Below are 49,037 nucleotides of genomic sequence, written 5' to 3'. Positions count from 1 at the left end.
GGGGGGGTTCAGTGGCGGATGCCGTCGATCTGGTCGCGTGCGCCCTGGCGGAGCCAGTGTTCGTCCTCACGGAAACGGCGCGGAGCGAGTACCTGGCCGAGCAGTTCGAGGGGGCAGGCTGTTCGGTGGCCTTCCCGCGGCCTCCGCACGGTACCCGGGAACGGGGCGTGATGATCGCGTCCCGCCTCGCCACGAGCCCGCTCTGGCTGCTGTTGGAACCCTCCCGCACCGGGTGACCGCCGTGACCGTGGAGACCGGCACAGGGCCCCTGGAGGCCGTTGGGGTGTAGGTGCCGTCCCCGCCCCGACGAAGGCGATGTTCCTGGAGGGCCTGGCCACCGCGCTCCCCACCGGGGAGGCGGCCACCGCCTGGTCCTCGGGGACTTCGACATCCTGGAGCCGGAGCACAGCCCGAAGTACCGCACGTTCCGGGACTGGCGGTCCGATGTTCCGCTCGAACAGCCAGGCCGCCTACATTCGTACCGTCTCACGGCGCTGACGTCCCGCAGGAGTCAGCCGGCCCCCATCCGGATGCGTCATACACCACTGGATGCAAACAACACCCCGAACTCATAAGGCACTTCAAGAACAATCACCCTAACGAGCCGAAGTCAGTAACTCCTCGTCGCCCAGCGACGGTGCATCGTTGCAGGCGGTGTGTTCGTCTGATCAGGGGGCGACGGGCGTCTTCGCAGTCGCGCGGCGAGGACTGCGTCGGCGCGGCATCGACTGCCCCGTACGTGGGTCGCCGGCCGAGCGGGCGGCATGGATCGCGGCGCGCTGCTCGCGGTTGGTGATGATCCGGCCGCCGCGGCCGGTCCGGCCGCAGAGCGTGGAACGGTTGCGGAGGAAGCGGCGCAGCCACGAGACGGAGCACTTCAAGACATAGGCGGTCTCCTGGACCGTCATGTACTCCTGTGCGGGGTCCTCGGGGGCGGTGGGCACGCCGTAGAGCTCGTAGGCTTTGGTGGCCATCGTCATGTCCTTTCAGATTGGTGTGCTTCGTCCGGATGCGGCGCGAGGCGGTCGTCGGCGGTGCCGAGGGCTGACGGTGATGTGTGGTCGGGCTGATGCATCCACGGGTGCCGTTTTCGAGGTGACGGAGGCGGCTATCACCGTCTGGGTGCCGGCTGTGTACGCGTTCCGTGCAGCTCGTATCCCGGTTAAGCCTGCAGGTCAACGGCTGGTGCACCCCAGCGATCTAACCTTAGTCGGCCTCAGTTGTATAGATCTAGATAGACTTCTGACTGTCTATCGGATGGGTTGTGTGGTGTAGTCGAATAGAGCTACGTGACCTTGTCTGAGGTCTTTCAATCGGTAGTTGGCCTGTCTCGCAGATGGGCCTAGCTGGTGAAGGCTGGCTCTGTGAGGAGGTCAGTGTGGGAACTCGCGATCTCGCCCGACTGGCGTCACGTGTCAAGGCGTACCGGCTGGAGCTCTACCCCTCGCGCCTTGCGGCTGCCGAGACGGCAAGGCAGCTCCAAGGGTGTAAGGCGACGGGTCGAGGAGGGGGGTAGGTGTTCGGGCGGTGGCCTATGTGGAGGTCGACCGGGCGTGCGGGTGGCTGCGGGGGCTGAAGGCTTCGCTTCAACCCCCGTACAATTTTTGCGCCTTGCCGCGGCTCAAGTAACAGGAGAGACGGTGTGCGTCCTGCCGTCCGGGATTGCCGAAGGTCGTGTGGTTCGAAGGTGCGTGAGGCAGTTCATGGAAGCCCAGGGTCGTGATTGCCTGTCCTGCCGAGAGTCCCCGGTCGGGTGTTCGGGGTAGGTCGGGTGGCGGACGGGGCCACCAGCAGATGGAGTGTCCGCCGGCGCTCGCGCACCGATCGTCGAAGTGGGAGAGATTACAGGTGCCGTACACGGAAGTCCGCGGGAACAGCATCCGCGTGAAGTGGTGGACCGGGCAGTACAAGCTGGACGATGGCGGCAGGCCGACGACCACGAAGCTGTACGGGTCCGCGTCCAAGAATCTGGATGGTGTGCCGTTCGCGGATGAGGATGAGGCGTTCACCTTTGGCCTCGACCGTGAGTCCGACGTGCGGAACCATCGGGGTCGAAGGGTGGTCACCCCGATCAGCATGGCGGACTACTGCGACCTCTGGTTCGAAGGGGTCAGTCTGCGCAGCAACTCCATGTTGTCGTACAAGTCCCGGCTGTCGGCTGTGATTCGCCCCTATTGGGCGCAGAGTACGGTGGACGAGATCACGCCCATCCAGTACGACACGTTCAGGAAGTTCGTGCAGGCCAAGTACTCGCACAACTACGCGAAGGCGGTACTGGGTACATTCAAGATGATCATGGACGATGCGGTAGTGAAGTACAAATACCGCGAGGAGTCGCCCATCGTGGAGCAGAAGCGGCGAGGCCTGTACAAGAAGAAGCAGGTGCGCCGAGTCAAGCGGCAGCTGTCCACTCGATCCGTGCACCAGGCGGCCCAGAACGCCTACTACGTATGGGGATTCGCTGGGTGGACCTACATCTGGACCATCGCCTTCACCGGACTGCGGCCGCCGGGCGAGATGTTCGGAGTGCAGCGAGGCTACGCCTCGCCGTACTGGCCCGCCTCCGAGCCGGACGCCGAGCTGCGCGAGGAGGCCCTCCAGCGGTACGAGTCCCTCCACGCGCTCCGGGTGCAGTACCAGACCTATCGGGCCGACAAGAGGGCAGTGCTGGCTGCGCCGAAGTACGACAGCTGGAGGACGATCGTCATCCCACCGTTCCTGCACGAGATGCACCAGGCCCTCCTGGCGTCGCACGACCAGCCGTGGATGTTCCTGTCGATCCACGGCAAGCCGCTGTTGCGCACGAACTTCGATAACACCTACTGGTTCCCGATCCGGGACGGCGCCGAGGAGCGCGCGTCCGGGCCTCGGTACGAGCGGTGGGCTCGGCCAGCGCTGCCGGCCGTCGAGGAGATGGCTGGAGAGGACATCTATCGGCTGCGACACTGGCACAAGGCGAAGCTGGACGAGCCGGGCAACATTCCGCGTGTGGCGGTCGAGGAGCGGATGGGCCACGAGCTGCCGGGAGTGGAGGGAACCTACAGTGAAGTAACACTCGCGATGGAGGAGCGGATAGCTGGGTACCTCCAGAGAGTGTGGGAGAAGGAAGTGGTGGGGGCCGCGCTGTGGACGCCGACTTTCCCCATACCTCTCCCAGACAGTCCCGCGAATCCGGCTCCGCCGCTGTTCAGCGGCCTTCCCATCCTGGAGTACTCGTGATTGTCTGGATCAACGGCACATTCGGCGCCGGGAAGACCAGCACGGCCCGCGAACTGACCGGAATCCTGCCGGACAGCACCCTGTTCGACCCGGAGCTCATCGGCGACGCGCTGCGGCTCCTGCTGCCGCGCAAGCGCCTTGCGGAGGTCTCCGACTACCAGGACCTGCCGAGCTGGCGGCGTCTGGTGGTGGACACGGCGGCGGCGGTGCTCGCGGAGGTGGGCGGGGTCCTCGTCGTACCGATGACGCTGCTCAGGCAGGAGTACCGGGACGAGATCTTCGGTGCGCTGGCGGCTCGGCGGATCCCGGTGCGCCATGTGCTGCTGGCCCCAGCGGAAACGATCCTGCGGGCGCGGATCGCGACACGGGAGGAAGCGGGCGCCCCGCAGGACGTGGACCTCCGCGTCCGCCAGTGGGCCTACGACCACATACCCGCCTACCAGCACGCCCTCGGCTGGCTCACCGCCGACGCGCACGTCATCGACAACGGCCCCCTGAGCGTGCGGGAGACCGCCGAGCGGATCGCCGAAGCCGTCCGCACCGAGGCGGCCCCCGTCTGCGACATCGTGCAGACCCCGGAGCCCACCCGGGAGACGGTGGCGTCCGGGGTCCTGCTCTTCGACGACCAGGACCGGGTGCTGCTGGTGGATCCGACGTACAAGGCGGGCTGGGAGTTCCCCGGCGGCGTCGTCGAAGCCGGCGAGGCGCCGGCCTGCGCGGGCGTACGGGAGGTCGCCGAGGAACTGGGCCTCGTACTGGACCGGGCCCCCGGGCTGCTGGTCGTCGACTGGGAGCGCCCCCTGCCGCCCGGCTACGGGGGCCTGCGGCTGCTCTTCGACGGCGGCCGCCTCCCGGAGGGCGCGGCGGCCCGGCTCCGGCTGCCCGGCCCCGAACTGCGGGCCTGGCGGTTCGTCACCGAGTCCGAGGCAGCCGGCATGCTCCCGCAGCACCGCTACGAGCGCCTGCGCTGGGCCCTGCGCGCCCGGGAACGCGGCCGTCCGCTGTACCTGGAGGCCGGGGTCCCGGTCGGCTGACGCGGCCGCTCAGGACGCGGTGTCGGCCGCCGCCTTCGCGAGGGCGGCCGCCGTGTCCGAGGTCAGCGGGTCGCCATGGCCGAAACAGGCGACGGCCGGGGACAGCGCGGCCAGTTTCCGGAAGGAATCCACCGCCCGGGCCCGGTCCACGTTGAAGACGCCGAGCATCAGCGGGCCGACGGCGGCCACGCAGTCCCCGGTGAACAGCACCCCGTGGCGCGGGAGGTGGACGCCGATGCTGCCGTCGGTGTGGCCCGGGGCGTGCACCGCGTGCGCCCCGTCCCCGAAGCCCAGCGCGTCCCCGTCCTCCACCTCCTGGTCGACCGGGGTGGGCGGGGCCTCGGGGACGGTCAGGCCGTGCGCGTACAGGGGCACCTCCCAGTCCAGCAGCACCGGTTCGGGCACGGGCCGTTCGCCCCGGATCACCGGCGCGTCCAGCCGGTGCGCCAGCACGCGGGCGCCCCAGCGGGCGGCGAGTTCGCCGGCCGCGCCGATGTGGTCGCGGTGGCAGTGGGTCAGCACGATCCGCTCCAGCCGCTCCGGCAGCAGCCCGAGGGACCGTATCGCCCCCTCGATCTCGGCGGCGGACTCGATGTTGCCCGCGTCGATCAGGGTCAGGGACCGCCCGCCCCCGCCCTGCTCGCCGTCCTGCCACAGGTAGGCCTGGCCGATGGGGAAGCGGAGCATGTGGAGCCGGTTCGGAAGCACTTCGACAAGATCCATACCGAGACGGTACGGACCCGGACCCGCGCCGCGCCCCCGGCTTCACCCGCAGCGGAGTCCGCTCACAGCGGAGCGGACCCGCCCGCGTGCGCGGCGGCCGGCCTCAGCCGCGCTTGGACTCCGCGTAGTTGACGAGGAACAGGGCCTCCGCCACCGACAGCCGCTCCAGCTCCTGCGGCGAGACGCTCTCGTTGACCGCGTGGATCTGCGCCTCCGGCTCGCTCAGCCCGATCAGGAGCATCTCCGCGTCCGGGTACAGCCGCGTCAGCGTGTTGCACAGCGGGATCGAGCCGCCCATGCCGGAGACCTGCATCTCCTGACCCGGGTAGGCCACCTTCATGGCCGCCGCCATCGACGCGTACGCCGGGCTGTCGGTGTCCGCCTGGAACGGCTGGCCCTGGCCCACGACCTCGAGCTCCAGCTTCGCCCGCCACGGGGTGTGCGCCGTCAGGTGCGCCTCCAGCAGCTTGATGGCCTCCGCCGTGTCCACGCCCGGCGGCACCCGCAGGCTGATCAGCGCGCCCGCGCTCGCGTGCACCGACGGCGTCGCGCCGACCACCGACGGGCAGTCGATGCCCAGCACGGTCACGGCCGGACGGGCCCACAGCCGGTCCGCGATCGTGCCCTCGCCGATCAGCTCGACCCCGTCCAGCACCTTCGCGTCGGCACGGAAGTCCGCCTCCGGGTACTGCAGGCCCTCCCACACCGCGTCCGACGCCAGCCCGTCCACCGTCGTCGAACCGTCCGCCGCGCGCAGCGAGTCCAGCAGCCGGATCAGCGCCGCCAGCGCGTCGGGGGCGACACCGCCGAACATGCCGGAGTGCAGGTTGCCGCCCAGGGTGTCGATCTTGACCTTGATCAGGGTCATCCCGCGCAGCGTCGCCGTCACCGTCGGCAGGCCGAGCCGGAAGTTGCCCGCGTCGCCGATGACGACGGTGTCCGCGGCCAGCAGCTCGGGGTGGGCCTCCGCGTACTGCTGGAGACCGCCGGTGCCCTGCTCCTCCGAACCCTCGACGATCACCTTGACGCCCACCGGCACACCGCCGTTGGCCTTCAGGGCGCGCAGCGCCAGCAGGTGCATGATGAACCCGCCCTTGCAGTCGGCGGAGCCGCGCCCGTACCAGCGGCCGTCGCGCTCGGTCAGCTCGAACGCGGGCGAGATCCAGGCGGCGTCGTCCAGCGGCGGCTGCACGTCGTAGTGCGCGTAGAGCAGAACGGTCGGCGCACCCTCGGGACCGGGCAGGAACCCGTACACGGACTGGGTGCCGTCGGGGGTGTCGAGCAGCGCCACGTCCTGGAAGCCCTCGGCGCGCAGCGCGTCCGCCACCCAGTTCGCGGCCGCCTCGCTCTCGCTGCGGGGGAACTGCGCCCAGTCCGCCACCGACTGGAAGGCCACCAGCTCGGTCAGCTCCCGCTTGGCGCGGGGCATCAGCGAGGCGACGGTCTCGGCGATCGGATTCTGGGACATGGGCACGCTCCTTTTGGGTGCGACGTTGTGCTCTGTGTACGCCGCCCGCATCCGCGTGGTGCGCGTATGCCGGGTGCGGCGGAAGACAGCATCGATCCTCGCACAGCAGGGCGAGGCGGCGTCTCGCCGTAGGATTTCCCCGGCATCGGAGCAACGGGTGATCAGGAGCAGCAGCACATCGTGAGCAGCGACAGCGACAGCGACGACGTACGCGACGCAAACACGGGCAACGCCGCACGGGGGGCGGACGGCGAGGTGGCCGGGGGCAGCGGGGAGACCGGCGAGGTGTGGGACGTGGTCGTGGTCGGGGCCGGGCCTGCCGGCTCCTCGGCGGCGCACGCGGCGGCGACGGCGGGGCGGCGCGTACTGCTCCTCGAGAAGGCCGAACTGCCCCGGTACAAGACATGCGGCGGCGGCATCATCGGGCCTTCGCGCGACGCCCTGCCGCCGGGCTTCGTGCTGCCCCTCAAGGACCGCATCCACGCGGTCACCTTCTCGCTCGACGGGAAGCTGACCCGGACCCGGCGCTCGAAGCAGATGCTGTTCGGGCTCATCAACCGGCCGGAGTTCGACGCCGGTCTGGTCGCCGAGGCCGAGAAGGCCGGCGCGACGGTGCGTACGGGCACCGCGGTGGCCCGCGTCGAACAGCACGGCGCGGCCGTGCCCGACCGGCGCACCGTCGCCGTGGTGCTCTCCGACGGGGAGACCGTTCTGGCCCGCGCGGTGGTCGGGGCGGACGGCAGCGCGAGCCGGATCGGCGCGCACGTCGGGGTGGAGATGGAGCAGGTCGACCTGGGCCTGGAGGCGGAGATCCCCGTCCCGGACACGGTCGCGGAGGACTGGAAGGGGCGGGTCCTGATCGACTGGGGCCCGCTGCCCGGCAGTTACGGCTGGGTCTTCCCCAAGGGCGACACCCTCACCGTCGGCGTGATCTCGGCCAAGGGCGAGGGCGCGGCGACCAAGCGCTACCTGGACGACTTCATCGCCCGGCTCGGCCTCGCCGGCTTCGAACCGGCCGTCTCTTCCGGGCACCTGACCCGCTGCCGCACGCCCGATTCGCCGCTGTCGCGCGGCCGGGTGCTGGTGGCGGGCGACGCCGCCGGACTGCTGGAGCCGTGGACCCGGGAGGGCATCTCCTTCGCGCTGCGCTCCGGGCGGCTGGCGGGGGAGTGGGCGGTGAAGATCTCCGAGGCGCAGGACGGGGTGGACGCGCGCCGGCAGGCGCTCAACTACACCTTCGCCGTGAAGGCGGGGCTGGGCGTGGAGATGGGCGTCGGTCGGCGGATGCTGACCGTGTTCGAGGCCCGGCCGGGGCTGCTGCACGCGGCGATCACCGGCTTCCGGCCGGCGTGGCGGGCCTTCGCGCGCATCACGCGGGGGTCGACGACGCTGGCCGACCTGGTGCGTACGTATCCGCTGGCGCGCAGGGCGCTGCACGCGCTGGACGCCCGGCAGGCGGCCCGCGGCGGCGACCGCGGGCAGGCTTAGCGCCGGAGCGGGGCGGCGGGGGGTGCGGTAGGCGGGCGGAGCGGGCGGAGCGGGCGGGGAGGGTGAGGCGGGCGGGTCGGCTGGACTCCGAGGCCCCGTTTCCGTCGCCTCGTCGACTCGTAGGCCCGTCGCCTCATAGGCCCGTCGCCCCGTAGGCCGGCCGCCTCCGCACGCGGGACCGGGAGCGTGGCCGGGGCGGGCGGTCAGTTGGCGACCGTGATGCGGAAGACGGGGTGGTCGCCCGCGGCGGCCTGGAGCTCCGCGTCGGAGGACTTGGCCGTGACCCCCTGGAAGAAGCGGTTGACCTCCCAGCCCCACTTCTCCAGGTAGGCGCGCAGGATGGCGGCCTGCTCGACGGGGTCCGTGATCTCGGTGGCGGTGAAGGTGCGGACCTTGCGGCCCACCCGCAGTTCGCCGCCGCCGGCGACGCGCATGTTGCGGACCCACTGGGAGTGGCCGCGGGCCGAGACCAGGTACTGCGCGCCCTCGTACGTGTGCGGGTTGACCGGGATCCGCTGCATCGTGCCGGACGTGCGGCCGCGGACCGACAGCTCGGCGGTACCGGCGAGGCTGATGCCGAACCGGGCCAGCTTGCCGAACATCGAGTTGAAGCGGACGGCGAGCGGGCCGGCCTGGACGTAGTACGGGTTGGACGCGTTCATGATGACCTCCGGTGCGGTGATCCAAATAGAGAGCACTGCTCTCGCTTGAGATCAGTGTGCACGGATCGGTGCGCCAAAGCAAGAGCAGTGCTCTCGAAATAGATCGGTGCTCCGAATTTTGGGCAGTGCTCCACCTGCATGGCACACTGACGTTCATGAACACCGTGCGAGGGGCCAGGGAACGGGCCCGCATCGAGGTCACCGCCGCCATCAAGGACGAGGCGCGCCGCATGCTGGCCGCCGAAGGCGCCGCCAAGCTCTCCCTGCGCGCCGTCGCCCGCGAGCTGGGCATGGTCTCCTCCGCCCTCTACCGCTACTTCCCCAGCCGCGACGAGCTGCTCACCGCCCTCATCGTCGACGCGTACGACAGCGTCGGCGCGGCGGCCGAGGAGGCCGACGCCCGCGGCCTCGCCGCCGGGGACCCGCCCCGGGCCCGCTGGGTCGCGGTCTGCGAGGCCGTCCGCGCCTGGGCTCTGGAGCGCCCGCACGAGTACGCCCTCATCTACGGCTCCCCGGTCCCCGGCTACAGCGCTCCCGCCGACACCATCGGACCCGCCTCCCGGGTCGGGAACACCCTCATCGCCATCGTCCGCACCGCCTACGAGGGCCGCGGCCTGGCCCTGCCGCCGCTCCCGCCGGCCCTGCGCCCCGAAGCCGTCCGGATGACCGCCGACTTCGCCGAGGGCCTGCCCCCGGAGGTCACCGCCGCGCTGGTCGCCGCCTGGGCCCAGCTGGTCGGCCTGGTCTCCTTCGAGCTGTTCGGCCAGTTCAACCGGGTGGTCGAGGACCGGGCCGTCTTCTTCGCGCACGCCGCCGACCAGCTGGCCCACGGGGTGGGGCTGCCCGCCGTATGAGGTGAACCCTGCGGATTCCGGGGCGGATTCACGCGATACAGCGACAAGTCGCTCTTCTGTTTGTCCGATGAATGCGGGCGGTTCAGCCTTGAAGCAACGGCCGCCCGTCTAGTGTTCCTCGGGTCGAAGGGTCGAACACCCCCCTGCCGCCGCCGGAGGAACGTTCATGCGTCGCGCCGTGAAGGCCCTGTACGCCGTACTGGTCACCGCGTTACTCGCCGCTCCGTCGCCCGCCGTCACGAATCCGGCGAAGGCGCGCGGCGGGGACCCCGCGCGCGCGGACCGTACCCCCTCGATCCCGCCCGCCCCGGGCCCCACCGCCCCACCCGTACCGAGGCTGCCGGGCGTGCGGGGCCTGGAGATCGCCGTCCCCGCGTACGTCTGGGCGAACGACCGGATGCTGGCCGACCTCACGGCCACCGGCCCGGCCGCCTCCGTGGTGGTCCTCAACCCCGGCAACGGCGACGCCCCGTTCGACGCCGCCTGGCGGGCCCGCGCCGACGCACTGCGCGGCGGTACCACGGCCACCGGCGAGAAGACCAAGGTGCTCGGCTACGTCCACACCGACCACGGCAACCGCGACGCCGCCGCCGTCAAGGCCTCCGTCGACAACTACCTCAAGTCCCCCGACGGCCGCCTCCACGTCGACGGGATCTTCTTCGACGTCGTCAGCCGCGACTGCGGACCGGGCAACGCCACCCGCGACCACTACGCGGAGCTCCGCCGCTACGTCGAGGACACCATGAACGCCGTCGACCCCGCGGCCCCCGGCCTCGTCGTCAACAACCCCGGCACCGCCATAGCCGACTGCTACCTGGAGCCGGGCCGCCGGACCGCGGACGTCTTCGTCACCTACGAGGACACCTACGCCGCCTACACCGGCGGCGGCTGGCTCGGCGGCAACGTCTTCGACCCGCTGGCCGGCTACCGCTCCGGCGCCGAACTCGACCCGAGCGGCACGGCGTTCTGGCACCTGGTCCACGGGGTACCGGACGCCGGCGCGATGCGCTCGACCCTGCGCACGGCCTTCGAGCGCGGAGCGGGCTACGCGTACGCGACCAGCGGGGGCATGCCCAACCCGTGGAACACGGGCCCGGCATGGGACTTCCGCAGCCAGACCGATCACGCGGCGACCCTCGGCTGAGGGCCGTCCGCCCCGCGGCCGGGAGCACCACGGTCCGAGCGGTCAGCGGTAGTCGTCCGGGTGGCCCTGCATCCAGGTGTTGATCTTGTCCCGGGTGCCGATCAGCGACGTCTGGTGCTTCTTCAGGTTCTCGAAGGACCGGTCGCCGCCCAGCTCCTTGTCGAGCTTCGCGATCAGCGCGATCGGCTCGGGGAAGTGGCCGGGTCCCTTCGGGTCCGCCTTCATCGCGCGGTCCAGGCGGTGGAGTTCGTCGTAGACCCGGCCGAGGAAGTACGCGCACTGGGAGGGGGTGCAGCTGTCGTTCAGGGTCGCCTGGAGCCCCGCGAACGCGTCCCGCACCTTCTCGGGCGGCACGGAGCCGGTGGGCTCCGGGACGGAGGACGAGGGGGCCGGCACGGATGCGGAGGGGGCCGGTACGGATGCGGAGGCGGACGCGGAGCCGGACGCGGGTGCGGCAGTGGGCGTCGACGCGGCCGGCGCGGACGACGCGGGTGCGCCGGCGGGCGGAGCCGCCGGGTCCGCGCCGCAGGAGACGGTGAACGCCGCCAGGGCGACTGCCAGCACGGCCGCGTTCCGCGCGGTGGAAAAGAACATCTGCTACCCCCATGATCGCTGAAGCAAGCAGACCCTACCCCCGCGCCCCCGCTTCCGGCCCCCCGACGGCCTCAGATTCCGGCCGTCTCGCTCCACAGCCGCGCCAGTGCCAGGTCGCCGGTCACCCCCGGCCCCGCCAGCGGCTGCCGGTTCCACAGGGCCGTGTACAGCCAGCCCGCCTCGCCCGACAGCTCGCAGTCGGCCGGCTCGTCCGTGGCGCCGATCACCGTACGGGCCGGCTCCGGCGACAGGTGCACGGTCCACACCGCACCCGTGTCGAAGGCCCTGATCCGCAGCACCCGGGGCTCCGGGGTCCGCACCCGGCTGCGCGGCCGCGCGTGGAAGCCGGTCAGCAGCTCGTCCACCCCGTCCTCCGCAAACTCCGGCGCGACCGGCGAGAACGCGACACCGAGCGCCGCCTCCGCGTCCATCCGGTGCACGGCCGTCTCATGGGCCTGCCGCCGCGCCCAGAACGCCAGCGGCGAGGGCGGGGCCGTCGGGAGGAAGGTCCAGCACTGCACATCCGCCGGCGCCTCGGCCAGCGTCCGCACCAAGGTCGCGTGACCCTCCCGGAACCAGGTCAGCAGCTCCCCGTCGGTCAGCTCGGGCGCGTCCGGGAACGGCACCGGCTCCACCCGCCCCTCCCCGACGAAACCGGTCGCCCAGCGGTGCACCGAGCCGGTGTGCCGGAGCAGATCGGCGACGCGCCACTGCGGGCAGGTGGGCACCAGGGCCTCCGTACCGGCCCGTTCCGCCAGCTCGGCGAGCAGCTCGCCCTCCCGCTCGAGGGTCTTCACGAATTCGGTGATCTCCATGCGGGAAGTCTGTCAGCCGGCCCGTCACAATCAAGGCATGGACGGGGAACTCTTCCCGCGCGAGCGGACCGTGATCGCGCCGGGTGCCGTGCACGTGCCCGACTGGCTCGGAGCGGCGCGGCAGCGGGAGTTGCTGGCCGCCTGCCGCGCGTGGGCGCGCCCGCCCGCGGGGCTGCGTACGGTACGCACCCCCGGCGGCGGGACGATGACCGCCCGGCAGGTGTGCCTCGGGCTGCACTGGTACCCGTACGGCTACGCCCGCACCGCCGTCGACGGCGACGGAGCCCCGGTCAAGCCGATGCCCGGATGGCTGGCCGAGCTCGGGCGGGAGGCGGTGGCCGCCGCGTACGGGAAGCCGCCGGGGCCCGAGGTCGTCTACGACATCGCCCTGATCAACTTCTACGAAGGCGACTCCCGCATGGGCATGCACCGCGACGCCGAGGAACGGTCCGGGGCGCCCGTGGTCTCGCTCAGCCTGGGCGATACCTGCGTGTTCCGCTTCGGGAACACGGCCTCGCGCGGCCTGCCGTACCGGGACGTGCGGCTGCGCAGCGGCGACCTGTTCGTCTTCGGGAAGTCGAGCCGACTGGCCTATCACGGGGTGCCGAAGGTCCTGCCGGGCACGGGCCCGCAAGGGCTCGGGCTCACCGGCCGGCTGAACATCACGCTCCGGGTCGGCGGGCTCGGCTAGCGGGAGGCGTCCGGCACCCTCCGATCATGCGAGGATCGGGTGCATGAACGGCAACGGGGCCCCGCGGCGGGTGGGGGATGTGACCACGGTGTCCACCGGTTCCACGGATTCGACCGGTTCCACGGGTTCGACCGGTTCCACGGGGTCCGCGCGGACCAAGCTGGAGCGGGGCCGGGGCGCCCTCGGCCCGGCGCTGGAGCTCGTCCACACCGGCCGGGCCCCGACCCGGGCCGTCCTGACGGCGGAGCTCGGGGTCACCCGCGCGACCGCCGGAGCGGTCGCCGCCGAGCTGGAGGCGCTCGGACTGATCCGCGTCGACTCGCGCCCCGGCGGCGCGGGCGGCACCCAGGGCCGGCCCTCGCACCGGCTCTCCGTGGACGAGAACGGCCCCGTGGCGCTGGCCGCGCAGGTGCACCCCGACGGGTTCCGGGCCGCGCTGGTCGGCCTCGGCGGCCGGATCGTGGCCACCGCCCCGGGCAAGGTCACCGTCTCGGCCGATCCGGCGCAGGTGCTCGGCGCGGTCGTGGAGGCCGGAGCCGAACTGCTCGCGCGGACCGGCCGCCGCTGCGTCGGGGCGGGCCTCGCGGTCCCCTCGGCGGTCGCCGAGCCGGAGGGCACGGCGCTGAACCCGCTGCACCTGGCCTGGCCGGCCGGTTCTCCCGTACGGGCCGTCTTCGCGCAGTGCGTGAAGGCCGCCGGGATCGACGGCCCGGCCCTGACCGGCAACGACGTCAACCTCGCCGCCCTGGCCGAGCACCGGCACGGCGCGGGGCGCAGCGCGCAGCACCTGCTGTGCGTGGCCACCGGGCACCGCGGGGTCGGCGGGGCGCTGGTACTGGACGGCCGCCTGCACAGCGGCAGTTCAGGCCTGGCCCTGGAGGTCGGCCACCTCACGGTGAACCCCGAGGGGCGGGCCTGCCACTGCGGCAGCCGCGGCTGCCTCGACGTGGAGGCGGACCCGCTGGCCTTCCTCACCGCGGCGGGCCGCAGCCCGGGCCCCGAGGTCTCGCTGCTCCAGCAGGCGCGGGACCTGCTGCGGAGCGAGTACGCGCAGCCGGCGGTACGGGCGGCCGCCGAGGAGCTCATCGACCGGCTCGGCCTCGGCCTCGCGGGGCTGGTGAACATCCTGAACCCGGACCGGATCATCCTCGGCGGGCTGCACCGGGAGCTGCTCCACGCCGATCCGGAGCGGCTGCGCGCGGTGGTCGCGGACCGCAGCCTGTGGGGGCGCAGCGGGAGCGTGCCGATCCTGCCCTGCACCCTGGACCACAACAGCCTGGTCGGCGCGGCGGAGCTGGCGTGGCAGCCGGTGCTCGACGACCCGCTGGGAGCGCTGGGCACGGCGGCGTAGCCCGCGCGGCCCGGGCCCTCGCGGATCTTCCCGGGCCCTCGCGGATCTTCCCGGGCCCTCGCGGATCTTCCCGGGCCCTCGCGGATCCTCCCGGGCCCTGTCGGATCCTCCCGGGCCCTGTCGGATCCTCCCCGGCCTCGCCGGACCCAGGCCGACGGTCGCGGGCTCGGCGCCGGGCGGCCGGGGCGGCCGTGCGCTACCCGGGCCTGGCGCCGACCGACGCCGCCACCGACAGGCCTGCCGAGACGACAGCCGGGTCCACGGCGACGAGTACGGTCCGGGCGGGTTCCCGTACGGGCTTGGCGGTGATCCGTACCGGGGGCGGCGCGGTCACCGGCGCGGCCGCCGCCGTGAGCGAGAACCAGACCACCTTGCCCGGTCCGTCCGTCTGGTGCCGGGCGCCCCAGGCCTCGCTGACCGCCTCCACGAGCGCGAGCCCGCGCCCGCAGGTCTCCAGCGCGTCCATCGCCGCCTCCCGGAGCACCGGGAGCCGCGGATCGCTGTCGATGACCGAGACCGTGAGCCGCCCGAGGCGGAACTCGATCTCCACGGTGCAGGTCTTGTCCGGCTGCGCGTGCCGGTGGACGTTGCTGAGCAGCTCCGTCACGCCGAGCGCGGCCCGGTCGATGAGCGGATCCAACTGCCAGTGGCGCAACTGCGCGGAAACGATCCGGCGGATCTGGCCTATACGCGCCGGCAAGGCCTGCAGTTCGACGACGCAGTGCCTTCTGGAATGACTGATCACGGCTGCGACTCCCCGACATGAGTGTTACGGGTGCTGCACCCTCGGTAATGCTCCACCAGGGTCACCCACGGTGCCCCGCAGTGCAACCGAACGCGATCGAAAGCGATCCGCATGGAAACCCAAAGCGACTGTTTGTGCAGGTGAGGGAGGTACATTTCGAAAGCAGGGGGCGAATACACGCACGAAGGAGCACGGCGCATGAGCACCACCGGCACCAGCGGAACGACGGGCACCATCCGTAGCAGCGGTACGACGGCCACGACCATCGACGTCGACCACAGCGACGCCCAGTACCGCGCCTGGCTGAAAGAAGCCGTCCGCAAGGTCCAGGCCGACGCCAACCGCTCCGCGGACACCCACCTGCTGCGCTTCCCGCTCCCCGAGGAATGGGGCATCGACCTCTACCTCAAGGACGAGTCCACGCACCCGACGGGCTCGCTCAAGCACCGCCTCGCTCGCTCGCTCTTCCTCTACGCGCTCTGCAACGGGTGGATCCGCCCCGGCCGCCCGGTGATCGAGGCCTCGTCCGGCTCCACCGCGGTCTCCGAGGCGTACTTCGCCAAGCTGATCGGCGTTCCGTTCATCGCCGTCATGCCCCGCACCACCAGCCCGGAGAAGTGCCGGCTCATCGAATTCCACGGAGGCGAATGCCACTTCGTGGACGACTCGATGAAGATGTACGAGGAGTCGGCGGAGCTCGCCGCCCGCACCGGCGGCCACTACATGGACCAGTTCACCTACGCGGAACGGGCCACCGACTGGCGCGGCAACAACAACATCGCGGAATCGATGTACCAGCAGCTGCGCCTGGAGCGGTACCCCGAGCCCGCCTGGATCGTGGCCACGGCCGGCACCGGCGGCACCTCCGCGACCATCGCGCGCTACGTGCACTACATGCAGCACGACACCCGCGTGTGCGTCCCGGACCCGGAGAACTCCTGCTTCTTCGACGGCTGGACCAACAACGACCCGCACGCGAGCAGCGATTGCGGCTCGCGCATCGAGGGCATCGGACGGCCGCGCATGGAGCCGAGCTTCGTGCCGGGCGCCATCGACCGCATGATGAAGGTCCCGGACGCGGCGAGCGTCGCCGCCTGCCGGGCGCTGGAGACGGCCATAGGGCGCAAGGCGGGCGGCTCCACCGGCACCGGCCTGTGGAGCGCCCTGAAGATCATCTCGGAGATGGTGGCCGAGGGGCGCAAGGGCAGCGTCGTCACGCTGCTGTGCGACCCGGGCGACCGCTACCTGGACAAGTACTACTCCGACGCGTGGCTGGCGGAGCAGGGCCTCGACATCGCCCCGTACGCGAAGACCATCGACACCCTGCTGACCACGGGAGCCTGGCGCGAGCCGTCGGCCGCCTGACCGCCCGCGGCCCGAGCGGGCTCACGCCGACGGAACCGATAGCCGTCGGCGGGGGCACCGGCCGGCGGTGGTCACTGCCCGGCGGCGGTCACTGGCCGGTCGCGCGGCGGGCGGTGAGCAGGCCGTCCAGGGTGCGGACGGCCGTGCGGAAGGAGTGGCCCAGGCCCGGGCGGGCGGCCGTCAGGGCCAGCCGGAAGGAAGCCGGGCCGTCCGCGGCGAAGGTCCAGCGGACGTGTGTGCCCGAACCGGCGGGCGTCAGCCGCCACTCCTCCAACAGGGCCCGCATGCCCGGCGCGTTGGTCTCGTCCACCCGGTAGGCGTACCGCTGCTCCGGATCCGCCGCCATGACGGTCTCCAGGAACCGCACCCCGCCCATCAGCCGGACCTCCCGGCCCGCGCCGCCGTGCGTGGGGCGGGCCAGCGTCACCGCCCTGAACCAGCGCGGCCAGCCCGTGACCTCCTCGGCGAGCGCCCGGTACACCGCCTCCGGCGGCGCCGCGGTATCGGCGGCGAAGACGAGTCGGACCGGCGCGGTCTCGGTGAAGTCCAGCCCCACCGGGCGGAGTCGGCGTGCCATGGCGGTTACCTCCCGTTGGTGCGCGTCGAACGGTCGCGCGCGTCACCCTAACTGGCTGTCCGTCAGATGTCCCTGCCGGAACGGTTTTCCACCCACGACCGGCGCGTGGCCCTGGCCACGGGACCCTGCCGCGGGGGATGCTGGAAGCGCGCCGATCCCGCCCCGCGAGCGGAGCCAGCCGTGCCGGAGACCCCGGAGACTCGCCCACCCTCACCCTCACCACCACCACCACCACCACCGACGCCGAGCCCGCGCCCGAGTCCGCCCCCGCCGCTCGCCCTCGAGCTGCTGGTCCACGGCGTCGCCGGCGCCGCCCCCGCCGAGCTGCTCGGCGATCCGCGCACCGTGCGCGTCACCGGCGATTCCACCGCCGCCGTCTTCCGCCGCACCGAGGACGCCGACGCCGAAGCCCGACCCGAGCGGTACGCCGGACGGCCCGTCCCCGAGGCCTACTGCTGGTCCCGGCTCACCTCCGGAAACGGCGCCCGCGCCCTGTGGCTGCTGCTCCTGCCGTTCATGGTGGCCAACCTCGCCCACTGGGCCCGGCCGGCCACGCCCGCCGCCGACCCCGCGCCGCGTGCGGTCCGCGCGTACGGGGTCCTCGTACGGATCCTCGCGCTCAGCCTGACCGTGCTGCTGATCGCGGCCGCCTGCGAGGTCGCACTCGACCTGTTCGCCTGGCAGTGCGCGGGATCCGGTACCTGCACCGCCGACCGCTCCTGGCTGGGATTCCTCGCCGACGGCGGCTGGTGGGCCCAGCCCGGGCGCCGGCTCGCCCTCGGAGCGCTGGTCCCCGCCGCGCTGACCGGGCTGCTCTGGTTCCTGTCGAACCGCACGTGGAGCGCCTACGAGTCCCAGCCGCCGCCCGCCGGCGCCCCCGACCCGGACGCGGCCTCGGACACCGCGCCCGCGCTCGGCCGCCCCGGATTCTGGTACGGGCGGCGGATCGTGGCCCGGCTGCGCGCCGCCCACACCGCCGCCGGGCTGCTCACCGTGGCCGCGGCCGTCGCCGCACCCACCGCCCGCCACGACCGCGCCGTCGGCGCCCCCTTGCTCGAAGCCCTCGGCTGGGCGCTGGAGGTGCTGATCGCCGCCGGGGGGCTCAGCGTGGCCTGGGTGGTCTGCCGGCGCGGCCGCAGCGAGGCCCGGCCCGACCGCAAGCTCGACCAGGCCGCGGTCACGCTGCTGCCCGCCGCCGCCCTTGCGCTCCTCCTCGCCGTACTCCTGTACGCCTGCTGGTCGCGCCCCGGCTGGACCTCCGCCGGGCGGCTCCCCGGCGACTTCGCCTTCGGCGTGCTCATGCTCGGCCAGGGCCTGTGCGTGCTCGCCCTCGCCGTGGTCGCCGCCGCCCTGCACCGCCGGGCCCCCGATCCGGCCGCCACCCTGCGAGGCCTGGGCGGGCCCGCCATCGCCATGCTGGGCTGCGCGCTCGGCGGGGTGATGTCGGGCGGGGTCGCGCAGCGCGTCGCGGACTGGCTCGACGGGGGCGCCACCCCCGGGATGGCCGGTGCGCCGCTGCCCGGGCCGCCCGTGCTGCTGTCCTGGCAGGCCGCCGTACTGCCCCCGATGCTGCTCGTACTGGCGCTCGTCGCCGCCTGGTTCGCGGTGCGCGGAGCCCGGACCACGCGCAGGCTCGCCGGGACCGTCGCCGCCGAGTACCCGGGGGAGGCGCCGGACCGCTCGCGCAGCCGCCGCATCGCGGGCGCCCGGGCCGCCGCCGCGCTCACCGACTCCGCGCCGTGGTTCGTGGCGGCCGTCTCCGGAATCACCCTGCTGCTCGGCGCGGGGGCACTCGCCGGAGCCTGGATCGGGGGGCGGGTCCCGGGGGAGGCGGCCCGCGGGAGCGGCCCGGTCCTGGAGACCGCCGCCCGAGCCGCCCAGGACACCGGCTCCTGGCTCATAGGCTTCGGCTTCGTCCTGTTCGTCACCTGGGGCCGGCGCGCCTACCGCGATCCCGCCGCCCGCCGCACCATCGGGATCCTGTGGGACGTCGGCACCTTCTGGCCGCGGGCCGCCCACCCCTTCGCGCCGCCCTGCTACGCCGAGCGTGCCGTCCCCGACCTGACCTGGCGGATGACCGGCTGGACCGGCCGCACCGGCGGCCGCCTGGTGATCTCCGGCCACTCCCAGGGCAGCGTGCTCGCCGCCGCGGCCGTCTGGCAGCTGCCGCCGCCCGTCCGCCGCCGGGTCGCCCTGCTCACCTACGGCTCCCCGCTCGGCCGGCTCTACGGCCGCTGGTTCCCGGCCTACTTCGGCCCCGGTCCGCTCACCGCCCTGCACCACGACGTCGACTGCTGGCGCAACCTGTGGCGGGCCACCGACCCCATCGGCGGGCCGGTGCTCCCCGGCACCCCGCAGGACGTCGACCGAGGCCCGCTCGCCGACCCCGTCGCCTACGGCCGCAGCCCCCGCCACCCGCTGCCCGCGCCGATCCTCGGCCACTCCGACTACCAGGCCGACCCCGCCTTCGCCGCCGAACGCGACGCCCTGCTCGCACGCCTGGACCAGGCGCCACCGGGCGGGGGAGTACCCGGTCAGCGGCTCAGCAAGGCGCCGGCTGCGCCGGCAGATCCGCCGGGAACAGCAGGGTGAGCTCGTCCGTACTCGGTTCCCGCAGCTGGGCCACCCGCCCCGCGTGCCGTTCGACCATCGACTCGAAGGTCTGGCGCGCGGTGCGCCCGTTGCCGAAGGCCGGCCCCTTGGGCAGCTCCGTGAAATAGCCCAGCAGCGCCTCGGCCGTGCCGTCCCCGAGCCGGTACTCGTGCTCCTCCGCCTGCTGCTCCACGATCCTCAGCAGCTCCTCGGGCCCGTAGTCGCCGAAGGTGATGGTCCGGGAGAAGCGGGAGGCCACACCCGGGTTGACGGTCAGGAACCGGTCCATCTCCGCCGTGTACCCGGCGACGATCACCACCACCGCCTCCCGGTGGTCCTCCATCAGCTTCACCAGAGTGTCGATCGCCTCGCGCCCGAAGTCCCGGCCCGAGTCCTCCGGCGCCAGCGCGTACGCCTCGTCGATGAACAGGACCCCGCCCCGCGCCCGGTCGAAGGCCTCCTGCGTACGGATCGCCGTCGACCCGATGTGCTCGCCGACCAGGTCCACCCGCGACACCTCCACCAGGTGCCCGCGCTCCAGGACCCCGAGCGAGGCCAGGATCTCCCCGTACAGCCGGGCGACCGTGGTCTTGCCCGTGCCGGGGGAGCCGGTGAAGACGAGGTGCCGGCGCACCGAAGCCGCCTTGAGGCCCGCCTGCTGCCGCCGCCGGCCCACCTCGATCATGTCGGTGAGCGCACGCACCTCGCGCTTGACGCTGTCCAGGCCGACCAGCGCGTCGAGCTGGCCCAGCACCTCGCCGGAGCCGCGGGCCGCCGCCGGGCCGCCGCCGTCTCCGTCCCCCGCGTCCGCCGGCCGTGCCGCGGGAACCTCGGCCGCCCGCGGTACGGGGCCCTGCGCCGCGCCCGCCGTACGGACCTCCGCCCGCGCCCCGGCGAAGGCGCCGCCCGATGCCGGCTGGGCCGCCGGCCGGAGCCCGGACCCGTCGCCCGTGCAGCCCTCGGCGAGCGGCCCGTCCTCCGGGAACTCGTACCCGCCGCGCGCACAGCGCTCGGTGTGGCAGCGGGCGAGGGTGGTGCGGCAGCCGTCGAGGATGTGGAACCCGAAGCCGGCACTGTCCGTCACCCGGCAGGCCGTGAAGCTGCCGCGGCCGCCCGCCGACACGTAGAAGCCGGACTCGGCGGGGGAGGTGACCGTGCACCGCTCCAGGGTGGGATCGGCGCCCTTGGTGACGATCACACCGGTCTGCACGGCGTCGATGGTGCAGTTGGCGAGGGTGCCGCCGCTGCCGTGGTCGCGGAACCACGCCCCGGTGGCCGCCTCCCGGATCCGGCAGTCGTCGAGCTGCGCGGTGGCGCCGTCGCTCACCGACACCGCGGTGTTGCGCACCTGGGACAGATCGCTGTCGACGACGTCGACCCGCGAGCCCCGGTCCAGGACGAACAGCGCGTCCGGCACGTCGTGGACCCGGCAGGAGTCGAGGGAGGCGGTGGCCCCGTCACTGATCCACACCGCCGGATAGTCGCCCGTGCTGTCGTGGATCTCGCAGGACTCGGCATCGACCCGGGTGCCCGGATCCCACACCGACAGGCCGTTGCGCCCGAAGCGGCGCACCGTCGTCCGGCTCAGCGTCAGCACCGAACGCGACCGCAGGTCGACCGCGTTCTCCGGGATGTCGTGGATGTCGCAGCCGGCCAGCGTGAGGACGGCGTCGGTGTCGAGCGTGACCCCGTCGGCGGAGGTGCGGTGCACCGAGCAGTCCGTGAGCCGGGCCGTGGCGCGGGCGGCGACCTGCACCCCGCTGCCCTTGATCTCGTACACCTCGCAGCCCAGCGCCTCCAGGCCCGAGCCCTCGCCGGTGACCCCGATGCCCGCGCCCGTGGCGTGGTGGATCCGGCAGCGCTCCAGGCGCGGGCGGCCGCCGCCGCGCACCGAGATCCCGGTCTGTCCGGCGGCCACGACCTCGCACTCCTCGAACACCCCGCCGCCGCCGTCCAGGACGGCGATGCCGACCCCGGTCGGATTCTCCACGGTGCACCGCCGCACCAGGGGCCGGGCCCCGGCGCCGCGCACCTCGATGCCGGCCGCCGAGCGGGTGCTCACCCGCAGGTCGGTGAGCTCGGGAGCGCCGTCCTCCACCAGCAGGGCGGGAGCGGCCCGGTCCTGGCCCTCCAGGTGCAGGTCCTGGACGACGGCCGAGGCGCGCACGGTCAGCGCGACCCCGTCGGGCGGTGCGATGCGCACCGACCCCAGACCGCCCTCGGGCCCGCGCAGCGTCACGGCATGGTTCAGCACCAGGTTCTCCCGGTAGGTGCCGGGGGAGAGGGACAGCACGTCCCCGTCGCCCGCGACGGCCAGGGCCGCGGCCAGCGTCGGATACTCACCGGAGCGGCGCCGCCAGCGCGAGGCTCCGCCGTGCGTCACCTGGACCGTGCCCTGAGCCATGGTGCTGTCGTGCCCCCACCCTCGTACTCGCCGGGCCGCCGATGCGGCCGGTCTGGTCTGGCCGGTCCACCGTAGCGCGCGCGGGGCCCGTGAGTTGCCAGGTCAACTGCCCGCGCCCGCCCGGCCCCAGTCCGGCCCCGCCGCCGCCCACGCGCGGTCCAGACGTATGTACCGCCGATGCACCAGCCTACGTACGACCAGCCGGCGGACCGTCTCGGCCAGTACGGCGGCCGCGAGCGCCGCGGCCAGGCCCGCCAGCGACGCGTGGAGGGCGGCCGAGGACGGGTCGAGCGGCTGCCCGACCACCCGTCCTCGCGCATCGGTCCATATCCGGAACTGCTCGCCGGGGCGCGGCGGTTCCTCGGCGGCCGGCACCGTGCCCTGGTGGCTGCTGCCGTCGGGCGCGGTCCACACGGCCACCACCTGGGTGCGGGTCGGGGTGGTCCGCTGCGCCGAGGGGTCGGCGGACGCGTCCGCCGCCGAGTCCGCGGCCGGCCGGACCACGACCGCGGGGACGAGGTGCCGCTCCTGCCGCTGGGCGAGCGCGGCCTGCCGGAGCGTCCCGTCGACCTGTATGCCCGCGACGCAGCCGATGGCCGGAGCCACCAGCAGGACGCACACGAGCGCCGCGAAGGCCACCCACGCCTCGAAGAGATCGGTCGGCCGGCGCAGCGGATTGCGCCGCCAGCGCCACACTCCCATTGCTGTCCACACGGTCCGGCTCCCCCCACATTCGCCAGCCATCCGTCCTGTCCTGACTGCTCCAACGGCGTGGTCGCACCGGTGGTTCCAGTCCGGGGGCAGAGCCCCCCGAAGGTGTCATTCCAGGACGCGGACCTCGTCGCCGACGCGCAATGTCCCCGTCCGCACCGGCACCAGGTGCCGGCCGAAGGCCAGGGACTTGCCGATCCGCCGGTGCGCGGCCAGGGTCTTCAGCGGCTCCTTGCCGCGCTCCGCCGTCCGCTGGTCGGTGGTGGTGACGACGCACCGCCCGCACTCGCGGACCCCGCGGAACACGGCGTCGCCGATCGCGATGCGCCGCCAGCCGTCCTCCGCCCACGCCTCGGCTCCGGACACCACCACATTGGGCCGGAAGCGGTTCATGGGCAGCGGGCCCTCCGCCGCGTGGTCCCCCCGTGCGATCAGCGCGTTGAGCGCGTCCAGCGAGGCCAAAGTCGTGAGCAGCACCGGGTAGGCGTCGGCCAGGCTCACCGTCTCGCCCGGCAGTGCGTACTGCGGGTCCACGGGCCGCCGTACGGCCGGATCGTCCAGGTGTACCAGCCGTACCGGCACCCCGAGGTACGCGCTGAACCAGTCGGCCGCCTCGCTCGCCGCGACCGCGGTCTCGACCTTCTTCCCGAACAGCGCGACCGGCTCCAGCGGCCCCGGCCCGGGCACCTCCACGAGCAGCTCCGGCATGCCGGGCGCGGACAGCGCGATGCCGTCCCCGTCCGCCGGACGCGCCGCGGCCAGCGCCAGCCGCGGCTGCTGGCGCTGGGTGATGACCGTGCCCCATGCGTCGACCAGCGCCCACCGGCGGTCCCCGGACAAGCCCCAGGGCTCCACGGCCACCTCGTCGGGAGCGGTCCCCGCTACCGATTTGACGGGATGGACGTGAAGCGCCTGGACGTGCAAGTTCGACATGGGGGCATCCTGTCAGGCGCCCCCTCCGCGGCCCCAGCGGATATCCGCCGCTCGGGTCAGTAGCCGCGCCCCTGGTACGGGCGGCCGTACGGGTCCTCGTACCCGGCGGCCGGGACCGGCGCGGGAGCCTGCATCGGGCGCGGCGCGGCCGGACGCATGGCCTCGTACCCGGTGGTCGTGGCGACCGGGCGGGGCTGCTGCGGCTGGTGCTGCGGTACGAACGCGCCGCGGGCCGGCTGTTGCTGCTGCGGGATGTACGGCGCGGGCGCGTGCTGCAGCGGCATCGGTTGCGGCGCGGCCTGCTGCTGGTAGGGGTAGCCGTACGCGGGTGCCTGCTGCTGCGGCATGGCCGGGGGCAGCGCGGGCAGGGAGGACGCGAGGGCCGGCAGGTAACCACCGCTCGAATACCCGGCGCTGGGGGACTCGTAGGCAGCCGGAACCCGGATCGGGGCGATCTGCGGAGTGCCGCGTTCAGCGACGAGCGAGTCGTAGATGGGGGTGTCCGGGAAGGAGGGCGCGGAGTAGTAACCGCCGCCATAAGTGGAGCGGGGGGAGGTCATGGGACCTAAGTTAAGCCCACGACTTCACCGGGTCCATAGCGAGGTGTCGTCAACACCGTCCTGACCTGCATATTCGCAGGTCAGGACCCCGCCTTTCACTTGACGTTCACGTGCACGATTCGCCACTTCCGCCCCGTCTTGTTCGCACTCGTACCCACCGGTTGTGCAGTGCACCGACTTGGTGCTGACGCAGCGTCACAAGCCGGTGACCTCGGATGACGTTGTTCCGGGCAGCAGTTCGCCGTTTCAGGCGTCGCTCGGGCGGGCATAGGTACGGCCCTTCCACGCCGCCCCCCGCCCCCGGTAGTGCTGCACGGCCGAATCGACGGTCATCAGCAGGTACAGCAGCGCCGTGAACGGAAGCAGCGGAGCGAGCGCCGCGGGCTGCCGGTAGTACCGCAGCATCGGCAGGTAGGTGCCCGCCATCAGCAGCCAGGCCAGGCCGCCGGCCCACGCCGTGCCCGGCTGACCGGCCGCGAGCCCGTACAGGAGGGCGGCCGGCGGCACGAGATAGACGAGCACCAGGCCCGCGACCGTCCCGGCGAGCAGGAGCGGCTGGTGGCGCAGCTGCGCGTAGGCGCTGCGCGAGACCATCCGCCACAGGTCCCCCAGTGCGGGGTACGGGCGCACGCTGTCGACCCGCTCCGCCAGGCCGAGCCAGATCCGGCCGCCGGAGCGCCGGACGGCGCGGGCGAGGGACACGTCGTCGATGACGGCCTGGCGGATGACGTCGGGCACGCCCGCGCGGACGGCCGTCTCGGTGCGCAGCAGGACGCAGCCGCCGGCGGCTGCCGCGGTGCGTCCGCCGGGGCGGTTGATCCGGCGGAAGGGGTAGAGCTGGGCGAAGAAGTACACGAAGGCGGGTACGACGAGCCGCTCCCACACGCCGACGACGCGCAGCCGGGCCATCTGGGAGACGAGGTCGAGGCCGGCGGAGGTCGCGGCGGAGACCAGTTCGCGCAGACTGTCGGGCTCGTGCGCGATGTCGGCGTCGGTGAGGAGCAGGAACTCGGGCTCGGTGGCGTGCGCGGTACGGGCGAGCGCGATGCCGTGGCGCAGGGCCCAGAGCTTGCCGGTCCAGCCGGGGGCCGGGTCGCCGGGGGAGGTGACGGTGAGCGGCAGCCCGGGCTGCTCGCGGGCGAGGCGCTGCGCGAGGGCGCCGGTCCCGTCGGTGCTGCCGTCGTCGACCAGGATCACCTCGGCCTCGCCGGGATAGTCCTGGGCGAGCAGGGAGGCCAGGCTCGAGGGCAGCACCTCGGCCTCGTCCCGGGCCGGGACGATCACGGCGACGGACGGCCAGCGGGCGGGGGCGGTGCGCGGGGGGAGCCGGACGTCGGTGCGCCAGAACATGCCCTGGGCGAGCGTGAGCCAGAGCCAGGCGGCGAGTGAGGCGTAGGCCGCACAGGCGGCGATGAGGGTGCCCATGGCGGCAGTGTGCCGGGCCCCGCGGGGCGTGTCGCGCATCCGGCCGCGGGTGTCCGCCGCTTCCGCTGCGCGGAGCTCGGCGGTCGGGTCCGGGGGCGGGGCCGGGGCCGGTCGGTGAGGCCGACGGGCAGGGTCCGCTGCGGGGCCCGCGTTGGGGTGTCGGAGCGGGGCCGGGGGAGGAGGGATGGGGCTCGGTGTCGGGGGAGTGGGCGCGGCCTTGCGGACCGGTTCCTATGGGGCAGGGCGGGCGGGGCCGGGCTGGATGGGGCGGTTCGCGGTGGTTTGGGGTGATACGGGTGCGGGACGTCGGGGCGGTGGCCGTAGGGGTGTCGACTAAGGTGGGCGGGTGAAGATCGCGCTCATGGACTCCGGAATCGGCCTTCTCGCGGCGGCCGCGGCGGTGCGGCGGATGCGGCCGGACGCGGAGCTGGTCCTGTCATCCGACCCCGACGGCATGCCCTGGGGTCCGCGTACGCCCGCCGACCTCACCGGGCGGGCGCTCGACGTCGCCCGCGCCGCCGCCGCGCACCGCCCCGACGCGCTGATCGTGGCCTGCAACACCGCCTCCGTGCACAGCCTGCCGGCCCTCCGGGCCGAGCTGGAGCCGGGCATCCCGGTCATCGGGACCGTGCCCGCGATCAAGCCGGCCGCGGCCGCCGGCGGGCGCGTGGCGATCTGGGCCACCCCGGCCACCACCGGCAGCCCGTACCAGCGCGGGCTGATCGGCGAGTTCGCCGCCGGGGCCCGGGTGACCGAGGTGCCGTGCCCCGGTCTGGCCGACGCGGTCGAGTCCGCCGACGACGAGGCCGTCACGGCCGCCGTGGCCGCGGCCGCGGCGCTGACCCCGGCCGACATCACCGACGTGGTGCTCGGCTGCACGCACTACGAGCTGGTCGAGAGCGCCATCCGGGCCGCGCTGACCGAGCGGACGCAGGGCGCCGAGCTGGTCTTCCACGGATCCGCCGAGCCCGTCGCCGTCCAGGCGCTGCGCCGGATCGGCGCGCGCCCAGAGTCCGGCCTGCCGGCCACCGGCGGCCTGACGGTCCTGCGCAGCGGCCGTCTCGGCACGCTCCCGGCCGCCGCCCTCGGATACGCGGAGGGCCGCCTCCTCGCGGGCCGCGACGCCGTCGTCGGCTGACCTCCCCCCCCGCTGCCCGCCGGCCCGTTCCCCCTGCCTACGCCTCGCCCGCCGAGACCAGGCGACGCGCGAGGTCCCGGAGGCCGTCCGCGTCGAGGACGCGGTCGCCGAAGCCGGGGAGGGGGACGTGGAGCGGGGCCGTCCACTGCTCGGGGACGGCCCGTTCGCCGTAGCGGGCCCCGGCCAGGGCGCCGGTCACCGCCGCCACCGTGTCCGTGTCGCCGCCCAGGTCCACCGCGGCCCGTACTGCCTCCGCGAAGCCGGTGGTCGTGCGCAGGGCCCAGACCGCCGAGCCCAGGCAGGGCCACACCGCCCCGTTGAACTCGGTGGCCAGGCCCGGGTGCCAGGCCGGGTCCAGCACCACGGCGTACCGCTCGCGGTGGCCGGGATGGACGGCGTCGAGCGTCGCCGGGAGCGCGGCCAGCGGATCGGCGCCCTCCAGGGCCACCCGGACCAGCTCGTGCAGGACGGCCGTGCCCTCCCAGGCGGCCCGGTCGCCGTGGGTCAGTGCCGCGATCCGCCGGGCGGCGTCCATCGTCGCCTCGCGCCCGCTGCCCGCGAAGTACACGGCCGAGGTGGCCGCGCGCATCAGCGAACCGTTGCCCGCCGCCCGGGCGTTGATCTGGAAGTGCAGCGCCGCGGCGCGGTCCCAGGGCTCGCCGTTGGTCAGTACGTCCTCGGTTTGGAGGCCGATGTCCTTGGGTCGGCCCGCCGCCCACCGCCGGAACCGGCCGAAGACGTCCGGCAGGTCGAGGCCGCCGTGTTCCAGCAGGGACTCGCCGACCAGGACCGCCATCTGCGTGTCGTCCGTCGCCTCGCCCGGATCCCAGCCGCCGCCCCCGAGCATCTCCTCGCCCCGCTCGCCGAACTGCCCCGGCGGGCCGAACTCGTACGGCGCACCCAGCGCGTCCCCCGCCGCGGAGCCCAGTACGGCGCCCACGGCACGCTCGGTCCGGGTGGTCCGCTCGGTGGGGGTGATCGGGTCGGCGGTCATCGCGTCGGCTCCTCGGGATGGTCGGCGGCGGCCAGCAGGCCGCGGGTGAAGGCGTCCAGATCGTCCAGCCCGGCCGCCGCCAGGCTGTCCGGCGCGCCGGCCAGCAGGTGCGGGAGGGCCCCGTGCAGGGCGAGGGTGAGGGCGCGGGCGTTCCGCGGCCCGGCCGGCAGCCCGGCGGTGCGCAGCAGGTGCCCGTACGCCGCGAAGTCCGAGGCGGCGATCGGGTCCAGCAGCCCGGCCAGCCACGGCCGCCGGGTCGCCTCGGTCTGGAGCTCCAGGTAGGCCAGGGTCCGGGCCCGGCCCGGTCCGGCCACGTTCCGCAGCAGCCCCGCGAGCAGCGCCGCGAGCTCCCGCGCGTCGGAGGGGCCGGGCCCGGCCCCCGCCAGGGAGGCGGCCACCGCCCGGTACTGCTCCAGGCAGCGCTCGGCTACCGCCCGCAGCAGCGCGTCGCGGGTCGGGAAGTAGTTTTTGGCCGTGCCCGTCGGCACCCCGGCCGCGGCGTCGACGGCCCGGTGCGTCAGTCCGCGCCCGCCCGCGTCGGCCAGTACGGCGATGGCCGCGTCCCGCAGCCGGTCCCGACGGTCCTGGTTCACGTTCCCCGCATTCACGTTGCCAGCATAACCACATCCGTGGTACCACAGATGTAGTACCACGGATGTGGTGGCCGGTTGGAGCGGAGGGGGTTGGGTCATGGGCAGCGGGAACACGGCCGTCGTGGTGGGCGCGGGCGTCGGAGGACTCGCCACCGCCATCGGCCTGCGGCGCGCGGGCTGGGCGGTGACCGTACTGGAGGGGCGGACGGCGCTCGAACGCTACGGAACCGCCTTCGGCATCCACCCCACCGCCCAGGCCGCGCTCGAACGGCTCGGCCTCGGTGAGGTGCTGCGGGCGCACGCCGTTCCCTACCGCGAGGCCCGGATCCGCCGCCCCGACGGCAGGGTGCTGGCCGCGCTCCCGCTGGAACGGATCGAACGCAAGGCGGGTCGGCCCGAACTGCTCGTCTCCCGGCCGCGCCTGATCGACGCCCTGCTCGCCGCGCTCGAACGGACCGGCGGCGCGGAGATCGTCTACGGGCACCGGCTCACCGACCCGGCGGGCCCCGAAGCCGGCCGGGCCGACCTCGTCGTCGGCGCCGACGGCATCAACAGCGCCGTCCGCACCGCCTGCTTCGGCCCGGCCGGCGGGCCCCGCGCGATCGGCTCCGTCGCCTGGATCGGGATCGCCGGCTTCGAGACCGGCGTGTACGGAGAGACCTGGGGCGAGGGCCGGTTCTTCGGGATGACCCCCGTCGAGCCCGGCCGCACCAACTGGTACGCCACCGTGCCCGAGGCCACCACCGCCGACGCCCTGCGGGAGGCCTTCGCGGGCTGGCACGACCCCGTCCCCAGGATCCTCGCGGAGACCGACCCCGCGACCTGGATCCGCTACGAGATGCGCCACCTGCACCCCGCCCTGCCCTCCTTCGTCGCGGCCGGCCGGGTGGCCCTCGTCGGCGACGCCGCCCACGCCATGACCCCCAACCTCGGCCAGGGCGCCTGCACCGCCCTGCTCGACGCCGAGGCGCTGACCCGCGCCGTCGCCGGAGCCGCCGCCGGGCCGGGCGGGCTCCCCGCCGCCCTGCGCGCGTACGACGCCGAGCGCCGCCGCAGCGCCCAGCGGGTCGCCTTCGGCTCCCGGACCCTGCACCGCTTCGTGACCACCCGCCGCCCCGGCCTGCGCGACGCGCTGGTGAGCCTCCTGCCCGGCTAGGAACGCCCCGGGACCTCAAGTTTGGTTCAGGTAGAGCTGGGCAGGTGCGCCATGCATCGACCGACCGGGCGAGAGGCGGTGGCGCGCATGCGGAACGTGAGTACGCTGCTACTCATGACCGGTCACCCCCCGGGTCCGCTCTGGACGGGCCGGGCCTCCAACCGTGTGCAGTGGCTGCTCGCAGCGGCCGGTGCGGCCTGCCTGGCGCTCGGCATCCAGCTCGCCGTCGACGGCTCCTGGACCGACGGCATCGCCCCGCTGCTCATGGCCGTGGTCGGCTGCCTCGCCGCCGGACTCCTCATCCTCTACGGCACCCTCGCCTTCGTGCACGTGGCCGTCACCGTCGACTCCGAGGCCCTCGTGGTCCGCTGCGGCCACATCGGGCTGCCGCGCCGCACGATCCGCCTCGCCGAGGTGACGTCCGCCGAGTTCGTCCCGCGGATCACCCCGACGCACTGGGGCGGCTGGGGCTACCGCTGGCGCCCCGAGAAGGGCACCGCGGTCATCGTCCGGCGCGGCGAGGGCGTGGCGCTGAGGCTCGACGACGGGAAGCTCTTCACGGTCACCGTCGACGACGCGGAGAACGCCGTCCGGGTCATCCGCGCCCACCTGCGGGCCCTTGCCCGCTGACGCGGACGGACACGACGTACACTCCGCCAGATGAGCAGCAGTGTCACCCGCGCGGCCGGGAACGAGCCCGCGGACCCCTCCGCCGCAGTCCGCGCAGCAGCCGGAACGGAACCCGCGGCGCCGTCCGGCTCGGGCCCCGCCGAGGCCGCGAAGCGGAAGGGCGCCCGGCTGGTGCGCCCGCTGCTCGCCGCCCTCTCCGGAGTGCTGCTCTACCTCAGCTTCCCGCCCCGCCCCCTGTGGTGGCTGGCCCCGTTCGCCCTCGCCCTGCTCGCCGGCTGTCTCCGCGGCCGCCGCGCCCGGGCCGGCTTCGGACTGGGCCTCCTCGCCGGACTGGGCTACCTGATGCCGCTCCTCGTCTGGACCGGCGAGGAGGTCGGCCCGGTGCCCTGGCTGGCGCTGGCCGCCCTCGAAGCCGTCTTCATCGGCCTCACCGGCCTCGGGATCGCCCTGGTCGGCCGGCTGCCGGCCTGGCCGCTGTTCGCCGCGGCCGTCTGGGTCGCGGGCGAGGCCCTGCGCGCCCGCGTCCCGTTCGGCGGTTTCCCCTGGGGCAAGCTCGCCTTCGGCCAGGCCGACGGCGTCTTCACCCCGCTCGCCGCGGTCGGCGGCACCCCGCTGCTCTCCTTCGCCGTCGCCCTGTGCGGATTCGGGCTGTACGAAGCCCTGCGCACCGCCCTCGACCACCCCCGGCGGGCCACCGCCGCGCTGGCCGCGCTCACCGTCGCGGCGCCCGTCGTCGCCGGTCTCGCCGCCCGGCCCCTGGTCTCCGACGCCGCCGAGGACGGCACCGCCGTGGCGGCCGTGATCCAGGGCAACGTGCCGCGGCTCGGCCTCGACTTCAACTCCCAGCGCCGCCAGGTCCTCGACAACCACGCCAAGCGCACCGAACAGCTCGCCGAGGACGTCAAGGCGGGCCGCGTCCCGAAGCCCGACTTCGTGGTCTGGCCGGAGAACTCCTCCGACCTCGACCCGTACTCGCAGCCCGACGCCTACGAGGTCATCGACAAGGCCGTCAAGGCGATCGGCGTGCCCGTGGCCATCGGCGCGGTCGTGTCCCCGCAGACCGGCCCGCTGCGCAACACGATGATCCTCTGGGACCCGGTGAGCGGCCCCACCGCGACCTACGACAAGCGCAAGATCCAGCCCTTCGGCGAGCGCATCCCGATGCGCTCCCTCGTCCGGCTCGTCAACTCCGACGTGGACCGGGTCAGCCGCGACTTCGGCCCCGGCAAGGACCCCGGCGTGTTCGACATGGCCGGCAGCGGCGTCGGCATGGTCACCTGCTTCGAGGCCGCCTTCGACGACGCCGTGCGCTCCACCGTCCGGGCCGGGGCCCAGGTGATCGCCGTACCCAGCAACAACGCCACCTTCGGCCGCAGCCAGATGACCTACCAGCAGCTCGCCATGGACCGGATCCGCGCCGTCGAGCACAGCCGGACCGTCCTCGTACCGGTCACCAGCGGGGTGAGCGCGGTGATCCGCCCCGACGGGACCATCGAGCGCCAGACGGCGATGTTCACGGCGGACGCGCTGGTCACCGAGATCCCGCTGCGCTCCACCGAGACCCCCGCGACCCGCTTGGGACCGCTGCCCGAGTACGCGCTGCTGCTGCTGGCCGCCGCCGGTCTCGGGTGGACCCTGGCCCGCCGGATCCGCGCCCGCGGGGCCTCGGCGTAGCCGGTCGGGACCGGCCTTAAGGTCGGGGAATGACCACACCGGAATACATCCGCGAGATCCGCGCCACCGCCGGGCACCGGCTGCTCCTGCTACCCGGCGTCACGGCCATCGTCGTAGACGACCGGGGCCGGGTCCTGCTCGGCCGGCGCTCCGACACCGGGCGGTGGTCGGTGATCGGCGGGATCGCCGAGCCGGGGGAGCAGCCCGCGGAGACCGCCGTGCGCGAGGTGTACGAGGAGACCGCGGTGCGGTGCGTGCCGGAGCGCGTGGTCCTCGTCCAGATGCTCGCACCGGTCACCTACCCCAACGGCGACGTCTGCCAGTTCCAGGACATCACCTTCCGCTGCCGGGCGACCGGCGGCGAGGCGCGCGCGAACGACAGCGAGTCGCTGGAGGTGGCCTGGTTCGAGGTGGACGCCCTGCCGCCGCTGGAGCACTTCGCCCTGGACCGCATCCACCGCGCCCTGCGCGAGGAGCCGACCTGGTTCGCGGCCGTGGCCGAGGTCACGGAGTAGCGCTCACGGCGTAGCGGTCGCGGAGTCGCGCTCACGGAGTCGGGGTCACGGCGTAGCAGTCTCGGCGTCGCGCCGACGGAGCTGCGGTCACCGCGTCGCGCGTCAGCCGGCGTCCGACGCCTCCCGGTAGAGCTCGACCGCCTGGTCGCCCATCACCGCGCTGTACGAGATCTCCGGCACCGTGCCGCCGCCCTCGTGGCCGCCGAGCACCCCGGCCAGGGCGCCGTCCACCAGCCAGGGGCTGCCGCTGGTGCCGCCGCTGAGGTCCGGGCAGGCGATGCGGCGCTGGGTCGGCGAGATCAGCGCGGTGGTGTTGGTGCAGTGCAGCGGGGCCTCCTCGCTGCGCGGGTACCCGATGACGCTCACCGTGGCGTCGGCCGGCTGCTCCGCCGCGACCGGGAAGCCGCCGACGAGGTCCTCGACCCGCTCCGCGTCCCCGCCGTCCGCGGGTGCCACGGTCGCGAAGGCGATGTCGTCGTCCGGGTCCTCGCCGTCCGTCCAGCCCGGGGCCATGTGGACGCCCGTGATCCGCCACGTGCCGTACGGGGCCTCGCCGTCCCGGTAGCCCGGCGCGAACACGGTGGTGTCCGGGTCGTCCAGGCAGTGCGCGGCGGTGGCGATCACATCGCGGTCGTCGCTGCGCACCACCGCGGCGGTGCAGAAGTGCCCGCCGTCGAGCCCGCCCGCGAAGAGCGCGCCCACCCGGTCCGCCGCGGCGTCCGGCGCGGCCCGCACGGTGACCCCGAGCGGCGGCTCGGCCGCGGCGTCGGGCACGTCCACGCTGAGCAGTGCGGCCATCGCGACCAGCGCCGCCAGGAGCCGGGGCACCCGCCGGGCACGAGCTCGGCCGAGGGCACGGGGCTGGGTGAGCATGCGGTGGATCATGTTTCGACCCTGCCCGGCGAACCTATGTCCGGAGCCCGTTGTTCCGTATGAATCCGCTGTGAATCGTGGACCCGCCGTGAATCCGGTGCCCGCCGTGTGAAAGCCCGGGGCCCCGGACGCGCGCTAGCCGAGCCGCTCGTACACCGTCACGCGGCGGCCCCGGACCTGCCGGTCCTCCACCACCGTGAACCGCTCCCGCAGGACGGCGGCCTTGACCTTGTCGCGCTCGGCCGACGGCGCCTTCGCGACCGCCGCCGCGTCCGTGATAAGCAGCACCCGCCGCTGCCCGAGCAGCTCCGCCCGGATGCGGTCCGGCTCGGCCTCCTCGCCCTTGAGGGTGCCCGACGCGACCGGGGTCCTGGCCAGGGCGATGTCGGCCAGGCCCGCGAAGGCGCCGGGGGAGACCAGCGCGGTGTCTCGGCGCGCGGCCGGGACGTACAGCACCGCGTCCCCGTCGCGCTTCAGCCGCGCCACCTCACCGGCCACCGACAGCACGTCGTCGACCCGGCTCGCCGGAGCCCGCTTGCCCAGCTCCACCGGCAGCAGGGCCAGTACGGCGACCCCCACCACACCCGGCACGAGCAGGCGGCAGGCCCTCGGGAAGCGGGGTGCGCAGGCCCGTACGGCGGCGCCCAGCGCGGCGCCGATCAGCAGGGCCAGGCCCACCATGGAGAACAGCACGTACCGGTCCAGGAACAGCGGCTGCACCAGCGAGAGGCCGATCAGCCCCAGCTGCGGCACCGCCAGCAGCGGCAGCCCGACCGCCGCCGCCGACAGCCGGGCCCGGCCGGGCCGGTCCGCCCCCGCGCAGAGGCCGCCGACGGCCAGCAGGATGCCCGGCCCGATCAGCATGTGCCAGGTCAGCGGGGGTATCCACGACACCTGGCCGGACTGCCCCCGGCTGAACAGGATCAGCGGCAGCGCACCCGCCACCGCGCCGGCCCCGTACGCCGCCCAGCGCAGCCACACCCCGCGCCCGGCCCGCACCCACCACAGCGTCACGGCGTGGGCCGGCAGGATCAGCAGGGACAGCCAGTTCAGCAGGGCGCAGACCAGCACCGTGGCCCCGTACGCCGTCCAGCGCGGCCAGACCCGCCGGCCGGGCCGGGCCGGTTCCGGGGACAGCAGCGACACCAGCAGCAGGGTCGACAGCCCGGCCCCGGCCGCGACCAGCGCGTACGGCCGGCCCTCCTGAAGGTAGAACTGCACGGCCGGCAGCAGCCCGAGGGCCAGTCCGCCGCCGAGCCCCGCCCAGAACCCGGCCAGCCGCCGGCCGATCAGCCCCACGCACGCCGCGGCCGCGGCGACCGCCAGCACGGACGGCAGCCGCAGCGTGGTCGTGCTCGCCCCGAAGGCCTCGAAGAGGCCGTGCATCAGCAGGTAGTACAGGCCGTGCACGGCGTCGACGTTGCCGAGCATGGCCCAGATCTCGCCCGCCGACCGCCCGGCCACCTGCCAGGTCGCCGCCTCGTCCCGCCACACGCTGTCCTGGCGCGAGAGCCCCCACAGGCCGAACGCGAGGGTCCACAGGAACGGGAGGAACCAGACGAGGTGCCCGCGTCGGGCCGCGGGTATGTGGCAAAGCATGAAGGGTGCGGGTTCCTCGGTCTGGCGTTCGGGCGGAAGGCACCAGTCTATGGACGACACGGACGGTTTCCGGACCGCCTGTTGTGCACCGCGGCGCGTGGGCCGGCGCCCCGCCCGCCCCTAGCCTCGCCGCAGGAGCACGAACGAGGGGCGGTACCCGGTGAACTGGCTCATCCACGACTACCGCGAGAGCGATCTCGCAGCGGTGGTCCACCTGATCGACACCACGGCCGAACTCGGCCAGGAGTCCGTCTTCTCGCTCGCCGAGTGCATCAGCGCCCTCACGGACCGGCAGCCCTGCGTGGTCGCCGTCCACCAGGGCGTGCCGATCGGCGCGGCGCTCGCCTGCGTCACCGGGGAGCGCGCCTGGGTGATGCGCATCGCGATCGCCGCGGGCTGGCGCGGCCGGGGCCTGGCCAGCGCCCTGCTCGTCGAGCTGGAGCGGCGGCTCATCGCGGCCCGCGTGGGCCGGATCGCGTACGTCCTGCCCGAGGAGGACCTGCTCGGGGAGGGGCTGCTCAACGCCGGGTACACCCGCCAGCCCGCCGTCGCCTACTTCGAGAAGACCGAGCCGCTGCACGGACCGGCCGCGGGCCTCCTCGACGACCTCGGCGGCCGGTTCCTCCCCAACGACCTGTGGACCAAGGTCGCCGGCATGGAGCGGGAGAAGGACCTCATCGAACGGCGCGTGGTGCTGCCGCTCGCCGAGCCGGAGCGGGCCGCCTCGCACGGTGTGCGGCCGCCGCGCGCCATCACCCTGTTCGGCCCGCCCGGCACCGGCAAGACCACCTTCGCCCGGGCCATCGCCTCCCGGCTCGGCTGGCCCTTCGTGGAACTGCTGCCCTCCCGGCTCGCCGACGAGGGCAACCTGGCCGCGGCGCTGCGCGACGCCTTCGCCCGGATCGCCGAGCTGGAGCGGGTGCTCGTCTTCATCGACGAGGTCGAGGAGATCGCGCCCGTGCGCACCGAGCCCGCGCAGCCCGGCGGGATCCACGGGGTGACGAACGAGCTGCTCAAGCTGATACCCGGCTTCCGCGAGGGCGACGAGCGGCTGCTGGTCTGCGCCACCAACTCCATCCGCTCCCTCGACCCGGCCTTCCTGCGGCCCGGCCGCTTCGACTACCTGATCCCGATCGGCACTCCGGACGCCGGGGCCCGCGCCGCGATCTGGTCCCGCTACACGGCGGGGCGCGCGGACGTGGACGTGGCGGCGCTGGTGGCCGCGACCGAGCTGTTCACCCCCGCCGACATCGAGCACGCGGCGCGGATCGCGGCGCAGGTGTCCTTCGAGCGGGACCTGGAGGAGGTGGGCGCGCGCGGCGCGGCGGCCGCGCAGCTCGGCGCGACCACGGAGGACTACCTGGCGGCGGCCGGACAGTGCCGGCCGACGGTGACCCCGGCGATGACGGGCGAGTTCGAGGCGGACATCACCGCCCACGCCCGCTTCTAGCCGACCCCGGATCTCCGTCCCCCGGTTGCGGCGGGGGGCGGGACGGCCCAGCGGCCGGATGCGAAACGGCCCGCGGCCACTCCCCAAAGCGGCCGCGGGCCTCCCGCGCGGACTTGGCATCCGTGCGGGACGGCCACGCTCCGGTTGGGGTGTTCGCCGGCTGGAACGTGACACGCAGGGGTGCCGGAGGGCGTCCTGAGCGCCCTCGTCAGCACCTCCGAGTCAACCAGCGCGGGGTGCGCCCGCGCCTCGGCCGGACGGCCACGCCGGCCCCGGCCGAAAGGACGAAAGGACGAAACGGGCACGGGGGATACGAGTCCCCGGAGCGGCCGTCCGCTACGGCGTACAGCGGTACGTGAACTCCACCGCGGCCGTGCGCTGCCCGGGCGAGACCAGTTCGAGCTCGGCCCTCGCGGGGTAGGTACCCGTGCCCCGGAAGGTCCAGAGCAGGTGCAGCCGGGCCTCCTGCTGCCCGCGCGGCACCCGCTCGGTCAGCCGTTCGGACCGTGTGCCGTCGCTGCGCAGCCACCGGTACGTCAGGGTCCCCGGGCGTCCGTTGGTCCGTACGACGGCCACCACGTCGGCCGCCGCGTCGCAGGCGGGCCCCTTGGGGTCGGTGGTCACCGCCACGTCCTCGACGGCGAGCGCGGGACCCAAGCGCTGCCACCCGAGGTACGCGACGACCGCGAGCAGCACGACCGCGGCCAGGGTGTAGCGCCGCAGGCCCGCACCGCGCCGCCGCCGCGCGGGCGGGGCGGCCGCGGCCACCGGGAACGGCGCGGGCAGCGCCGCCGTGACCCCGGGCCCGAACCGGAGCACCGACCCCTCGACCCGGTCGGGGGTCACCTCGGCGGCAGCCGGCGGGCCGGAGAACCAGTGGCTGCCGAGGACGGTGGCGCTGTAGTCGTCGTCCTGCGGGGCGCGGGGATCGCTCATCGGGGCACCTCCTCGCAGCGCGCCAGGTACTGCGAGTCGGACGCGGACTTGTTGCCCGCGGCGGGCTTGGTGGTCACCCTGACCCCGCCGTAGCAGCCGCCGCCGCGGGGGAAGGTGTGGGACTTCACCACCGGGGCGAGCGAGCCGGACTGCACGACGAAGGTCTCCGTGCCGTCGGGCACGGAGTAGTCGCCCTGCCGGCTGCCCAGGAACCACTCCACGACCACGGTGACCGGCCCGGTGCCCGTGGCCGCGACCGAGATGGTCGCGTCGCCCCGGTAGACGCCGGTCTTGAGCGAGACGCCGACGTTCGTGACCCGCAGGGTCGGTGTGGGACTGGGCGTCGGGGTGGGCGACCAGCTGACGGTCGGCTTCGGCGTCGGTGAGGCGCTCGGCGGCGGCGACCCCGACGGCGAGGCCGAGGCCGACGGTGACGGCGACGCGGACGGCGACGGGCTCGCCGATGCCGAAGGGCTAGGGCTCGGCGACGCGGAAGGGGACGCGCTCGGGCCCGGCGCGGGGGAGGCCGTACCGGGCGGGGCCGCGCTCGTCGTGGCGAACGCGCTGAGCGCCGAGGCCCCGCCCGGCGCCGCGCCGATCGCGTCCGTCGTGAGGACCAGGGCCGTGCCCAGGATCAGCGCGGCCCCCGCCGCCAGCCAGCCGCGCCGGCCCGGGGCCCAGCCGGAGCCCGGGCCGCTGCTCAGGGTGGTCGTGGCCACCGCGGTGGTGCCCTCGGCCGCGCCGCCCGCCGAGGGGAACAGCAGCGGCAGCAGCGCCGCCAGCGCGGCCAGCTTGCGCTGCCCGCGCTGCTCCCACTGCGGCCCGTAGGCGGCGAGGGCCACGTCCTCCAGCTCCGCGACGAAGGCCTCGGCGTTCTCCGGCCGCTGCTCGGGCCGCTTGGCCAGACCCCGCCGGATCAGCGGGCGCACCGGCTCGGGGGCCTCGGTCTCCGGCACCGGGGCCTCGATGTGCTGGACGGCGAGCTCCGCGAAGTTCTCCCCGTCGTACGGCTTGCGCCCGGTCAGGCACTCGAAGAAGGTCGCCGTCGCCGCGTACACGTCGGCCGAGGGCGACGCGGGCCGGCCCTGCCACTGCTCGGGTGCCATGTAGGCGGGGGTGCCGGCCACGCCCGGCGTGGTCCCGCGCCCCGCCGCGATCCCGAAGTCCACCAGCTTCGACGAACCGTCCGCCGAGACCAGCACGTTCTCCGGCTTGTAGTCGCGGTGGACGACGCCCTCCCGGTGCGCGGCCGCCAGCCCGAGCAGTGAGCCCTTGAGCACCACCAGCGCGGCCTCGGCGTCCGCCTGCCCGGCCTGCCGGAGCAGCGCGCGCAGCGAGATGCCGTCCACCAGCTCCATCACGATGGCCGCGCCGCCCGGCGACTCCACGTACTCGTACAGGCCCACCACGAACGGCGACCGGAGCCCGCCGAGCAGCCGGGCCTCGGCCCGGAACTCGCCGACGAACGCCGGGTCCTCGCGCAGCCGGTCGCTCAGGTACTTCACCGCGACGGCCGTTCCCGTGCCGTCGTGCACGGCGAGCACCACCCGGCCGCTGCCTCCCGCGCCCAGCTCCCGGACCTCCGTGTAACCGGGGACCGCCCATCCCGTCCGGGTGTCCTCCATCGCTTCCGCCCCCCTGCCGGCCGTGGTTCCGCCGCCGTGTGCACCCCGCGTCGGGGCGTCACATGGGACGTGGATTGCGCCACGGCCGGTTCCCCACCGGGTGGCGTGTGTCAGGCCGCGGCCGACACCGCGCCGATCATGGCGTGCAGCCGGTCGGCGGCGGCACGTCCGAAGGCCGGGTCGTTGATGTGGGTGTCGTAGTCGTAGAGCCGGGCGGCGCTGCCCCGCAAGCCTTCGCGCAGCGCCGAGAACAAGGCCCGGTCGGCGCCGGGGTCATGGTAGGGACCGCCGGGGGCGCCGAGCGTGGACAGTCCGCGCAGTGGGACGCAGACGGCCGTGGGGCCGGTCGCCGCGCGGAGTTTCCCGGCGACCCGGCGGCCGAGTTCCGCGCATTCGTCCTCGGTCGTACGGATCACCGTGATGGACGGGTTGTGGACGCGGACCCGCCGGTGGCGGACCCGGTCGGGCAGGGTCTCCATCGGGCCGAACTTGACCATGTCCAGCGCCCCCAGGCTCACCACCTGCGGAACCCCGGCCCGCCCGGCCGCGCTGAGCCGGTCGGGGCCGGCGGTGAGGATGCCGCCGCACAGGTCATCGGCGAGCTCGCTGAGGGTGAGGTCGAGGACGCCCGCGAAGACCCCCTGGCCGGCCAGCGTCTCCAGGGTGCGGCCGCCGGAGCCGCTGACGTGGAAGACGAGCACCTCGTAGCCCAGTTCGGTCAGCCGCTCGCGCGCCGCGTCCACGCCGATCGTGGTCACGCCGGCCATGCTCGCCGCGATCAGCGGGCGGTCGCCCGCGCCCAGCCGCGGTGCGCGGCGCGGGTCCAGGGAGGCGCGGGCGAAGGCCCTGGCCATCCCGGCGACCGCCTCCACGGCGTTGGCCAGGACGGGCGCCGAGACGCTGTTGATCCCCGCGATGTCCACCACGCTGTACATCATCGTGATGTCCGCGGAGCCCACGTACGGCGTGACATCGCCGGACGCCATGGACGAGACCATCAGCTTCGGTACGCCCAGCGGCAGGGCGCGCATGGCCCGGGTGGCGATGGAGGTGCCGCCGCTGCCGCCGATCGCGAGGACCCCGTGCAGCCGGCCCTCGGCGTGCAGGCGTAAGAGGGTCGCTTCGGCGCCCCGGGCCATCGTGGTGACGGCCGCGCCCCGGTCGGCGGCCGCACGCAGATCGGACAGTTCCGCTCCGGCGGCCCGGGCGACCGTCTCCCGGGGCACGTCCGCGGGCACCCGGGGCTCGCCCATCACCCCCGTGTCGACCAGTACCACTTCGACGCCGGCCCGCAGCAGCCTCTCGCGCAGCCAGCCGTACTCCACACCCTTGGTGTCCAGGGTTCCCACCAGCACGACGTTCGTCATGTGTGCAATGTGCACGCAGCCGGACCCGCTGGCAACCCGACGCGTATCAGCCCTTTTGCATCTCCAACAGGCGCTCCAGGAAGGGCATCTGAGAGGGTATCAATTTCTCCCGCGCCGTCTCCGGATCGAACCACGCCACCCGGTCGAGCTCGGGGAACTCCCGTACGGTCCCCGAGTGCGGCGGCCATTCCATCGAGAAGGTCCCGGGCACCATCAGGGCCGGGTCGAGGTCCGCCTCCACCGCCCAGATGATCACCAGCTTTCCGCTGGTCAGCCGTACCTCGCCCAGGGGCACGTACGCACCCTCCGGCGGCGGCAGCCCGATCTCCTCGGTGAACTCCCGGCGGGCCGCGTCGCGCGGGGTCTCGTCGGACCCGTACTCGCCCTTCGGGATGGCCCAGCCCCCGGCGTCCCGGCCCGACCAGAGCGGGCCGCCCATGTGGCCGAGAAGCACCTCGATCCCCGGATCCGCATCCTCACCCGTTCGGCGGAACAGGAGCAGTCCGGCACTGCGCTTGTGTGTCATGCGCCCATGTATGCCCCGCACGGCGCCCGGTCATGGACCGGACCGCCGGAGCCCGGTGACGGGCGGTCAGTGGTCGTGCGGGCCCTGGCGGTGGACCGGGCCGTGCGCGTCCGCGCAGTGCGCGTCCCGCGTGCCCTGGCCGGCGCGGCCGACGGTGAGGAGCGCGTCCTGTACGTGGTCCACCTGGAGCGTGGTGTGGGTGATCCCGTACTCCTTGGCCAGCAGCCGCTCCAGGTCCCGGCGCACCGCGTGGCAGTCGCCCGCGGGTTCGACGAGCACGTGCGCGGACAGGGCCGCCTGACCCGAGGTGATGGTCCATATGTGCAGGTCGTGCACCTCGGTGACCGGCGGGTGCCCGACCAGCCGGTCGCCCACCGCGTCCGGGTCCACATGGGCCGGAGCGGCTTCGAGCAGGATCCGGCCGGACTCGCGGATCAGCCCGTAGCCCGCCTTGACCATCAGCACCACCACCACGAGCGTGGCGATCGCGTCGGCCTGGCGGAAGCCGGTGGTCAGCACGATCAGACCGGCGACGGCCGTCCCGATGAACGCGAACAGGTCGTTCAGGATGTGCTGGTAGGCACCCTCGACGGCGAGCGAGGACCGGTTGGCCCGCGAGATGCACCAGGCCGCGGCGATGTTCACGAGGATGCCCGCGAGCGCCGTCACCAGCACCAGCCCGCCCTCCACCGGCGGCGGGTCCATCAGCCTGCGCACCGCCTCGTACGCCAGCCAGACCGCCAGCAGCAGCAGGGTCAGCCCGTTGGCCTGGGCGGAGAGTATCTCCGCCCGCTTGAGGCCGTACGTGAAACCGCCGCGCGCCGGCCGGGCCGCCAGCCGCATCGCGATCAGCGCGAGGACGATCGAGACGGCGTCGGTCAGCATGTGGGCCGCGTCGGAGATCAGGGCCAGCGAGTGGGCCATCACGCCGATGACCACCTCGACGGCCATGAACGTGCCGATCAGGCCCAGCGCGATGGCCAGCCACCGGCGGTCGGCGTCGGCCGAGACGCCGTGGCTGTGCCCGGCGTGGCCGTGGCCGTGACCCTTGTCGTGCGCGTGGTCGTGGTCGTGGTCCTGCGCCTGGCCGAGCGCGTGCGCGTGGTCGTGCCCACTCATGGCGTCCCCCGTTTGTTCGGTTCCGTCGCGTGAAGTGAAGCGCACCCCGGCGAGATGGGCAAAGGCTGCAACGGGGACCGTTGTCATTACCCATAAGAGGGCTCTGACCTGCGGTGATGCCCGACCGGTGCCGCGTCGTCCGGATCGTGGGAAGATCTGTTCATGGTCCAGCGCCCCGGTGTGCCGACCGCGCCCGAGCTCGTTCTGGAGACCGACCGGGGCTCCACGCGGATGAGCCCGGGCCGGAGCTACCACGTCGGCCGCGACCCGCTCAGCGAGATCTGCCTCGAAGACGCCCGCGTCTCCTGGCACCACGCCGTACTGCGCCCCGACGGAGACCACTGGACGGTCGAGGACGAGGGCAGCACCAACGGCACCTGGGCCGACGGCCACCGCATCCACGAATGGATCGTCGGCCCCGGCAGCGAACTGCGCTTCGGCAGCGCCGACGACGGCCCGCGCGTCGTCCTGGCCGACGCGCCACCGGCCAGACCGGCCGCCGCCCGCCCCTCCCAGGTCACGAACCCGGGCATGACCGGCACCTTCAAACAGCCGACCACGGTCCGTCCGCTGCCCTCCCGCGCCGCCGTCCGGATCGGCCGCGGCCCCGACAACGACCTGGTCATCGAGGACCTCATCGTCTCCCGCCGGCACGCCGAACTCCGCGCCCTGGCCGACGGGAGCTACGAGATCGCCGACCTCGGCAGCCACAACGGCACCTACCTCAACGGAGCCCGCGTCGCCAGGACCGCCCGCCTCACCGAGGGGGACATCGTCGGCATCGGCCGCTCCGCCTTCTGCCTCGTCGGCGACCAGCTCCAGGAGTACGTGGACACGGGCGAGGTCTCCCTCGACGTCCAGGACCTCACCGTCGCCGTCGACCGGGGCCGCAAGACCCTGATGGACGGCGTCTCCTTCCCGGTGGGTGCCAAATGCCTGCTCGCCGTCGTCGGCCCCAGCGGAGCCGGCAAGTCCACGCTGCTCGGCGCGCTCACCGGGCTGCGCCCCGCCGACCGCGGCACCGTCCTCTACGACGGCCGCGACCTGTACCGCGACTACGCCGAACTGCGCAGCCGCATCGGCCTCGTGCCCCAGGACGACATCCTGCACGCCCAGCTCACCGTCCGCCGCGCCCTCGCCTACGCCGCCGAACTGCGCTTCCCGCAGGACACCGCCAAGGCCGAACGCGAGGCCCGGGTCGACGAGGTCATCCGCGAACTCGGCCTCGTCCAGCGGGTCGACCAGCCCATCCACAGCCTCTCCGGCGGCCAGCGCAAGCGGGTCTCCGTCGCCCTCGAACTGCTCACCAAGCCCTCCCTGCTCTTCCTCGACGAGCCCACCTCCGGCCTCGACCCAGGCATGGACCGCTCGGTCATGCACATGCTGCGCGGCCTCGCCGACGACGGCCGCACCGTCATCGTCGTCACCCACAGCGTGCTCAGCCTCGACGTCTGCGACCGGCTGCTGTTCCTCGCCCCCGGCGGGCGCGTGGCCTACTTCGGCCCGCCCCGGGAGGCCCTGGACTTCTTCGGCTTCGAGCACTGGCCGGAGGCCTTCGAGGCGTTCGAGACCCAGCAGGACCGCGACTGGGCCGGGGCCTACCGCGCCTCGCCGGTCCACCGCCGCTACGTCGACGCCGCCCTCAGACCCGGATCCCCCGACGCGGCCGCGGCCCCCGCCCGGCCCGCGCCACTGCCACCGCCCAAGGCGCAGAGCTGGGGCTCCCAGCTGTCCACCATGATCCGCCGGTACGCCGCCGTGCTCGGCGCCGACCGCACCTTCCTCGTGATCATGGTCGCGCTGCCGTTCATGATGGGCGCCATGGCCCGCGCACTCGCCGGGAGCACCCTCACCGCCGAGACCGCGCTGAACGCCCTGCTCATCCTGACCATCGGCGGAGTGCTCACCGGCGCCGCCAACGCCGTCCGCGAACTCGTCAAGGAACGCGTGATCTACCAGCGCGAACGCGCCGTCGGGCTGTCCCGCTCGGCCTACCTGATGTCCAAGGTGGTGGTACTCGGCGCGATCACCGTCGCCCAGGCCGTCGTGCTAACCCTCGTGGCCCTCGCCGGGGTGAAACTCAACGCCCCGGGCGGCAAGGGCGTCGTCATGCCACCGCTGATCGAGATCACCCTCGCCGTGGCCCTGCTGTCCTTCACCGCGATGATGCTCGGCCTGCTGATCTCCGCGCTGGTCCGCAAGGAGGAGGTCACCATGCCCCTGCTGGTCCTCCTCGCCATCGTCCAGGTCGTCTTCTGCGGCACCCTGCTCAAGCTCTACGACGTCGCCGTCCTCGAACAGGTGGCGTGGCTCGCGCCGGCCCGCTGGGCGATGGGCGCGATGGGCGGCACCATCGGGCTCGGCGCGATCGTCCCCGGCCGGCTCACCCAGGACCCGATCTTCAGACACGACGCGGGCGTCTGGCTGATCAGCATCAGCATGCTGCCCGTCCTGTCCGTGCTCTTCGGCCTGCTGGTGTCCCGGCTGCTGCGCAGGCACGAGCCCGCCGTCATGCGGAAGCAGCCCAGGAAATGAGCTTCTCCGAGGGGGTCGAGGACTTCCGACCCACCCACGTCGTCCCGCAGGAGGGCCTGCCCGCGTGGGAGACCCCGGACGTGTCCTACCCGACCGTGCCGCTCGACGCGTTCCTCCCCGTACAGCTGCTGTCCCGGCGCGGCGACTGGGGGGAGGTGCTGTGCGCCAACGGCTGGTCCGCCTGGGTGGACGGCCGCCTGCTGGTCTCCGTACCGCAGCCGCCGCCGACCGCCACAGGACGGACCCCGGGGCGCGCCGAGGACCCCGGACCGCAGCTCGAACGGGCCTCCGCGTCCCTGGAGCGCTACCGGCGGGCCGTCGCCGAGCTCGCCGCCGGGCGCACGGACGGCGAGGCCTTCCGGCGGTCCGTACGGGGCCTGCGCGCCGGGATCGTCATCGACGGGGAGTCGGTGTGGCTGTACGACGTCGCCGCGGGCCGGTGGATGTACGGCGACGGGACCCGCATGACGACCTACGCGGCCGTCGCCGGACCGGGAGCCCCACCCGTACCGGGTGCCCCGCCCGCACCCGCGTCCCCGCCCGGGCCGGTACCGTCCGCGCCGCCCGACCCGCTCGCGGTCCAGCTCGACGTGGAGCCCGAGCCGCAGCCCGAGCTGGGGCACGCCCCGACCCGCATCGTCGACAAGCCCGGGCCCGGCGGCGCGTGATGGCGACGCCCGATCCGGTCGGCGGGCGCCCCTCCGACCTGCGCGGCAAACGCATCGCCGGATACCAGGTGGAGAGCGAGATCGGGCGCGGCGGGATGGCCGTCGTCTACCGGGCGCGCGACCTGAAGCTGGACCGTACGGTGGCGCTGAAGCTGCTCGCCCCCGAACTGGCCCGCAACGACACCTTCAGACAGCGGTTCGCGCACGAGTCGCGGGTCGCCGCCGCCATCGACCACCCGCACATCGTGCCCGTTTTCGAGGCGGGCGAGACGGACGGACTGCTGTACATCGCGATGCGCTACGTCGCCGGTCAGGACCTGCGAGCCATGCTGAACCGGTCCGGGCCGCTCCCGGTGGACACGGCCGTCCGGATCGCGGGTCAGGTCGCCTCGGCGCTGGACGCGGCGCACGACCACGACCTCGTGCACCGCGACGTCAAACCGGGCAACATCCTGGTCGCGCGGGGCACGGACAGCGACCACCCCGAGCACGTGTACCTCACGGACTTCGGACTGACGAAGAAGTCGCTGTCACTGACCGGCTTCACCAGCGTGGGGCAGTTCGTCGGGACGCTGGACTACGTGGCGCCGGAGCAGATCTCCGGCAAACCCGTCGACGGCCGGTGCGATGTGTACGGCCTGGGGTGCGTCGTCTACGAGACCCTGGCCGGGGGCCCGCCGTTCGAGCGGGACGACGACATGGCCCTGCTGTGGGCCCACCAGTACGACGAGGCGCCGCCGCTGAGCTCGCGGCGGCCCGGGCTGCCCGAGGCGCTGGACGAGGTCCTGGCGAAGGCGTTGGCCAAGTCCCCGGAGGACCGCTGGAGCACCTGCCTCGAATTCGCCGGGGCCCTGCGCCGGGCCGGCGCGTCCGCCGCCCAGCCCCGGCCCCGCCCGGAACCCCCGCGGAACCTCGAACCCCCGCCCCCTCCGGCGTGGGCGCTGCCGGTGTTCGGCGGCCGGGACGACTGAGCGCCCGCCGCTGGGAGCTGGTGCGACGGTCCAGGTGAGAGGGGGTGCGACGGCTCAGGCGCGGGGGACCGCGGTGGGCTCCTCGACGCGCCCGGGGTGGCGGAGGGGGCGGGCCAGCAGCCCGCCCAGGAAGCCCGCCACCGCGCCCCAGAGCAGGGCGAGGCCGACGGTGCGCCACAGGACCGGGACGAGCTCCACCGCGCCGCCGAGGCCGTCCTCCTCGCCGATGCCCAGCAGGGACAGGCCGAACTGGGCCTGGACCCGCGCCAGCAGACAGACCGTCAGGGTGGCCAGGGCCAGCGCCACGCCCAGGTGGAGCGCGTGCTGCCAGGGCCGGACGTGCGCGGGCGACCGTACGGCCGCCAGCACGCCCGTGCCGAGCAGCATCACGGCGGCCACCGCCACCAGCCACCACGCCCGGGAGTCCCGCTCCGCGAGCGAGGCCACGTCGACGGTGGACAGGTCGGAGCCGCGCAGGACCTGGTCCAGCAACTGGGGCATGGGCAGCCCGAACGGGCCCTCGACCCTGCCCTCCCAGGCGCCGCCGAAGCCCAGGGTGAGCGCGAGCCAGGCCAGGTTGGGCAGGCCCAGCAGGATCACGGCCAGGGTCCGGGCGCCATGGCCCTGGGTGGCGGCCACGACCACGCCGACCCCGATGCCGAGGACGACGTACGCGAGCAGCAGTACGACGGTGGCGAAGGCGGCCGGGCGCACCGCCGCGTGGAAGCGGACCAGCCGGGCCGGGAGCGGTGCGCGGCGCGACACCAGCAGGGCCACCAGCAACAGGCCCAGGATCCACAGCAGTCCGAACAGGAGCGTGGCGGGCAGGTCGGCCCGGAAGCCCACGGTCGGGGCGGAGTCCAGGAGTTCGCCGATCACTCCGATGGGGGAGTCGCCGGTGGAGATTCCGAAGGTGTGCCGGGAGAGGAAGGCCGCGCCGGTCAGCGCCAAGAGCCACAGCACCATCAACGGGACGGCCCGGCCGAGGAGTTCGCGGGGCCGGGCGACCGCCCGGTTGTGCAGCGGACGCAGGAAGAGGCAGCCGGCGGTGAGGGCGCCGGCCAGGCTCACGGAGAGCGGGAGCACGGACAGGCTCGCGTCCGCCCCGGCCAGGAAGCCGGCACCGCCCGACACCTCGACCGCACCGCCGGCCGCCATCACGACGACCGCGGCCGTCACGCGGGGGAACGCGCCGCCGGGCAGATCGCCCGCACCCGCGCACGCGAGACCGGCCGCGGCGACCGCGGCCATCACCACGAAGGCCGCGACGACGGCGAAGAGGGCGTCACGCCATGCCCTCGCGGAGCCCCCGGACGACGGTGATCTCGGTGTCTGGCTCACCCTGCAACGGTGGCACTCTCGGCTTGCGGGCACCACCCGGACGGCGCACACAATGGTCCGCAGGGAACTCACTCCTCCTGTGAAGGAGAGCCCGTGACCACGCAACCCTCCGGCCGACCGCCCTCGTCAGAGCGCCCCACCGGCCCGCCGTCAGGCCCGCTCTCGGGCGGGCAGCAGGGCTCTGCCCCGCCGCCCCCACCCTCGGCGCCCCCCGGTGGCCCCGGTGGCCCCGGTGGCCCCGGTGGGCCCGGCAGTACGGGCGGATCCGGTGGCGCCGGTGGTGCCGGCGGCCCGGCCAAAGGCCCGTGGTGGCGGTCCGTACCCCGGCTCGCCACCGCGCTCGTCGCGGTGGCCGCGGCCGTGGCCCTGGCCGTGGTGCTGACCAGGCCCACCGGCACGGCCGAGGGCGGCGAGGTGTTCCTCCAGCCGGTCGCCGCCTCGGGCCCGGACCCGTTCACCGAGTCCACCGCCGTGAGCGAGGCCCCACCGCCGCCTGAGCCCCCACCGCCGACCGGGACCGGGAAACCGCCCGAGACCGGCAAGCCGACCGGGACCGGAAAGCCGACCGGTACGGAGAAGCCGCCCGAGACGCGGACGCCGCCCACCGCCACGCGTCCGGGCACCACGGCCCCCACGGGCACCCGGACGGTCAACGGGTCCTCGCCGGGCGTGTACGGCGGCACCAGGAACGTCGCGAGCTGTGACGTCGAGAAGCAGATCAGGCTGCTGACCGTGCAGCCGGCCAAGAACAGCGCGTTCGCCTCGGTCTTCGGCATCCAGCCGGGGGCCGTCCCCGGCTTCCTCCGCTCGCTGACCCCGATGCAGCTGCGGCTGGACACCCGGGTCACGAACCACGGCTTCCGGGACGGCAAGGTCACCTCCTACCAGGCGGTGCTCCAGGCCGGAACGGCCGTGCTCGTGGACGACCGCGGGGTGCCCCGGGTGCGGTGCGCGTGCGGCAACCCGCTCAGCCCGCCGGTGGCGCTCAAGGCCAATCCGAAGCGGTTCGGGCAGGCGTGGAACTCGTACCAGCCCGCGCGGGTCGTCGTCATCGCACCGGCGGTGACGATCGTGAACAACTTCGTGATCTACGACCAGCGCAACGGGCACTGGTACGAGCGGGAGCGGGGCGACCGCCCCAGCAAGCCCGACCGGCGCGTACCGCCGCCCGTGTTCCCGACTCCGCCGATCACCACGGTCACGCCGCCGTTCCCCACGCCGACGAGGCCCACCGGGTCGCCGTTGACCCCGACCCCGACGCGGACCCCGACCGGGTCGCCGCTGTCGCCGACACCGACGGGCACGCCGACGGAGACGCCGACCAGGACTCCGTCCGAGACGCCGTCGGAGACTCCGTCCGAGACGCCCTCCGAAACGCCTTCCGAGACCCCGTCGGAGACGCCTTCCGAAACGCCTTCCGAGACCCCGTCCGAGAGCCCGTTGAGGACGCCGTCGGAGACTCCGTCCGAGACGCCGTCGGAGACCCCGCCCGAGTCGCCGTCGCCCGTCGAGTCACCCGTGGAGTCCCCGTCTCCGGCGTCCGAGCCCCCGACCTCGGCGCCGCCGAGCGAGCCGCGTTCGCTGGAGCCCCCGTCGCCCCCGTCGCCCCCGTCACCTCCGCCGCCCTCGCCCGAGGTGCCGGCACCGGTTCCGACCCCGGCGCCCCCGCTTCCGCCGCCGCCGGTCGTCCCGACCCCGCAGGAGCCCGCTCCTGAGCCGCCGGCGCCCGAGCCGCCCGCTCCTGAGCCGCCCGCTCCCGAGGAGCCCGAACCGGAACAGCCCGAACCGGAGGAGCCCAACCAGCAGGAACCCAACCAGCAGGAACCCAACCAGCAAGAACCCAACCAGCAGCAGGAGTAGCAGCAGCCCGTAGGGGCCGCCCCCCTGGAGGGGAGGCGGCCCCGACCAGCGCCCGCCCGCGAGCCCGTCGCCGGCCCCGCCCCCCCCGAACCCCCGCGCCCCCACCACCCCC

General features: G+C 74.1%; 43 protein-coding genes. 20 read left to right on the top strand and 23 right to left on the bottom strand.

The window, feature by feature from the left end:
- The coding region (locus tag ACFWP3_RS28565) for a hypothetical protein (protein ID WP_384226555.1) at positions 1–236 on the top strand (236 nt) is incomplete at its 5' end.
- Between the two features lie 432 nt (positions 237–668).
- On the opposite strand, the gene ACFWP3_RS28560 is transcribed toward ACFWP3_RS28565, so the two are convergent.
- On the bottom strand, positions 669–974 hold the full coding sequence (locus ACFWP3_RS28560; RefSeq protein WP_384226553.1) for a DNA-binding protein: 306 nt from the start codon (positions 972–974) through the stop codon (positions 669–671).
- A gap of 874 nt (positions 975–1,848) precedes the next feature.
- Between ACFWP3_RS28560 and ACFWP3_RS28555 the strand changes: the two genes are divergently transcribed.
- Together ACFWP3_RS28555 and ACFWP3_RS28550 are read left to right on the top strand one after the other, a co-directional pair.
- On the top strand, positions 1,849–3,219 hold the full coding sequence (locus tag ACFWP3_RS28555; protein ID WP_384226551.1) for an integrase: 1,371 nt from the start codon (positions 1,849–1,851) through the stop codon (positions 3,217–3,219).
- The gene (locus tag ACFWP3_RS28550) at positions 3,216–4,253 is read left to right on the top strand and encodes an NUDIX domain-containing protein (RefSeq protein ID WP_384226549.1); all 1,038 of its coding nucleotides are present in this window, start codon (positions 3,216–3,218) and stop codon (positions 4,251–4,253) included. Before ACFWP3_RS28555 ends, ACFWP3_RS28550 begins: the two co-directional genes overlap by 4 nt.
- A gap of 9 nt (positions 4,254–4,262) precedes the next feature.
- Here the strand turns inward: ACFWP3_RS28550 and ACFWP3_RS28545 are convergent, their stop codons facing one another.
- Complete coding sequence (locus ACFWP3_RS28545) at positions 4,263–4,976, bottom strand: MBL fold metallo-hydrolase (RefSeq protein WP_384226547.1); 714 nt, start codon at positions 4,974–4,976, stop codon at positions 4,263–4,265.
- A 103-nt stretch (positions 4,977–5,079) separates the two neighbouring features.
- A complete protein-coding gene (locus ACFWP3_RS28540; RefSeq protein WP_384226544.1) occupies positions 5,080–6,444 on the bottom strand; it encodes a dipeptidase in 1,365 nt (454 codons plus the stop codon).
- 255 nt (positions 6,445–6,699) lie between these two features.
- On the opposite strand from ACFWP3_RS28540, the gene ACFWP3_RS28535 reads away from it, so the two are divergent.
- Complete coding sequence (locus ACFWP3_RS28535; protein ID WP_384226560.1) at positions 6,700–7,932, top strand: geranylgeranyl reductase family protein; 1,233 nt, start codon at positions 6,700–6,702, stop codon at positions 7,930–7,932.
- Between the two features lie 203 nt (positions 7,933–8,135).
- Here the strand turns inward: ACFWP3_RS28535 and ACFWP3_RS28530 are convergent, their stop codons facing one another.
- Complete coding sequence (locus tag ACFWP3_RS28530; RefSeq protein ID WP_384226542.1) at positions 8,136–8,594, bottom strand: nitroreductase/quinone reductase family protein; 459 nt, start codon at positions 8,592–8,594, stop codon at positions 8,136–8,138.
- A gap of 155 nt (positions 8,595–8,749) precedes the next feature.
- Here ACFWP3_RS28530 and ACFWP3_RS28525 point away from each other — a divergent pair, with 155 nt between their 5' ends.
- Entirely contained in the window at positions 8,750–9,448 is a 699-nt protein-coding gene (locus ACFWP3_RS28525) for a TetR/AcrR family transcriptional regulator (RefSeq protein WP_384226540.1), read from the top strand.
- A 166-nt stretch (positions 9,449–9,614) separates the two neighbouring features.
- Positions 9,615–10,592, top strand: a complete 978-nt coding sequence (locus tag ACFWP3_RS28520) for a spherulation-specific family 4 protein (RefSeq protein WP_384226538.1) — start codon at positions 9,615–9,617, stop codon at positions 10,590–10,592.
- 42 nt (positions 10,593–10,634) lie between these two features.
- On the opposite strand, the gene ACFWP3_RS28515 is transcribed toward ACFWP3_RS28520, so the two are convergent.
- Positions 10,635–11,186 carry a hypothetical protein gene (locus tag ACFWP3_RS28515; RefSeq protein ID WP_384226535.1) on the bottom strand — a complete coding sequence of 184 codons (552 nt, stop codon included), beginning with the start codon at positions 11,184–11,186 and terminating at the stop codon, positions 10,635–10,637.
- A gap of 71 nt (positions 11,187–11,257) precedes the next feature.
- Positions 11,258–12,001, bottom strand: coding sequence for a maleylpyruvate isomerase family mycothiol-dependent enzyme (locus ACFWP3_RS28510; RefSeq protein ID WP_384226533.1), 744 nt, complete (start codon positions 11,999–12,001; stop codon positions 11,258–11,260).
- Between the two features lie 37 nt (positions 12,002–12,038).
- Between ACFWP3_RS28510 and ACFWP3_RS28505 the strand changes: the two genes are divergently transcribed.
- Both ACFWP3_RS28505 and ACFWP3_RS28500 read left to right on the top strand, forming a co-directional pair.
- Complete coding sequence (locus ACFWP3_RS28505; protein ID WP_384226531.1) at positions 12,039–12,692, top strand: alpha-ketoglutarate-dependent dioxygenase AlkB family protein; 654 nt, start codon at positions 12,039–12,041, stop codon at positions 12,690–12,692.
- 43 nt (positions 12,693–12,735) lie between these two features.
- Positions 12,736–14,043 (top strand): ROK family protein, encoded by a 1,308-nt coding sequence (locus ACFWP3_RS28500; protein WP_384226529.1) that lies wholly within the window; start codon positions 12,736–12,738, stop codon positions 14,041–14,043.
- 196 nt (positions 14,044–14,239) lie between these two features.
- Here the strand turns inward: ACFWP3_RS28500 and ACFWP3_RS28495 are convergent, their stop codons facing one another.
- Positions 14,240–14,788 (bottom strand): ATP-binding protein, encoded by a 549-nt coding sequence (locus ACFWP3_RS28495; protein WP_384226527.1) that lies wholly within the window; start codon positions 14,786–14,788, stop codon positions 14,240–14,242.
- Positions 14,789–14,986: 198 nt separating this feature from the next.
- Here ACFWP3_RS28495 and ACFWP3_RS28490 point away from each other — a divergent pair, with 198 nt between their 5' ends.
- Complete coding sequence (locus tag ACFWP3_RS28490) at positions 14,987–16,153, top strand: PLP-dependent cysteine synthase family protein (RefSeq protein ID WP_384226526.1); 1,167 nt, start codon at positions 14,987–14,989, stop codon at positions 16,151–16,153.
- A gap of 88 nt (positions 16,154–16,241) precedes the next feature.
- Here the strand turns inward: ACFWP3_RS28490 and ACFWP3_RS28485 are convergent, their stop codons facing one another.
- Positions 16,242–16,730, bottom strand: coding sequence for an SRPBCC family protein (locus tag ACFWP3_RS28485; protein ID WP_384226523.1), 489 nt, complete (start codon positions 16,728–16,730; stop codon positions 16,242–16,244).
- A gap of 180 nt (positions 16,731–16,910) precedes the next feature.
- Between ACFWP3_RS28485 and ACFWP3_RS28480 the strand changes: the two genes are divergently transcribed.
- Entirely contained in the window at positions 16,911–19,322 is a 2,412-nt protein-coding gene (locus ACFWP3_RS28480) for a hypothetical protein (protein WP_384226521.1), read from the top strand.
- Here the strand turns inward: ACFWP3_RS28480 and ACFWP3_RS28475 are convergent.
- The 5 genes from ACFWP3_RS28475 to ACFWP3_RS28455 all read right to left on the bottom strand — a co-directional run bounded on the left by ACFWP3_RS28475 (position 19,273) and on the right by ACFWP3_RS28455 (position 25,355).
- Positions 19,273–21,726, bottom strand: coding sequence for a right-handed parallel beta-helix repeat-containing protein (locus ACFWP3_RS28475; protein ID WP_384226519.1), 2,454 nt, complete (start codon positions 21,724–21,726; stop codon positions 19,273–19,275). The two genes, ACFWP3_RS28480 and ACFWP3_RS28475, sit on opposite strands and share 50 nt — an antisense overlap.
- Positions 21,727–21,828: 102 nt before the next feature.
- Positions 21,829–22,440 (bottom strand): hypothetical protein, encoded by a 612-nt coding sequence (locus ACFWP3_RS28470; protein ID WP_384226517.1) that lies wholly within the window; start codon positions 22,438–22,440, stop codon positions 21,829–21,831.
- Positions 22,441–22,545: 105 nt separating this feature from the next.
- Positions 22,546–23,370 (bottom strand): MOSC domain-containing protein, encoded by an 825-nt coding sequence (locus ACFWP3_RS28465; protein ID WP_384226515.1) that lies wholly within the window; start codon positions 23,368–23,370, stop codon positions 22,546–22,548.
- 56 nt (positions 23,371–23,426) lie between these two features.
- A complete protein-coding gene (locus ACFWP3_RS28460) occupies positions 23,427–23,930 on the bottom strand; it encodes a DUF6643 family protein (RefSeq protein WP_384226513.1) in 504 nt (167 codons plus the stop codon).
- A 246-nt stretch (positions 23,931–24,176) separates the two neighbouring features.
- Positions 24,177–25,355, bottom strand: a complete 1,179-nt coding sequence (locus ACFWP3_RS28455) for a glycosyltransferase (RefSeq protein ID WP_384226511.1) — start codon at positions 25,353–25,355, stop codon at positions 24,177–24,179.
- A gap of 346 nt (positions 25,356–25,701) precedes the next feature.
- On the opposite strand from ACFWP3_RS28455, the gene ACFWP3_RS28450 reads away from it, so the two are divergent.
- Positions 25,702–26,493 (top strand): glutamate racemase, encoded by a 792-nt coding sequence (locus tag ACFWP3_RS28450; RefSeq protein ID WP_384226508.1) that lies wholly within the window; start codon positions 25,702–25,704, stop codon positions 26,491–26,493.
- A 37-nt stretch (positions 26,494–26,530) separates the two neighbouring features.
- Here the strand turns inward: ACFWP3_RS28450 and ACFWP3_RS28445 are convergent, their stop codons facing one another.
- Together ACFWP3_RS28445 and ACFWP3_RS28440 are read right to left on the bottom strand one after the other, a co-directional pair.
- Complete coding sequence (locus ACFWP3_RS28445; RefSeq protein ID WP_384226506.1) at positions 26,531–27,487, bottom strand: ADP-ribosylglycohydrolase family protein; 957 nt, start codon at positions 27,485–27,487, stop codon at positions 26,531–26,533.
- Entirely contained in the window at positions 27,484–28,080 is a 597-nt protein-coding gene (locus ACFWP3_RS28440; protein WP_384226558.1) for a TetR/AcrR family transcriptional regulator, read from the bottom strand. Before ACFWP3_RS28440 ends, ACFWP3_RS28445 begins: the two co-directional genes overlap by 4 nt.
- A gap of 97 nt (positions 28,081–28,177) precedes the next feature.
- On the opposite strand from ACFWP3_RS28440, the gene ACFWP3_RS28435 reads away from it, so the two are divergent.
- The 4 genes from ACFWP3_RS28435 (at position 28,178) to ACFWP3_RS28420 (ending at position 32,055) form a co-directional block, all read left to right on the top strand.
- On the top strand, positions 28,178–29,236 hold the full coding sequence (locus ACFWP3_RS28435; protein ID WP_384226503.1) for an FAD-dependent oxidoreductase: 1,059 nt from the start codon (positions 28,178–28,180) through the stop codon (positions 29,234–29,236).
- A 114-nt stretch (positions 29,237–29,350) separates the two neighbouring features.
- Positions 29,351–29,866, top strand: coding sequence for a hypothetical protein (locus tag ACFWP3_RS28430; protein ID WP_384226500.1), 516 nt, complete (start codon positions 29,351–29,353; stop codon positions 29,864–29,866).
- Positions 29,867–29,896: 30 nt separating this feature from the next.
- Entirely contained in the window at positions 29,897–31,540 is a 1,644-nt protein-coding gene (gene lnt, locus ACFWP3_RS28425) for an apolipoprotein N-acyltransferase (protein WP_384226499.1), read from the top strand.
- Positions 31,541–31,569: 29 nt separating this feature from the next.
- Complete coding sequence (locus ACFWP3_RS28420) at positions 31,570–32,055, top strand: NUDIX domain-containing protein (protein WP_384226497.1); 486 nt, start codon at positions 31,570–31,572, stop codon at positions 32,053–32,055.
- A 102-nt stretch (positions 32,056–32,157) separates the two neighbouring features.
- Here the strand turns inward: ACFWP3_RS28420 and ACFWP3_RS28415 are convergent, their stop codons facing one another.
- Positions 32,158–32,940: a trypsin-like serine peptidase gene (locus tag ACFWP3_RS28415; RefSeq protein ID WP_384226495.1), complete on the bottom strand. Its 783-nt coding sequence runs from the start codon at positions 32,938–32,940 to the stop codon at positions 32,158–32,160.
- A 123-nt stretch (positions 32,941–33,063) separates the two neighbouring features.
- Positions 33,064–34,527, bottom strand: a complete 1,464-nt coding sequence (locus tag ACFWP3_RS28410) for a hypothetical protein (RefSeq protein WP_384226493.1) — start codon at positions 34,525–34,527, stop codon at positions 33,064–33,066.
- Between the two features lie 160 nt (positions 34,528–34,687).
- On the opposite strand from ACFWP3_RS28410, the gene ACFWP3_RS28405 reads away from it, so the two are divergent.
- Positions 34,688–35,977, top strand: a complete 1,290-nt coding sequence (locus tag ACFWP3_RS28405; protein WP_384226490.1) for an ATP-binding protein — start codon at positions 34,688–34,690, stop codon at positions 35,975–35,977.
- A gap of 336 nt (positions 35,978–36,313) precedes the next feature.
- Here the strand turns inward: ACFWP3_RS28405 and ACFWP3_RS28400 are convergent, their stop codons facing one another.
- From ACFWP3_RS28400 to ACFWP3_RS28380, 5 genes are all read right to left on the bottom strand, one after another.
- Positions 36,314–36,913, bottom strand: coding sequence for a hypothetical protein (locus ACFWP3_RS28400; protein WP_384226488.1), 600 nt, complete (start codon positions 36,911–36,913; stop codon positions 36,314–36,316).
- Positions 36,910–38,538 carry a serine/threonine-protein kinase gene (locus ACFWP3_RS28395; RefSeq protein ID WP_384226485.1) on the bottom strand — a complete coding sequence of 543 codons (1,629 nt, stop codon included), beginning with the start codon at positions 38,536–38,538 and terminating at the stop codon, positions 36,910–36,912. The genes ACFWP3_RS28400 and ACFWP3_RS28395 overlap by 4 nt, the downstream gene beginning before the upstream one ends.
- 110 nt (positions 38,539–38,648) lie before the next feature.
- A complete protein-coding gene (locus ACFWP3_RS28390) occupies positions 38,649–39,905 on the bottom strand; it encodes a Tm-1-like ATP-binding domain-containing protein (RefSeq protein WP_384226483.1) in 1,257 nt (418 codons plus the stop codon).
- Between the two features lie 46 nt (positions 39,906–39,951).
- Positions 39,952–40,431 carry an NUDIX domain-containing protein gene (locus ACFWP3_RS28385; protein ID WP_384226481.1) on the bottom strand — a complete coding sequence of 160 codons (480 nt, stop codon included), beginning with the start codon at positions 40,429–40,431 and terminating at the stop codon, positions 39,952–39,954.
- Between the two features lie 66 nt (positions 40,432–40,497).
- The gene (locus ACFWP3_RS28380) at positions 40,498–41,550 is read right to left on the bottom strand and encodes a cation diffusion facilitator family transporter (protein WP_384226478.1); all 1,053 of its coding nucleotides are present in this window, start codon (positions 41,548–41,550) and stop codon (positions 40,498–40,500) included.
- A gap of 162 nt (positions 41,551–41,712) precedes the next feature.
- On the opposite strand from ACFWP3_RS28380, the gene ACFWP3_RS28375 reads away from it, so the two are divergent.
- Genes ACFWP3_RS28375 through ACFWP3_RS28365 form a run of 3 tightly spaced genes read left to right on the top strand, consistent with a single transcriptional unit; the run spans position 41,713 to position 45,724 of the window.
- Positions 41,713–44,085 carry an FHA domain-containing protein gene (locus tag ACFWP3_RS28375; protein ID WP_384226475.1) on the top strand — a complete coding sequence of 791 codons (2,373 nt, stop codon included), beginning with the start codon at positions 41,713–41,715 and terminating at the stop codon, positions 44,083–44,085.
- Positions 44,082–44,753 (top strand): hypothetical protein, encoded by a 672-nt coding sequence (locus ACFWP3_RS28370; RefSeq protein ID WP_384226473.1) that lies wholly within the window; start codon positions 44,082–44,084, stop codon positions 44,751–44,753. Before ACFWP3_RS28375 ends, ACFWP3_RS28370 begins: the two co-directional genes overlap by 4 nt.
- The gene (locus ACFWP3_RS28365) at positions 44,753–45,724 is read left to right on the top strand and encodes a serine/threonine-protein kinase (RefSeq protein ID WP_384226470.1); all 972 of its coding nucleotides are present in this window, start codon (positions 44,753–44,755) and stop codon (positions 45,722–45,724) included. The genes ACFWP3_RS28370 and ACFWP3_RS28365 overlap by 1 nt, the downstream gene beginning before the upstream one ends.
- A 54-nt stretch (positions 45,725–45,778) precedes the next feature.
- On the opposite strand, the gene ACFWP3_RS28360 is transcribed toward ACFWP3_RS28365, so the two are convergent.
- On the bottom strand, positions 45,779–47,065 hold the full coding sequence (locus tag ACFWP3_RS28360) for a streptophobe family protein (protein WP_384226467.1): 1,287 nt from the start codon (positions 47,063–47,065) through the stop codon (positions 45,779–45,781).
- 348 nt (positions 47,066–47,413) lie between these two features.
- Between ACFWP3_RS28360 and ACFWP3_RS28355 the strand changes: the two genes are divergently transcribed.
- The gene (locus ACFWP3_RS28355; RefSeq protein ID WP_384226465.1) at positions 47,414–48,925 is read left to right on the top strand and encodes a DUF6777 domain-containing protein; all 1,512 of its coding nucleotides are present in this window, start codon (positions 47,414–47,416) and stop codon (positions 48,923–48,925) included.
- Positions 48,926–49,037: the final 112 nt, after the last annotated feature.

It is taken from the genome of Streptomyces sp. NPDC058525, from assembly GCF_042719495.1.
In the GTDB taxonomy this organism is placed as follows: Bacteria; Actinomycetota; Actinomycetes; order Streptomycetales; family Streptomycetaceae; genus Streptomyces.
The sequence above is the reverse complement of the archived record's forward strand: the minus strand, read 5'-3'. Positions and strand labels throughout refer to the sequence as shown.

What these genes read in the sequence shown, in the direction of transcription:
- ACFWP3_RS28525 (WP_384226540.1), top strand. Translation starts at nt 8,750, where the DNA reads ATGAACACCGTGCGAGGGGCCAGGGAACGGGCCCGCATCGAGGTCACC.
- ACFWP3_RS28530 (WP_384226542.1), bottom strand. Translation starts at nt 8,594, where the DNA reads ATGAACGCGTCCAACCCGTACTACGTCCAGGCCGGCCCGCTCGCCGTC.
- ACFWP3_RS28410 (WP_384226493.1), bottom strand. Translation starts at nt 34,527, where the DNA reads ATGCTTTGCCACATACCCGCGGCCCGACGCGGGCACCTCGTCTGGTTC.
- ACFWP3_RS28430 (WP_384226500.1), top strand. Translation starts at nt 29,351, where the DNA reads ATGACCGGTCACCCCCCGGGTCCGCTCTGGACGGGCCGGGCCTCCAAC.
- ACFWP3_RS28560 (WP_384226553.1), bottom strand. Translation starts at nt 974, where the DNA reads ATGGCCACCAAAGCCTACGAGCTCTACGGCGTGCCCACCGCCCCCGAG.
- ACFWP3_RS28415 (WP_384226495.1), bottom strand. Translation starts at nt 32,940, where the DNA reads ATGATCCACCGCATGCTCACCCAGCCCCGTGCCCTCGGCCGAGCTCGT.
- ACFWP3_RS28395 (WP_384226485.1), bottom strand. Translation starts at nt 38,538, where the DNA reads ATGGAGGACACCCGGACGGGATGGGCGGTCCCCGGTTACACGGAGGTC.
- ACFWP3_RS28475 (WP_384226519.1), bottom strand. Translation starts at nt 21,726, where the DNA reads ATGGCTCAGGGCACGGTCCAGGTGACGCACGGCGGAGCCTCGCGCTGG.
- ACFWP3_RS28445 (WP_384226506.1), bottom strand. Translation starts at nt 27,487, where the DNA reads ATGACCGCCGACCCGATCACCCCCACCGAGCGGACCACCCGGACCGAG.
- ACFWP3_RS28380 (WP_384226478.1), bottom strand. Translation starts at nt 41,550, where the DNA reads ATGAGTGGGCACGACCACGCGCACGCGCTCGGCCAGGCGCAGGACCAC.
- ACFWP3_RS28400 (WP_384226488.1), bottom strand. Translation starts at nt 36,913, where the DNA reads ATGAGCGATCCCCGCGCCCCGCAGGACGACGACTACAGCGCCACCGTC.
- ACFWP3_RS28545 (WP_384226547.1), bottom strand. Translation starts at nt 4,976, where the DNA reads ATGGATCTTGTCGAAGTGCTTCCGAACCGGCTCCACATGCTCCGCTTC.
- ACFWP3_RS28460 (WP_384226513.1), bottom strand. Translation starts at nt 23,930, where the DNA reads ATGACCTCCCCCCGCTCCACTTATGGCGGCGGTTACTACTCCGCGCCC.
- ACFWP3_RS28370 (WP_384226473.1), top strand. Translation starts at nt 44,082, where the DNA reads ATGAGCTTCTCCGAGGGGGTCGAGGACTTCCGACCCACCCACGTCGTC.
- ACFWP3_RS28385 (WP_384226481.1), bottom strand. Translation starts at nt 40,431, where the DNA reads ATGACACACAAGCGCAGTGCCGGACTGCTCCTGTTCCGCCGAACGGGT.
- ACFWP3_RS28485 (WP_384226523.1), bottom strand. Translation starts at nt 16,730, where the DNA reads ATGGCACGCCGACTCCGCCCGGTGGGGCTGGACTTCACCGAGACCGCG.
- ACFWP3_RS28390 (WP_384226483.1), bottom strand. Translation starts at nt 39,905, where the DNA reads ATGACGAACGTCGTGCTGGTGGGAACCCTGGACACCAAGGGTGTGGAG.
- lnt (WP_384226499.1), top strand. Translation starts at nt 29,897, where the DNA reads ATGAGCAGCAGTGTCACCCGCGCGGCCGGGAACGAGCCCGCGGACCCC.
- ACFWP3_RS28375 (WP_384226475.1), top strand. Translation starts at nt 41,713, where the DNA reads ATGGTCCAGCGCCCCGGTGTGCCGACCGCGCCCGAGCTCGTTCTGGAG.
- ACFWP3_RS28540 (WP_384226544.1), bottom strand. Translation starts at nt 6,444, where the DNA reads ATGTCCCAGAATCCGATCGCCGAGACCGTCGCCTCGCTGATGCCCCGC.
- ACFWP3_RS28520 (WP_384226538.1), top strand. Translation starts at nt 9,615, where the DNA reads ATGCGTCGCGCCGTGAAGGCCCTGTACGCCGTACTGGTCACCGCGTTA.
- ACFWP3_RS28420 (WP_384226497.1), top strand. Translation starts at nt 31,570, where the DNA reads ATGACCACACCGGAATACATCCGCGAGATCCGCGCCACCGCCGGGCAC.
- ACFWP3_RS28505 (WP_384226531.1), top strand. Translation starts at nt 12,039, where the DNA reads ATGGACGGGGAACTCTTCCCGCGCGAGCGGACCGTGATCGCGCCGGGT.
- ACFWP3_RS28365 (WP_384226470.1), top strand. Translation starts at nt 44,753, where the DNA reads ATGGCGACGCCCGATCCGGTCGGCGGGCGCCCCTCCGACCTGCGCGGC.
- ACFWP3_RS28490 (WP_384226526.1), top strand. Translation starts at nt 14,987, where the DNA reads ATGAGCACCACCGGCACCAGCGGAACGACGGGCACCATCCGTAGCAGC.
- ACFWP3_RS28510 (WP_384226533.1), bottom strand. Translation starts at nt 12,001, where the DNA reads ATGGAGATCACCGAATTCGTGAAGACCCTCGAGCGGGAGGGCGAGCTG.
- ACFWP3_RS28455 (WP_384226511.1), bottom strand. Translation starts at nt 25,355, where the DNA reads ATGGGCACCCTCATCGCCGCCTGTGCGGCCTACGCCTCACTCGCCGCC.
- ACFWP3_RS28515 (WP_384226535.1), bottom strand. Translation starts at nt 11,186, where the DNA reads ATGTTCTTTTCCACCGCGCGGAACGCGGCCGTGCTGGCAGTCGCCCTG.
- ACFWP3_RS28465 (WP_384226515.1), bottom strand. Translation starts at nt 23,370, where the DNA reads ATGTCGAACTTGCACGTCCAGGCGCTTCACGTCCATCCCGTCAAATCG.
- ACFWP3_RS28435 (WP_384226503.1), top strand. Translation starts at nt 28,178, where the DNA reads ATGGGCAGCGGGAACACGGCCGTCGTGGTGGGCGCGGGCGTCGGAGGA.
- ACFWP3_RS28500 (WP_384226529.1), top strand. Translation starts at nt 12,736, where the DNA reads ATGAACGGCAACGGGGCCCCGCGGCGGGTGGGGGATGTGACCACGGTG.